The sequence below is a fragment of the Microbacterium sp. MYb72 genome (assembly GCF_002979415.1).
Classification (GTDB): domain Bacteria; phylum Actinomycetota; class Actinomycetes; order Actinomycetales; family Microbacteriaceae; genus Microbacterium; species Microbacterium natoriense.
This window is the reverse complement of sequence record NZ_PCOT01000022.1, coordinates 1-55,558: the sequence shown is the minus strand read 5'-3', so window position 1 is coordinate 55,558 and position 55,558 is coordinate 1. Positions and strand designations below refer to the sequence as shown.

The window sequence follows — 55,558 nt, the reverse complement described above, 5'->3', positions numbered from 1 at the left end:
GAACCGCGCCATGTCGAAGTCGTGGATCGTCATGTCGCGGAAGATCCCGCCGGAGACGGCGACGTAGTCGGCGGGCGGAGCCGAGGGGTCGCGGCTGATGATCGTGAGCTGTTCGAGGGCGCCGATCTCACCCGCGGCGACGCGGGCCCTGGCCGACGCGAACGCGGGGTCGAAGCGGCGGTTGAAGCCGAGAGCCACCGGCACCCCGGCCGACGCGACCCGGGGACGCAGCGCCTCGACCCGCGCGATGTCGAGGTCGATCGGCTTCTCGCAGAGCACGGGGATGCCGGCATCCACCGCCCGTGCGATGAGGTCGACGTGCGTCGGCGTCGGCGAGGCGATGAGGATCGCGTCGACCTCCCCCGAGGCGAACACCTCGTCGGGGGTGTCGGTCGCCGTGCCGCCGTACGTCGCCGCGACGCGGCGCGCGCCGTCGACGAAGGGATCGGCGACCCAGGAGAGCTGCGCGTCGGGGTCGGCGGCGATGCTCGCGGCGTGCACCTGGCCGATGCGTCCGGTGCCGATCAGGCCGAAGCGGAGGGGAGCGTGTGACATCGTGCGGTCCTTCGGGGAGAGGGGTCGGGGAGAAGGGGTCACGCCCAGGGGCGCAGCGCCTCGCGGTTGCGGATCTGGTCGGCCCCGCGCGCGGCGCGGAACTCGGAGAGGGAGACGTCGGGGCCGTTCAGCACGTCCTGCTCGACGACGATCCAGCCGTCGAAACCGCGCTCGTCGACGGCATCCATCACGGCGGCGAGGTCGATGTCGCCCGCGCCGAACGCGACGAACGAACCCGACGACCAGACCTCGCGCATCCCGCCGCCGGCGGAGAGCACGCGCGTCAGCTCGCCGAGGTCGACGTCCTTCAGGTGCAGGTGGTTGATGCGGTCACCCCAGCGGCGCACGGCGTCGAGCGGGTCTCCCCCGGCGATGAAGAGGTGCCCGGTGTCGAGGGTGAGGTCGACGTCGACGTTCGCGAGGAACCGGTCGATCTCGTCGGGAGACTCCACGAACGTGCCGGCGTGGTGGTGGAAGGTCGGCTCGAAGCCGGCTGCGCGCACGATGGCCGCGGCGCGCTCGGTGTTCGCGAGCAGCCTTCCCCACGCGGCCTCGGCGAGCGGGTCGACCTCGCCTCCCCGACCCGGCGCACCCTGGCGGATGCTCGAGCCTCCGTCGGCGAGCGTGGGCAGCGGCAGCCGCTCGGGACCGTCCTCCGCGGCGTCGGAGAACGCCCGCAGTGCCTCGTGCAGCTCCGGCAGCGCCGCCTCGAACGCGTCGTCGTCGGAGAAGGGCAGCTGCACCCAGCCTCCGGCGAGCTCCAGCCCGTGACTCCGCAGCCGCTCCCGCAGCCGCGCGCCCTGCCCGAAGAAGCCGGACGGGCCCAGGTCCACGCCGCGGTAGCCCGACTCGGCGAGCGTCGCCAGCAGGTCGTCGGGGCTGATCGTCTCGGCGCCCTCCGGGGTCAGCTCGAACACGCCGAAGCTCACCGGGGCGCCGGCCACCGTCGCCTTCATGCCTCTCCTCCGTCTTCCGCGCCCAGCAGCGGGCGCTGCGCCGTCCGGCGCTGTTCGTACTCGCGGCGCGCGCGACGGGTCGTCGGCAGCGACGCCTCCTCCGGCACCGGCACATCCCACCAGCCCTCCCCGTCGGGGGCGTAGAGCAGCGGGTCGCTCTCGATGTGGATCACGGTCGACCGCGGCGAGGCCTTCGCTGCGGCGAGCGCGGCCGACAGGTCGTCGATCGCGGATGCCGTCGCCGGGATCTCCACGACGTGCAGCCCGTAGCTGCGAGCGTTCATGGCGAGGTCGACCGGCAGCAGCCGCTCGGCGTGCGCCGGATCGTCCTGCATCCGGTAGCGCGTGCCGAACCGTTCCGAGCCGACGGTCTCCGACAGGTGGCCGATCGAGGCATAGCCGTGGTTCTGCACGATCACGATGATGAGCTTGATGCCCTCGGCGACGACCGTGGCGAGCTCGGAGCTCAGCATCAGGTACGAGCCGTCTCCCACCATCACGACCACGTCGCGGTCGGAGCCGGATGCGAGGGCGCCGCGCTTGGCGCCGAGTCCGCCGGCGATCTCGTACCCCATGCACGAGAACGCGTACTCGACGTGATAGCCGAGTGGGTCGCGCACGCGCCAGAGCTTGTGCAGGTCGCCGGGCAGGGAACCCGCGGCCTGGACGATCACGTCCTCCGGGTCGGTAGCCGCCTGGACGGCGCCGATGATCTCCGGCTGGCCGGGCCGCTCCAGCCCCGATGGCGTGAAGGCGGCGTCGACCGCGGCATCCCACTCCGCCTTCTCCCCCGCGATGCGGGTGGCGTGCTCATCGCTCACGATCCGGACGGGCAGCGCCTCTGCGAGCGCGACCAGCGTCTCGCGGGCGTCAGCGATCACCGGCAGCTGCGTGCCGTGCTTGTACGCGTCGAACGCGGCGACGTTGATGTTGACGAACTCGACACCCGGATGCTGGAACGCCGTGCGCGACCCCGTGGTGAAGTCGCTGTAGCGCGTGCCGATGCCGATCACGACGTCGGCCTCGGCGGCGAGCCGGTTCGCTGCGGTCGAGCCCGTGGCCCCGACTCCGCCGAGGTACTGCGGGTGGTCCCAGGCGAGGCTGCCGCCGCCGGCCTGCGTCGTGCCGACGGGGATGCCGGTGGCCTCGACGAAGGCGCGCAACTGCTCCTCTGCGCCCGAGTAGATCACGCCGCCGCCCGCGACGATGAACGGGCGCTTCGCGGCGCGGATCGCCCGCACGGCCCGCTCCAGCGCACCGCGTTCGGGGACGGGCCGGCGCACGTGCCACTCGCGCTCGGCGAGGAACGACAGCGGCACGTCGACGCTCTCGGCCTGCACGTCCTCCGGCAGCGCGATCGTGACAGCGCCGGTCTCGGCGGGGTCGACGAGCACGCGGAGGGCGTTCAGCGCGATGGAGAACAGCTGCTCCGGCCGCTGCACGCGGTCGAAGAAGCGCGAGAGCGGACGGAACGCGTCGTTGACGGTGAGCCCGATGTCCCACGGCTGCTCCAGCTGCTGCAGCACCGGGTCGGCCACGCGCGTCGCGAAGGTGTCGCTCGGCAGCAGCAGCGCCGGCAGCCGGTTCGTCGTGGCGAGCGCGGCGCCGGTGAGCATGTTGGTCGCGCCGGGGCCGACGGATGCCGCGGAGGCGAACGTCGCCCTGCGGCGGTGCATCCGCGCGAAGCCGACGGACTGGTGCACCATCGCCTGCTCGTTGCGGGCCTGGTGGTACGGCATGATACCGGGGCTCTCGACATCGAGCTGGCGCAGCGCCTGGCCGATGCCGGCGACGTTGCCGTGTCCGAAGATGCCGAACACGCCGGGGATCGTCCGTTCGCGGATCTCCCCGTCGACCGTCCACTGATTCGCAAGGAACCCGACCAGCGCCTGGCTGACCGACATCCTCCTGGTCGCCGTCATCGCGGCCCTCCTTCGTCGTGCTCGTCGTCGTGCGCCGATGCGCCCTCGGGGAAGGGCAGGCGCGGGTCGATCGGCTGCGAGGCCCACCCGTCGCGCACCCACGCGTGCGCGGGGTCGTCGCTGATCAGCCACTCGCGCTCGGGGTCCGGCCCCGCCATCACGTTCAGGTAGTACAGGTCATAGCCGGGGGCGGCGACCGCAGGGCCGTGGTAGCCGAACGGCACGAGGGCGATGTCGCCCGTGCGGACCATCGCGTCGATCTCGATGTCGCCGGCGGGAGAGGAGTAGGTGCTGAACAGCCCGAAGGCGGCATCCGCCCCCTGCGCCGACCGGTCGGCGCGAGCCGCCTCGAAGTAGTAGATCTCCTCGAGCCGCGACTCGTGACCGGGCACGTGCTCGTCGTGCTTGTGCGGAGGGTACGACGACCAGTTGCCTGCCGGCGTGATGACCTCGCACACGATGAGCCGGGCGGCATCCAGCGCCTGCGGGGTGCCGAAGTTGTGCACCTGACGGCTCGACGCACCCGCCCCGCGGAGCTCGACGGGGGTCTCTGCCGCCGCGATGCGTCTGGTCGGCCGGACCTCGGTCGTCGGCGACGAGGCGACGGCGACCCTGCCGCTCCCCCGCACGATCGCCGTCGCATCGGCGGAGAGGTAGAGCACGTCGGTCGGACCGTCGAAGACCGACGCGCGGCCCGCGAGCTCCACGGTCGACGCGGACCCCCGCTCGACGACCTCCACCGTGAAGCTCCCGGCGAGCGGCACGACGATGCGCTCCTGCCCGCCGCCGTCCAGCGCGAGGGACTCGCCCTCGGTCAGCACGCCCACGCGCAGACCCGTGTACTGCCAGCCGGGGATGCCGTCGTCGACGACGCTCTCCCACCCCTCGCCGGCGAGCGCGCCGCGGCGATGGAACCATCCGGTCTCGTCGTTCATGCGCGCCTCAGCGGTTCTGCGGGAATCCGAGGTTGATGCCCTCGTGCGTCGCCGGGTCGAGCCAGCGGCTGGTGACCGCCTTCTCCCGCGTGAAGAACTCGAACCCGTGCACACCGTACGCCTTCGCGTCTCCGAACAGCGAGGCCTTCCAGCCGCCGAAGGAGTGGTACGCGACGGGGACGGGGATCGGGACGTTGATGCCGATCATGCCGACCTGCACCTCGGTCTGGAAGCGCCGCGCGGCGCCGCCGTCGTTCGTGAAGATCGCCGTGCCGTTGCCGAACTCGCCGGAGTTGATGAGGTCGAGCCCCTCCTGGAACGTCTCGACGCGCACGATCGACAGCACCGGGCCGAAGATCTCCTCGCGGTACGCCCGCGACGTGAGCGGGATCTCGTCGATCAGCGTCGGTCCGAAGAAGAAGCCGTCCTCGTGCCCGTCGACGACGAAGCCGCGGCCGTCCACCACGATGCGCGCCCCATCGGCGGCCGCGATGTCGACGTAGCCCGACACCTTCTCGCGGTGCGCGCCGCTGATCAGCGGGCCGAGGTCGGGCTCGCCGTCGGCATCCCCCGCGCCGTTGCCCACGCGCAGCCGGGAGATCCGCTCCGTGATCTTCTCGATGAGCCGGTCCGCCACCGGCTCCACCGCGATCAGGACGGAGATCGCCATGCACCGCTCGCCCGCGGCGCCGTATCCCGCGTTGATCGCCTGGTCGGCGACGAGGTCGAGGTCGGCGTCGGGGAGCACCAGCATGTGGTTCTTCGCACCGCCGAGCGCCTGCACCCTCTTGCCGTGACGGGATGCCGTCTCGTAGATGTACTGCGCGATGGGGGTCGAGCCGACGAACGAGATCGACTGCACGACAGGGCTCGTGAGGAGGCCGTCGACCGCGAGCTTGTCACCCTGCAGCACCGTGAAGACGCCGTCGGGGAGCCCGGCCTCGCGCCACAGCTCGGCCATCCAGAGAGCGGCGGACGGATCCTTCTCGCTGGGCTTGAGCACCACGGCGTTGCCAGCGGCGATCGCGATCGGGAAGAACCACATCGGCACCATGACCGGGAAGTTGAAGGGGCTGACGATGCCGATCACGCCGAGCGGCTGCTTGATCGAGTACACGTCGATGCCGGTCGAGACGTTCTCCGAGTAGGCGCCCTTGATCAGGTGCGGGAACCCGGTGGCGAGCTCCACCACCTCCTGTCCGCGGAGGATCTCCCCCATCGCGTCGGAGAGCACTTTGCCGTGCTCACGCGTGACGATCTCGGCGAGCTCGCCCTTGCGGGCGTTCAGCAGCTCGCGGAATGCGAACAGCACCGCTTGACGCTTCGCGATCGACGTGGCGCCCCAGGCCTTCTGCGCACGCTCGGCGGAGGCGATCGCCTCGGCGATCTCGGTCTCGTCGGCGAGCGCCACCCGGCCGATCACGGCTCCGGTCGCGGGGTTGAAGACGTCGGCGGTGCGACCGCTCGTCGAGGGGCGCGGCGCCCCGTCGATCCAGTGGCCGATCTCCTGCACACCCGTGAGGGCGGCTGTCGTGTCGATGGTCATGCGGGCTCCTCAGATCAGCGTGGGGTGGACGAGTCGGGCCGCGATGTCGACGGCCGCGGCGACATCGCCGTCGGGCGGGTAGAGCAGGGTGCGACCGGCGGTGAGGCCCCGCACGCCGGGGAGCGACATCGCGTCCTCCCAGGCGGCGAAGGTCTCGTCGGGGTCGTCGGGAGAGTCGCCGCCGAGCAGCACGGTCGGCATGGTCGTCGCTGCCATCACTCGCTCCATGTCGGCCACGACGGGCAGCTTCATCCACGTGTACGCGCTGCTGCCGCCGAGACCAGCGGCGATCGCGATCGAGCGGATGACGGCATCCGGCGTCAGGTCGTTGACGACATGCCCGTCCTTCCACTGGCTCACGAACGGCTCCAGCATGATGGGCAGTCGAGCGGCGGCGGCCTGCGTGACGGCGTGGGCGGTCGCCTCGAGCGTCGCCGAGGTGCCCTCGTCGTCGAAGTTGATGCGCATGAGCGTCTTCGCGAAGTCGAGCCCGGAGTCGACGAGGCTCGGCACGTCGTAGGCCGTGAAGCGGTCGTCCATCTCGAAGGTCGCCGAGCGGAGGCCGCCGCGGTTCATCGAGCCCACCACGACCTTTCCGTCGAGCAGGCCGAGAGCGGCGAGGTCGTCGATGATGTCGGGGGTCCCGAGCACGCCGTCGACGCCCGGTCGTGAGAGAGCCGTGGCGAGCCGGTCGAGCAGGTCGTACCTGTCGGCCATGGCCGTCGCGTCCGGTCCCACCGCGAGCGCGCCCCTGGCCGGGTGGTCGGCGGCGACGATGAACATGCGGTCGTCGGCGCCCAGGATCTCGCGCCGCGTGCGCGCCCGCAGCGCCTCGGTGATCTCGTGCGGACGCCGCGAGCGGATCTCCCGCAGCCGCGCGAAGTCGGATGCCGTCAGGATGCCCATGTCAGTTCCCCCCTGCCATCGCCTCGTCGACCTCCGCCGTCGTGGGCATGGCCGTCGAGCACTCCAGGCGCGAGGCGACGATCGCCCCCGCCGCGTTCGCGAAGCGGATGATCCGCTCGAGCTCCCACCCGCTCAGCAGGCCGTGGCACAGGGCGCCGCCGAACGCGTCGCCGGCGCCGAGGCCGTTGACGACGTCGATGACCAGCGGGGGCACCTCGACGGTCTCGTCTCGGGTCTTGGCGAGCACGCCCTTGGGCCCCTGCTTCACGATTGCGAGCTCGATGCCGCGGTCGAGCAGCGCGTCGGCTGCGCGGTGCGGGTCGGTCTCGCCGACGGCGATCTCGCACTCCTCGCGGTTGCCCACGGCCACGGTCACGGCGTCGAGCACGGCATCCACCTGCGCGGACGCCGCGGCCGGATCGCTCCAGAACATCGGACGGTAGTCGAGGTCGAGCACCGTGTGCCGAGCGCGCCCCCTGGCAGCGAGCGCCGCGAGATGGGCGGAGCGGCTGGGCTCCTGGCTGAGGCCGGTGACCGTGAGCCAGAGGAGATCGGTCGCACGCACGGCGTCGAGGTCGATCTGGTCGGCGTCGAGATTCAGATCGGGCGCCTTCGGGTCGCGGTAGAAGTACAGCGGGAAGTCGTCGGGCGGGAAGATCTCGCAAAACGTCAGGGGCGTCTTCAGCAGCGGATCGACGGCCACGCCGGAGGGGTCGACGCCGAGGCGGTCGAGCTCACGGAGCAGGTAGCGGCCGAAGGGATCGTCGCCCACGCGCGAGACGAGGGCCGAGCGGCGCCCGTGCCGCGCCACGGCGACGCTCACGTTGGCCGCGCTGCCGCCGAGGTACTTGCCGAAGCTCGTCACGTCTTCGAGGCCGACCCCGCTCTGCAGCGGATAGAGGTCCACTCCGAGGCGTCCGAAGGCGATGATCTCGGGTGCGTCCTGCGTCTCGGTCATGCGCGCGAACACCTCTCTGTACGTCGGCATCCGCTTCGATGCTCGAATGTCCTAACAATAGCACATAGGTGTGTTCGCGCAAGAGATCCCGCCCGCTGAAGTTGCGGACGTAAGATTGTCGGAACATGGACCCCGCGACCACGCGGGCCGGGGAGGGAACGATGGCCGGCGACGAGCCCCATTGGCCGGACGAGCTGTTCGCCGACCTCGACCGCACCGGCCCCGTGCCGCTGTACTACCAGGTCTCCAGCCGCCTCGAAGGGGCCATCCACTCCGGCGCCATCCCCGCCGGCGCCCGCCTGGAGAACGAGATCGCGATCGCCCAGCGACTCGGCCTCTCCCGCCCCACCGTGCGTCGCGCGATCCAGGAGGTCGTCGACAAGGGACTGCTCGTCCGCCGCCGCGGCATCGGCACGCAGGTCGTGCAGGGACAGGTCACCCGCCAGGTCGAGCTGACCAGCCTCTACGAAGATCTGCAGGGCTCCCACCACGAGCCCGGCACCCGCGTGCTCGCACACGAGGTCGTCCCCGCGACCGACGCCGTCGCCGTGGGACTCGGCGTGCCGGTCGGCGAGGACGTCGTCTACATCCGCCGCCAGCGCAGCACCGACGGGATGCCGGTGGCCGTGCTGGAGAACTACCTCCCCCGCGAGTTCCGCGACATCACCACCGACGACCTCGGCACCCGCGGGCTCTACCAGATCCTCCGCGCCCGGGGCGTGACGATCCGGATCGCCAAGCAGAAGATCGGCGCCCGGCGCGCCGAGGGAGACGAGAGCGCACTGCTCGACATCGACGACGGCGGCCCCGTGCTCACGATGGAGCGCATCGCCTTCGACGACTCCGGCAGGGCCATCGAGTACGGCCACCACTGCTACCGCCCCGACATGTACAGCTTCGAGACCACGCTCGTCGCGAAGTAGCCGATCCGGCTGACCCTCCGCGCGTCCAGAACTCCGGAGATCTCGGGCGGCGCCCGCGTCGGCGCCCGCCGAATCGGGTCCGGCCCGTCCGACGGTCGGCGGATCTCCGGAGTTCTGGACGGCCTCGCGCGCGGTCACGGCCCCGACGCCGATCCGGCTGACCCTCCGCGGATCGTCCGGGCGACGGCATCCGCGTGCACTAGCCTGCACACCGTGCCCGCGCGCGGGCGCAGTCGACGACGACCGGAGGATCACAGTGACGAATCAGCACTCAGGGGGCACCACGAAGGGCACCGGCGAGGAGGAGCACCTGCGGCGGGCGCTGAGCAACCGCCACATCCAACTGCTCGCGATCGGCGGGGCGATCGGCACCGGCCTGTTCATGGGCAGCGGCAAGACCATCTCGGTCGCGGGCCCGTCGGTCATCTTCGTCTACATGATCATCGGCTTCATGCTGTTCTTCGTCATGCGGGCGATGGGCGAGCTGCTGCTGTCGAACCTCAAGTACAAGTCGTTCAGCGACTTCGCCAGCGACCTCCTCGGCCCCTGGGCGGGCTTCTTCACCGGGTGGACCTATTGGTTCTGCTGGGTGGTCACCGGCGTCGCCGACGTCATCGCGATCGCCGGGTACACGGATGCGCTCATCCCCGGCATCCCGTTGTGGATCCCCGGCCTGCTCGTCATCATCATCCTGCTCGCGCTGAACCTGCCCACGGTCGCCGCCTTCGGCGAGATGGAGTTCTGGTTCGCGCTCATCAAGATCGTCGCGATCGTCGCGCTCATCATCACGGGCCTCGTGATGATCTTCACCGGCTTCCAGCACGACGCCGGCACCGCATCGTTCGCGAACCTGTGGGACCACGGCGGCATGTTCCCGCACGGCTTCATGGGCTTCGTCGCCGGCTTCCAGATCGCCGTCTTCGCGTTCGTCGGCATCGAGCTCGTCGGCACGGCCGCGGCCGAGACGAAGGACCCGACGCGCAACCTGCCGAAGGCGATCAACGCCATCCCGATCCGCGTGCTGCTGTTCTACGTGGGCGCGCTCATCGTGCTCATGGCCGTGACCCCCTGGACCGAGTACGTCGCGGGCGAGAGCCCCTTCATCGCCATGTTCGCCCTCGCGGGCCTCGGCATCGCCGCGACGGTCGTGAACCTCGTCGTGCTGACCTCGGCCATGTCGAGCGCGAACTCGGGCATCTACTCCACCTCGCGCATGGTGTTCGGCCTCGCGCAGGACGGCGACGCCCCGCAGATCTTCGGCCGCCTGTCGTCGCGCAAGGTGCCGCAGAACGCGCTGTTCCTCTCCTGCATCCTGCTGCTGTCGGGCGTCGTGCTGCTGTACGCAGGCAAGGACATCGGCACCGCCTTCGACATGGTGACCACGGTCTCGGCCGTGTGCTTCATGTTCGTGTGGACGATCTTCCTGATCAGCTACATCGTCTACCGCCGCACGCGCAAGGAGAAGGCCGCGGCCTCGGTGTTCCGCATGCCGGGCGGTCTGTTCATGCCCTACGTGGTGCTCGCGTTCTTCGTGTTCATCCTGTGGGCGCTGACCACGCAGCCCGATACGCTGACCGCGCTGGCGGTGACGCCGATCTGGTTCGCGCTGCTCGTCGTGGCATGGATCTTCGTGCGCAGGTCTCCGAACCACATCTCCCGCCACGAGGCCCACATCGCGCACCTGCGCGACGACTCCGCGGAGTAACGCGTTCACCTGAACGCCAGAACTCCGGAGATCCGCATCGGCGGTGACCAGATCGGGCGATGCCGGGCTCGTACCCGGCGGATCTCCGGAGTTCTGGCCGATTCGGTCGGACGGATGCCGATGCGACCGGAATCTTGACGGGGCTGACGGCCCCGGGTCAGACCGACGCTACGGCGGGCTTCGGAGCGAACAGGCGCTTCCGCAGCGCGAGGAACAGCAGCACCATGCCCGCCGAGAGCAGGATGTGACCGAGCCCCGCGATGCCGGAGATCATGGCGGACGACTCCCGACCGAGCACCGTGAGGCATCCGTGCCAGACGAGCATCGCCGAGGTGAGCACGAGTCCGGCGTTGTAGATCCAGAAGAACCAGCCGAACAGGCGGCTCTCGCTCAGTGCGAACGCCTTCTCGAGCAGCAGCACGATCAGCAGCACGACGAAGCCCAGGACGAGGACGTGCGTGTGGACGAGACCGAGCTGGGTGAACTGCCCCTCGGGGAAGCCGTTGGCCTTGGTGAACTCGCGGTAGAAGAGTCCGGAGAGCACGCCGACGAGCATGTAGGCGAACGCGGCGTAGAAGAGCTTGCGCATGAGGGGTGTCCTTTCGAGGCTGACTCCAGCCTCGCTCCGCGGCCCCCGCACCGGATCCATCGTTCGGTTGAGATGCACGGCAGCGCGCGGCACGGTACGGCATGGCCCGCACGGCCTCACACCCGCACGGCACGGCAGCGCCGTGCGAACCTGCGACCGGCGAGACGCCCGAGAGGTCAGAGGATGCCGGTGTCCCGGGCGATCGCGATCGCCCGGGCGCGACTGTCGGCGCCGAGCTTCTCGAACACGTGCACGAGGTGCGTCTTGACCGTCGCCTCGGTGACGAACAGCGTCTTCGCGATCTCCCGGTTCGATGAGCCGGTGTCAAGGAGCCGCAGCACGTCGAGCTCGCGCTCGGTGAGCCGCACCCGCGGTGCCCGCATGACCTCGACGACGCGTTCGCTGAGCTCGGGGGTGAGCACGAGCCCTCCTGCGGCGGCGTGACGGATCGCCTGCACGATCACTTCAGGAGCGACGTCTTTCAGCAGATATCCCGCTGCACCTGCCTCAATCGCCCCGAGAATCTCCGCATCTCGATCGAAAGTGGTGAGGATGATCACCGCGGGGGCCGGCTCCTGCGCCCGGAGTGCAGCGGTGGTCTGGACGCCGTCCATGCCGGAGCCCAGGCGCAGATCGCACAGCACGACATCGGGGTGCAGGTGCCGCGACAGCGCCACCGCCTCCTCACCGGATGCGGCCTCCCCGACGACCTCGATGTCGTCGCGGCGGTCGAACAACGAGCGCACGCCCGCCCGCACGATGGGGTGGTCGTCGACGAGCAGCACGCGCAGCGCGGTCATGACGCTCTCCCCTCGCCGCGGGGCGACGGGCGCCCTCCGACCGGGACGTGGGCCGAGAGCGCCGTGCCGTCGCCGGGGGCGCTCTCCACGTCGAGTCCGCCGCCGAGCTCGCGGAGCCGCGCCCGCATCGCGCGCAGGCCGTAGCCGCCGTCCGGCCCCGGCGCGTCGAGTCGTGCGGAATCGAAGCCGCGTCCGTCGTCGACGATGTCCAGGCGCACCGTGTCGCCGGCATCCGCCAGCGTCACCACCACCCGCGAGGCCCCGGAGTGCGTGCGCACGTTCGCGAGCGCCGACTGGGCCGTGCGCAGCAGGGCGACCTCGGCGTCGAGGCCGAGCGCGGGGAGGTCGTCGGCCTGCAGCGTCGCCGAGATCCCGGTCTCGTCCGACAGGCGCCGCAGCATCCGTCCGAGCGCGTCGCCGAGGGCGGCCTGCTCCAGCTCCGCCGGCATGAGGTCGTTCACGATGCGTCGGGCGTCGGCCAGCCCCTCTGCGGCGAGCGCGGCGATCTGCTCGAGCGCGCGGGCGGGGTCGGCATCCTGCTCCGTCCCGGTCCGAGCCAGCATGCCGATCGACGCCATGCTCTGCGCGACGGTGTCGTGGATGTCGCGCGACACCCTGGTGCGCTCGGCGCTCGCTCCGGACTCGCGCTGCGTGCGGGCGAGCTCGTCCTGCAGGGCCGCCATCTCCTCGTGCGCCTGGACGAGCGAGGAGATGAGCCGACGCCGTTCGCGCGCGTCGCGGACGAGCTCGAGGTATCCGCGCGAGATCCCCAGCGCGAAGACCCCGCCGACCAGCGGGCCGATCACATTGGCGTAGCTGGTGGTGCCGTGGTGCAGCACGGGAGCCGCGATGACGACGGCGAGGATCAGGATGCTCAGCGGAGCCGCCCACCGCATCCGCAGCACGAATCCGGAGAGCAGCCAGAGCGCGAAGGCGAGCCACACGTACTCCGGCGACAGCGCGACGGCGCCGAGCCAGATCAGCGTCAGCCCGAGCAGCCAGCCGGCGGCGAGGCGACGATCCTCGGTGCGCTCGCTCAGCACCAGACCGCCGCCGTACCAGCCGAGGAAGACGAGGCTGATCGCCAGCACCCACGGCAGGGGCACGCCGTCGAGTGCGGCCCGCCACGAACCGATCGCGACGAGCACCACGGTGATCACCGCCTGCCCGACCCGCACGGAGCCGATCAGCCCCGCCCAGGTGCGCACGCGCACGGGCTCGGCGGCGGGGTGATCAGAAGACGGCATCCTCACATTCTTCCTCCCCGCCCCCTCGCACGCCTCCACCTTTCGGTTGACCGCCCCTTCTCCCTTGCCTATCGCCGTCGAGTTCACCTGCACTCGGCGAGTGCACGGCATCCTCGCGTCGACAGCCCGTGCCCTCGGCGAGATCATGTGCACTCGACGGCGATGGAGGGCCTGGCAAGAGGGGGTGCGGCAGGGCCTCCCTCGGGAGGGAGAGGCGGGCGTAGCGTCGGAACGACAGGATGCCGACGGAAGGACACACCATGCACACGCGCACACTCGGACAGGGCCTCGAGGTCTCGGCGGTCGGACTCGGCTGCATGGGCATGTCGCAGAGCTACGGGCCGAATCCCGGCACACGCGAGGAGATGATCGAGGTGCTGCGCTCGGCGCTCGACCTCGGCGTCACCTTCTTCGACACGGCGGAGGTCTACGGTCCCTACGTGAACGAGGAGCTCGTCGGAGAGGCCCTCGCGCCGATCCGCGACCAGGTCGTGATCGCGACGAAGTTCGGCTGGAAGATCGAAGACGGCAAGAGCGTCGGCCTCGACAGCAGGCCCGAGCAGATCCGACGGGTCGCCGAAGCCTCGTTGCGCCGGCTGCGCACCGACACGATCGACCTCTTCTACCAGCACCGCGTCGACCCGGACGTGCCGATCGAAGACGTGGCCGGGACGGTCGGCGAGCTGATCGCCGAGGGCAAGGTTCGGCACTTCGGCCTCTCCGAGGCGTCGGCGGACACCATCCGGCGCGCGCACGCCGTGCACCCGGTGACGGCCCTGCAGAGCGAGTACTCGCTGTGGACGCGCGAGCCCGAGGCGTCCGTGCTTCCCGTGCTCGCCGAGCTCGGCATCGGCTTCGTGCCGTTCAGCCCCCTCGGCAAGGGCTTCCTGACCGGCACGGTCGATCAGAGCACGCCCTTCACCGAGGGCGACATCCGCGGAACGATCCCGCGCTTCAGCGAGGAGAACCGCGCCGCAAACCAGGAGCTCGTCGGTCAGGTCGCCGCTCTCGCCGCCGCGAAGGACGCCTCTCCCGGACAGATCGCCCTCGCGTGGCTGCTCGCCCGCGAGCCGTGGATCGTGCCCATCCCCGGCACGCGCCGCACGGCGCGCATCGCCGAGAACGCGGGCTCGACCGCCGTCGCGCTGTCCGCCGACGAGATGTCCGCCCTCGATCAGCTGGCCACGCGGGTCCACGGCGCCCGCTACAACCCCCAGCAGATGTCCTTCATCGACCGCTGACCCCGCTCTTCCCGCGGTGGTGTCGCGTCGGGTCACGTCGCGTCGCGTCGCGTCGGGGCGCGTCGGGGCGCGTCGCGGCGCGTCGACTTCACGTGCACTCGGCGAGTGCACGGCATCCCGACGTCGACAGGCCGTGCACTCGGCGACGTCACGTGCACTCGGCGGGCTTCGCGCCCACAGGCGGGGTTCGCGTGCACTCGGCGAGTGCACGGCATCCCGACGTCGACAGGCTGTGCACTCGGCGGCTTCACGTGCACAGGCGGGGTTTACGTGTGCTCGGCGAGATCGCGCACGTGCACAGGCGGGGCTAGCGTGGCGGGGTGAGCACAGACCGCAGCTACCCGACGACGATCGCCGCGGGCGTGGAGCACGAACTCGTCATCAAGAAGTCGCGGTTCATCGCCCACGTCGAACCCGTCTCCTCGGTGCCGGAGGCGGATGCCGTCATCGCCGGCGTCCGTAAACGGTTCTGGGACGCACGGCACAACTGCAGTGCGATGGTCACCGGCCTGCTCGGCGACCAGGCGCGGTCATCGGATGACGGAGAGCCGTCAGGCACAGCCGGCATCCCGATGCTCGAGGTGCTGCGGCGTCGGGAGCTCACCGATGTCGTGGCCGTGGTCACCCGGTACTTCGGCGGCGTCAAGCTCGGAGCCGGCGGACTCGTGCGCGCCTACTCCACCGCCGTCTCGGAGGCGCTGGATCTCGCGTCGCCCGTGCGGCGGGAGTCGCTCACGCAGGCGACGGTGGTCGTGCCCCACGCGGATGCCGGCCGCTACGACAACCTGCTGCGCGACTGGGCCGGCCACCACGGCGCGACGCTGGGCGCACCGAGCTACGGCGCGGCGGCGACGCTCGAGCTCTGGGCGCCCGCCGCGGCGCTCGCCTCCCTGGCCGACGACCTCGCCGCCGCATCCGCCGGCGCCGTGACGCCCGTCTTCGGCGCCGAGCGCATCGTCGACGTGCCCGACTGACCGCCCGTCGTCGCGTCCACGTCTCCCGTCCACCCGCGCATCCACGTCGCCCGTCCGCCCGCCACCGGAGTCCGTCGGCGGTCGCCGCCCATCGCCCGTCGCCCTCGCGTGACCTCGCCGAGAGTGCACGGCCTCACGACGGCAGCATCCCGCCGGGCTCTGCGGGAAACCCCAGAGCATCTGCACGCGGCACGGCGTGTCGACCGGCGGCACGCCGCACCGGCATCCGATGCTCTGGGTTTCCCTGATGAGCGGGCGTCGACCGGCGCCGCGCCGCACCGGGCATCCGACGCTCTGGGTTCCCGAGCGAACGGGGTGAGAACGGTGCGGGGCGTCCGCACCCGGGCACGGCGGATACGCTGGATCAGAGCTGCCGGAAGGAGCGAGATGTTCGACAGCCCGCTCTCGGCCTCTGCGTACGAGGTGCTCGGCGTCGACCCGACGGTCGACCACGACGAGCTGCGGCGCGCCTACCGGCTGCGCCTGCGCCAGACGCACCCCGACACGGGTGGCGACGCCGCCGTGTTCATCCAGGTGCAGTACGCGTGGGAGCTCATCGGCACCCCCGAGGGCCGCGCCGCGTACGACCGCGGGCACGGTTTCGTCGAGGAGAGCGAGTGGAGCGGATGGCGCGTGCAGACCGCCCGTCCGGACACACGGCCGCGCGCCCGCTCCTACGGGCACCCGGGCGGATGGCGCCGGGAGCGGTACATCGCGCTGATCCGCGAGTGGGCGGGCGTCGGCGTGGAGGTCCCCGATCCCTACGACCCCGCGCTGGTCCGTCAGGCGCCGCGCGAACTTCGCCGGCTGCTCGCCGATGCGCTGGCGGAGGAGGAGACGGCCCGGACCGTCTCCGACCTCGGCATGGGCTTCACGATCTGGCATGACGTGGCCACGGGGGCGGATGCCGACGACAAGCTCGACCATGTCGTCCTCAGCCCGTCCGGTCTCTACGGCGTGATGTCGGAGGACTTCGGCGGGGTGGTCGGATTCCGCCGCGGCGAGATCACGGGCCCGACCGTCGGGGTCCGCGCACCCGTCACCGCGCTCCTCGGACGCATGCGCGTGACGGCACGTGCCGCACGGGTGCGGTTCGGCGGCGCCATCGTCGTGCTGCCGGACGACGACCTCGTGCAGGCCGTCACTCCGCTGGGCACCGTGCGCGGCGTCCCGGTCGTCGTCGTGCGCCGGAGCGCGCTGGGCATGGTGCTCCGGCAGGGCGTGCCAGGGGTGCGCGCGATCGGCGGCAACGAGCTCTTCGACGTCCGCACGCGCCTGCAGCAGACCGTGCGATTCGTCTGAGCGGCGCGCTCGCCCGCGATTGAAGGCCTAGCGGCATCCACTCCCCTCACAACTGACGGGTTCCGCGCCGAGCGTTGACGCAGCGAATCAAACCGGTTTACACTCATCAAACCGGTTCACTCCGGTCTTTCCACGAGGAGGTGGCATGAGCCGCACGACGATCGCCGATGTCGCCCGCGAGGCCGGCGTCACGAAGGCGACGGTGTCGCACGCCCTGAGCGGCAACCGCCCGATCTCCGAGGAGACCCGTGCGAAGGTCCTCGCGGCGGCCGAGAAGCTCAACTGGGCGCCCAGCCAGAGCGCCAGAGCCCTCGCGAACCGCCGCGCCAACGCCGTGGCCGTCGTCCTCGCCCGCGACCCCGAGGTCATCGCGAACGACTCGTTCTTCCCCGCCTTCATCGCCGGAGTGGAGTCCGTCCTCGCCGAGACCGAGACGGCACTCATCCTGCAGGTGGTCCCCGACCGCGACGCCGAGGAGCGCGCCTACCGCTCACTCACCCACGGCCGCGCCGACGGCGCGCTTCTGCTCGACCTCCGCGACGACGACTGGCGCGTGCCCTTCCTCGACGAGCTCGAGCTGCCGACGGTCCTGGTCGGCGCCTACGACCAGCCGCACTCGTTCTCCTGCGTCCGCACCGACGATGCGACCCCCGTGCGCGAGATCATCACCCACCTGCGCGACGCCGGTCACGAGCGCATCGCGCACATCTCCGGCCCGCTCGCCTACGTGCACTCCCGCGCCCGCGCCGAGGCCTACACCGACGAGATCGGCAGCGACGAGCTGCTGCGCGAGGGCGACTTCACCGCAGCGAGCGGACGCGCGCTGACCGAGGAGCTGCTCGCTCTTCCCGAGCGCCCCACCGCGATCGTCTACGCGAACGACACGATGGCGATCGCCGGCCTGTCCTACGCGCGCTCGCAGGGCCTCTCGATCCCCGACGACCTCGCGATCGCCGGATTCGACGACGACCACCTCTCCGCCCACCTCTCTCCGGCGCTGACCAGCGTCTCGTCGGACCCCGCCGCGCGAGGTCGCGCGGCCGCCCGCCTCCTGCGGGCAGACATCCTCGGAGCGCAGCCGCGCACCGAGATCGTCGACTGCAACGTCGTGCACTTCCGCGAGAGCACAGCGGCGCCGTCGGCAGCTACACCCACCGTGTCGAGGAGGACACCATGAAGAAGATCCGTGCAGCAGCACTCGTCGGCGCAGTCAGCGCCTTCGCGCTCGTCGCGACCGGATGCTCGGCAGGAGCCGGCACCACCGGCGGCTCGGCCGACGGAAAGGGCCCGATCAAGGTCTGGCTGTCGAACAACGAGCAGGAGGTGGCCTGGGGTCACGCCGTCGTCGACGCCTGGAACAAGGAGCACCCCGACGAGAAGGTGACCGCGCAGGAGATCCCGGCCGGATCCTCCTCCGAAGAGGCGATCACCGCGGCGATCACCGCCGGCACCGCACCGTGCCTCGTGTACAACGTGGCCCCGGCCGCCGTCTCCGGATGGGTCAAGCAGGGCGGCCTCGTCGACCTCAGCAAGCTCGACGGCGGCGACGACTACATCACCTCGCGCGGCGGAGAGCTCGCCGCCTACAAGACCGACGACAGCTTCTACCAGCTGCCGTGGAAGTCCAACCCGGTGATGGTCATGTACAACAAGGCCCTCTTCCAGGCCGCGGGCATCGACCCCGAAGACCCGCAGATGAACACCTACGACGCCTTCCTCGAGGGGTCCAAGAAGATCGTGGCCTCGGGTGTGCAGAGCGCGATCTGGCCGGCGCCCACGAGCGAGTTCTACCAGCCGTGGTTCGACTTCTATCCGCTGTACCTCGCCGAGACCGACGGCACCATGCTGGTCGAAGACGGCAAGGCCACGTTCGACTCGGATGCCGGAAAGAAGGTCGCCGAGTTCTGGAAGACGATCTACGACGAGAAGCTGGCCCCGAACGAGGCCTCGACCGACGACGCGATGTCGGCGGGCACCACGGCCATGCAGCTCGCGGGACCGTGGGCCATCCCGTCGTACGCCGACACCGTCGACGTCGGCTTCATGCCGGTGCCGACCAGCGACGGTCGCGACAACCCGACGACCTTCGCCGACTCCAAGAGCGTCTCGATGTTCACGGCGTGCAAGAACCAGGGCACCGCGTGGGACTTCCTGCAGTTCTCCACGAACGAGGACAGCGACGGCCAGCTGCTGGAGCTCACCGGTCAGATGCCGATGCGCACCGACCTCGCCGGCACCTACCCCGACTACTTCTCCGCGAACCCGGACTACACGGCCTTCGCGAAGCAGGTCGAGGCGACGGCTGACGTGCCCAGCATCCCGAACTCCGTCGAGGCCTGGCAGGCCTTCCGCGACGAGTACTCGTCGGCCGTGATCTTCGGCAAGACCTCCATCGACGAGTTCCTGAAGACGGCGGCCTCGAAGATCGACAAGCTCGTCGCCGAGTGACGTCATGACCGACAACCGGCGGCTGCGCACCCAATGGCTGGGTGCGCAGCCGATCGGCGGCCTCTTCGCGCTGCCGTACTTCGTCTTCGTGATCGCGATCTTCGCGTATCCGCTCGCCTTCGCCGTCTACATCGCCTTCCACGACTACTTCTTCACCGCCCCCGGCACGGAGGTCGAGCGCCCGTTCGTCGGCTTCGACAACTTCGTCACGGTGCTCACCGACCCGCGGGTCATCGACTCGTTCCGCAACACGCTCGTGTTCCTCGTGATCAACGTGCCGCTGACCGCGGTGCTGTCGCTGATCCTCGCGGCGGCGCTGAACACCGGCATCCGCTGGGTCGCCGCCTACCGCGTGGCGTTCTACGTGCCGTATCTGACGGCGAGCGTCTCGCTCGTGGGCGTGTGGATGCTGCTGTTCTCGGGCAACGGACTGATCAACACGATCCTCGGCCCGCTCGCCCCCGACCCCTCATGGCTCGTCAACAGCGGACTCGCGATGCCGATGATCGCGCTGTACGTGACGTGGAAGCAGCTGGGCTTCTACATCCTCCTGTATCTGGCAGCACTGCAGAACGTGCCGAAGGAGCTGTACGAATCGGCCGAGACCGACGGCGCCGGCATCCTCTCCCGATTCCGTCACGTGACCGTGCCCGGCGTCCGCAGCGCGACGACCCTCGTGCTGATCCTCTCGATCATCACCGGCGCCAACCTCTTCACCGAGCCCTACCTGCTCACGAACGGCGGCGGCCCCGACGGCGCCTCGTCCACCCCCGTGCTGCTCATCTACCAGCTGGGCATCCAGCAGCAGAACCCCGACACCGCAGCGGCGATCGGCATGATCCTCGTGGTCCTGGTCGGGATGCTGTCGCTCGCCGCCAACCGCGCGACCAGGGAGCGATGATGACCCGCAGACGTTCAGTCCCCCGCATCCTGAGCATCATCGTGCTCACGATCGCGGCAATCGGCTTCGCCTTCCCGTTCTACTTCATGCTCGTGGGGGCGTTCCAGAAGAACCCCACGAACTCCCCGAACGAGCTCTTCCCGACGAGCGGGTGGACGGTCGACAACTTCGTCGCGATCGACTCGCGCATCGACCTGGCGGGTTCCCTGCTGAACTCGCTCGTCTTCACGGCGGGCGTGCTGCTCGGCACCGTCGTGTTCGGGCTGCTCGCCGGCTACGCGATCGCCCGGCTCGACTTCCGCGGTCGCGGGGTGATCTGGGTGCTCATGCTGCTCGTGCAGATGGTGCCGTTCCAGCTGCTCATGATCCCGCTGTACGTGCAGATCACGCGCAGCTACGGCCTGGGCGACTCGTATCTGGGCATGATCCTGCCGTTCCTCATCAACACGACCGCGGTGTTCATCTTCACGCAGTTCTTCAAGGCGCTGCCCGTGGAGATCTTCGAGGCGGCGCGGATCGACGGGGCCGGTGAGATCCGCCTGCTGACCTCGGTGGCGCTCCCGCTGATCCGACCGGTGCTCGTGACCGTCGTGCTGGTGACCTTCATCGGCCCGTGGAACGAGTTCCTGTGGCCGTTCCTCATCACCAAGGATTCGAGCCTTCAGCCGCTCGCCGTGTCCCTCGCCAACTACATCTCGAACGTGGCGCAGTCCACCGCCAACCCCAACGGCGCGATCCTCGCGGGCGCCACCGCCCTCGCGTTCCCCGTCGTGATCCTGTTCATCGTCTTCCAGCGGTTCTTCACCGCCACCGACCTCGGCGCCGCCGTCAAGGGCTAGCCCAGAAAGGCATCCATGTTCACCGGAGCATCCTTCCCCCTCGGACCGTTCACCCCCTACGAGGGCAACCCCATCCTGCGCCCCCGCGGCGAGAGCTGGGAGTCGGCCAACCTGTACAACCCGGCCGCGCTGGTCGACGGCGACGAGGTCGTGCTGCTGTACCGCGCGCACGCCGACGACATCGTGTCGCACATCGGCATGGCCCGCTCCCGCGACGGGGTGACCTTCACGCGAGAGGATGCTCCGATCCTCTCCCCGTCCGAGGATTACGAGCGCTACGGCTGCGAGGATCCGCGCATCGCGCTGATCGACGGCACCTACTACCTCACCTACACGGGCTGGGACCGCCGCAGCGCCCAGCTGTGCCTGGCGACCTCGACCGATCTGCGCACCTGGACCAAGCACGGCCCGCTGTTCGAGGACTTCGACACGTTCAAGACCATGGACCCGCGCGGCTTCAACTGGTCGAAGGCCGGCGTGATCGTGCCGCAGCGGATGCACGGCAAATGGTGGATGTACTTCGGCGAGGGCGCGATCTACTGGGCCACGAGCGACGACCTCATCCACTGGACGCCGGGCACCGCAGACACCGACCCCATGTACTCCCCCACGCCGGGCACGTGGGACGAGGCCCTGGTCGAGATCGGCGCCTCCCCCGTGCTCGCCGACAACGGACTGCTCGTGTTCCTCACGAACGGCGCGACCCGCACGATCAACGACGACGGCTCGGTCGACGTCGACTACCGCTGCGGGCAGATCGCGATCGACCCCGACGAGCCGACGAAGGTCATCGCCCGGCTGCAGGAGCCGTGGCTGCGGCCGCAGTCGTTCGAGGACCTGCACGGACTCATCTCGAACGTGACCTTCATCGAGGGGCTCGTGAAGTTCCACGGCAGGTGGTTCGCGTACTACGGCCAGTCCGACACCACCCTCGCCGTCGCGATCCACGATCCGGCGGAGCCGTGGGGCCGCGCGCTGCGCGAGCCCGCGGCCGACCTCTCCTGATCGCCCCTCACGAACCCCGCTCCACCGACAGCACGAAGAAGTGATGACATGGACACCTCACGACGCACCTTCCTGACCATCGCGGCGACGGCATCCGCCCTCGCCCTGATCCCGGTCGACGCGGCCGTCGGCGCGACGACCGCAGCTCCAGGGCTCGCCGGTCCGCTGCCGCTCGACGCCGCCCGACGCCCGCGCCTGACGAATCTCGCGCACCTGCGTTTCCTGCTCGCCGACGTTCCCGTCACCGCGAGCGCCGAGCACACCACGTTCGGCATCGACACCCGGCCGACAGTGCGGGCGCCGTGGACCTACGCGGATGCCGGCGGCGCGGGCGGCTTCCGCCGCGTCGGAGGAGGGAACCGCGATGCGGTGACCGGCTACTGGAGCCAGGGTGCGTATAACGCCGACGACATCGCGCGTGCGGCCGTCGTGCTGCTGCGGGATTGGAAGGCGACGGGCGACGCGCAGAGCCGCGACGAGGCGCGCGACCTGCTGCGCTCTCTCGCCTTCCTGCAGACCGCGACCGGACCGAACGCGGGCCGTGTGGTGCTGTGGCAGCAGGAGGACGGCACGCTGAACCCCAGCGCGATCCCGGTCGAGCTGCCCGATCCGTCGGACTCGGCGGAGTCGTACTGGCTCGCCCGGTCGGTGTGGGCGTTCGGCGAGGGCTATGCCGCGTTCCGTCGGGAGGATGCCGCTTTCGCGGAGTTCCTGCTGGCGCGGCTGCACCTGTGCCTCGACGCGCTCGGACGCGAGTCGCTCGGCCGTGCCGGGCAGTGGGTGCGCAGCGACGGCAGGAGGCTTCCGGCCTGGCTGATCGCGGGAGGGGCGGATGCCACGGCTGAGGCCATGCTCGGCCTCAGCGCCGCCGCCGAAGCGGGTGACTCCCGCAGTCGCGGTGCCCTGCAGACTTATGGCGAGGGTGTGGCCGCGATGGCGACGGATCCGCGGGCGGGCTGGCCGTTCGGGGCCGTGCTGCCGTGGACGGGCTCGCTGGGCTTCTGGCACGCGTGGGGCTCGGCCGCTCCGGAGGCGCTCGCCCGCGCGGGTGCTGTGCTGCGCCGCCGCGACTGGACGACGGCGGCCGCGGCCGATGCCGGGCGCTTCACGCCGCAGGTGCTCGCGGCGGGCGGACCGAGCAACGCCTGGGCCCCGCTTCCCGCCGAGGCGCAGATCGCCTACGGCGCGCACGGACGCGTGGCCGGTGCGGTCGCCGCGGGCGGCGAGGGACACCGTCTGCTCGCGGGCCTGGCCGCCGGATGGTTCTTCGGCGCCAACACCGCCGGCATCCCGACGTACGACCCGGCGACCGGCGTGACGTTCGACGGCGTCGAGACCGACGGCCGCGTGAACCGCAACTCCGGCGCGGAGTCCACGATCCACGGGCTGCTGACCATGCTGCTGCTCGACGCGAACCGCGACATCGCGCAGATCGCGACATCGATCACGGGGTTGAGCTCGCACTCGGGTCTGCGCGTGATCGACGCCGAGACCGCCCGGCTCTCCCCCGGCGGCACGGTCGTGCGACCGGCCGGCGGGGCCTGGACCGGCGAGGGCAACCTGTCGGGAGGGGCGTACGTGCAGGTCCCGCGGGGTGAGTGGGTGGAGTTCGACGTGACGGAGGTGGGCGGCATCCTGCACGGTCTCATCTGGCGGCAGGCAGCGGATGCCGGGGATGCCGTGTGGGAGGTGTTCCGCGGACGACGTCGCCTGTGGACGACCAAGACCTCAGCGGGCGGGACCGGCGACCGCGGACTCACCGAGGCAGACGGCATGCTCGTGCCGCAGCTGCTCGGCGGGGACCTGCCTGCCGAGCAGGTCACGGTGCGCTGCACGAGTCGGGGCGACGTGCGGCTCGACGCACTGGTGATCCAGCCGCGCGTCGTGAGCGCGGTGTACGCGACCACGACGGGGTCCGCGGTGCTCTATGCCAACGGCTCCCGGTCGGACGAGCGGGTCGCCCCGCTGGCGCCCGGCAGCGGTCGGGCCTACGACGCGGACGGATCGCAGCACGGCCAGGCCGCCCAGGGAGGGCGGGTCCGCGTGCGCGGCGAGGGCTTCACGATCACGCGCGGCTGAGACGGTCTCTGACGAGGGGCATCGTGCAGTTCTCTTCCAATGACCGATGCTTCTCCGACGCCGGGCAGAATGTGAGCGCGCAGATGCACGCGTTCAGGTGCAGAACCACCAGCGGTGCCATCGCGTTCTCCATTGCGACTTGCACGGCTCTCTTGAGAAGAACTTTCACGCACGCGGCGAGAATCCGTGATCCGGCGACTTCCTCGCCTACAAGCTCATCGATGACCGCGCCCGGCACATCGATGATCCTCTGCAAGCCCAGCGCTACCTGCTCGAAGAGCTGACACAATACGTGACCTGAGCGAGGAATGCGGGCATCGCCAGTGGGAGTGAGCGCGTCGATGAGGTCGAAAGTCGCGTCACGGAGTCGGCCGTCAGGCGGACTCAACATGAGGTCGACCACACTCTCACTGAGTTGAGTGATCAAGCGGTACTGATTGTCATAGCGCCGCGCCTCCGGTCGCGACGCTGGTGAGATTCTGCGTGGGGCAGACCAGGCATCGGACGTGCGCTCCGCCCAGTCTGACGAAGGCGTCGCTCCAGTTCTATGAATCGGGCAACGCTGCCTCCCACTCTCAGTGCGGTGCAGCCCAGTAACTTTCGCGGTGCATTGGCTGTAGCTCACATTTCCCCCTCGAAGATGCAATCGCCCGCTCCGGGCTGGCTCCCATTAGAGCACCACGTCGACGAGCAGAAAGACTGCACGGAGGCTGACCCGCAGTTGTGTGGGTGAGTTCTGGGAGCCGCGATGGGACGCTCTCTCGCGAACCACTCGGCCTCCGATGAAGGACGATCTGTATCGAACGGTTTCGAGTGCCCCCCACCGGCATGCCGATACTTCTTTTGAATCACTAAAAACAACGTGTACAGTCGAGGCATGGACACCGACCTCGACTCCGCGCTTCGCGACGCGGGTCTTCGTGCGACTGCGGGCCGCGTCGCCGTTCTCGAGGCGCTGGAGTCCATGGCCCACACGGATGCCGAGCGGGTCTACCGCGCGGTGTCCGACGTGCTTCCGACCACGTCGATCCAGTCGGTGCACAACATCCTCGCGGACCTGACGACGGCGGGCCTCATCCGCCGGATCGAACCGGCAGGCTCCGCGGCGCTCTACGAACGGCGCATCGGCGACAACCACCACCACGTCGTGTGCACCCGCTGCGGTGCCATCGGCGACGTGGACTGCGTCGTCGGCGAGGCGCCGTGTCTCACCCCGTCGAACACGGGGGGATTCACCGTGCAGACCGCAGAAGTCACCTTCTGGGGCGTATGCCCCCGCTGCCAGGACGCCGCGCCCTAGAAACCTTACGGGTTCGTCAGAACTCCACCTGTGCGCCGCATCCCCCGGCATCATCGAACGACCCCTCACCCCGGCGTCGCTGCATCGACGCGCGTCGGGGACCCCACTGAACACCGATACGAGACGAAAGTGAACGCATGACCATGTCAGACCTCCCCGGCACCACGACCCAGACCGGCACGCCCGTCGCCAGCGACGCGCACTCCCTGACCGTCGGAGCAGACGGCCCCACGGTCCTCCACGACCGCTACCTCGTCGAGAAGCTCGCCTCGTTCAACCGCGAGCGCGTGCCGGAGCGCAACCCGCACGCCAAGGGCGGTGGCGCGTTCGGCACGTTCACCGTGACCGAGGACGTGTCCGCCTACACCCGCGCCGCCGCGTTCCAGCCCGGAGCCGTGAGCGAGACGCTGCTCCGCTTCTCGTCCGTGGCGGGCGAGCAGGGGTCCCCCGACACCTGGCGCGACGTGCGCGGCTTCGCGCTGCGCTTCTACACGACGGAGGGCAACCTCGACATCGTCGGCAACAACACCCCGACGTTCTTCCTGCGCGACGCGATGAAGTTCCCCGACTTCATCCACTCGCAGAAGCGCCTCGGCGACTCGGGTCTGCGCGACGCCGACATGCAGTGGGACTTCTGGACGCTCTCCCCCGAGACCGCCCACCAGGTCACCTACCTCATGGGCGACCGCGGCCTGCCGGCATCCTGGCGCCACATGAACGGCTACGGCTCGCACACCTACCAGTGGGTCAACGCCGAGGGCGAGCGCTTCTGGGTGCAGTACCACTTCCTGTCGAAGCAGGGCGTGGAGCGGATGGATGCCGCCGAGGCCGAGAAGCTCGCGGGATCGGATGCCGACTACTACCGTCGCGACCTGTTCGACGCGATCGCCCGCGGCGACAACCCCTCGTGGGACGTCTTCGTGCAGGTCATGCCGTACGAGGAGGGCAAGACCTACCGCTTCAACCCGTTCGACCTCACCAAGACGTGGTCGAAGAAGGACTACCCGCGCATCAAGGTCGGCACGTTCACCCTCGACCGCAACCCGCAGAACTTCTTCGCCGAGATCGAGCAGGCGGCGTTCTCGCCCGGCAACCAGGTTCCGGGCACGGGCATCTCGCCCGACAAGATGCTGATGGCGCGGGTGTTCGCGTACTCCGACGCGCAGCGCTACCGCATCGGCGCGAACTACAACCAGCTGCCGGTCAACCAGCCGCACGCGGCCGAGGTGCGCAACTACATGCACGAGGGCCAGATGCAGTACCGCTTCAACCCGGCCGAGCACCGCGTGTACACGCCGAACTCGTACGGGGCGGCCGGTGGACCCGCCGCAGACCCGGTTGCCGGCGTCGAGGCGAGCTGGGAGTCCGACGGCGAGCTGATCCGCGCCGCGGCCACGCTGCGCGTGGACGACGACGACTTCGGCCAGGCCGGCACACTGTACCGCACGGTCTTCGACGACGAGCAGCGCGCCCGGTTCCTGGACACCCTCACGGGTCAGGGCCGCAGCATCACCATCGACGCGATCCGCGAGCGCTTCTTCCAGTACTGGACGAACGTGGATGCCGCACTCGGCGAGGCGCTGCGCTCCCGCGTCTGACCCAGAAGGGGGACGGATGCCACGGCATCCGTCCCCCTTCTCTGTGTCCGCGGCTCCTTGTCGCATGTCTCGCATACCCATCCGCCCTCATCCGAAATTCGGAAGCATCTCAAGAAATCGGACCGTTTCGGGTCGATCATCCGAGATTCCGGCGATCGTCCGAAAATCGGATGCCGACTTCTGACCGACCGGAGTCAGGCGCGGGCGTCGTAGCGGGCGCGGGACTCCTCGATCGCAGGGTGATTCGCGAGGGCCCAGTCGCCGATCGTGCGGGCGATCGGGATGAGCGTCTCGCCGCGTTCCGTGAGCTCGTACTCCACACGGGGTGGCACCTCGGCGTGCACGGTGCGGGTGACCAGCCCGTCGCGTTCGAGCTGACGGAGCGTGAGCGTGAGCATCCGCTGGGAGATCCCGGGGATGTGCCGGAGCAGTTCACTGAAGCGCAGCCGGTCGCCGCGCAGCGTCGCGATCAGCAGCAGTGACCACTTGTCGCCGACCCGATCGAGCACCTCGCGGATCGCACGGCCCGCCCCCTCGTCGATCGAGCACGAGTTCTCGTAGTCGGGGAAGCCCGCCGCATCGCAGCCATCGCTGTGCGTCGGTGACACCGATGTGCCTTTTGCACCAGTCATCCGATTGCTCCATTCTTGGTTACTAATCGTAACAAACACACAGAACGGAACACGGATGCTCGTCGCACTCTGGATCGTCAACGGGCTTCTCGCCCTCGCCATGCTCGGCGGAGGCGGCATGAAGCTCGTCACCCCCAAGGCGACCCTCGCCGAGCGGGGCATGGCCTGGACCGAGGATTTCTCCGCCGGAACCGTCAAGGCCATCGCCGCGCTCGAGGTCGTCGGCGCGCTCGGGCTGATCCTCCCGCTGCTGACGGGGATCGCACCGATCCTCACACCCCTCGCCGGTACGGGCATCGCGATCATCATGATCGGCGCGGTCGTCGTGCACCTGCGTCGCAAGGAGGCCGCGACACCGGCCCTCGTCCTCGCGGCGCTGGCCGTCGCGAGCACCGTGCTCGGCTTCCTCGTCGTGCTCTGAGCGGCACCCGCCGCCGGATTCACACGCCCAGGACACGCACGACGCGGCCGCCCGGAGCACCTTCTGGGCGGCCGCGTCGCGACCTCACGAGCGGTCAGCCCCCCAGCCTCCGCCGCTCGGAGCTCCCTGCGCCTGGACATCCCCTGCCGGGCGGGCGCGTCTCTTCTTGACCTCGTAGCCGATGAGCAGGATGCCCAACCAGATCGGCCCCGCGATGACGGCGGTGCGGTAGTCGGGCGACAGGGCCATGAGCACGACCACCGCAGCCAGGAAGGCGAGGACGATCCAAGGAGTCACCCGGGCCCAGGGCAGTCGATACTCCAGCTTCTCGACACCTTCGGGCCCGATGCGCCGACGGAACTTCATCTGAGTGATCATGATCATCGACCAGTTGATGATCGCGGCGATGGTGGCGATCGACATCAGGTAGCGGAATGCGAAATCCGGCCAGACGAAGACCACGATCACGGCGATGACCGTGACCGCGGAAGATGTCAGCACACCTGCGACGGGGACCCCCGAGTTCGAGATGCGGCGCAGATATGCGGGGGCGTTGCCCTGGCGGGCAAGCGAGTACAGCATCCGCGCGTTGGAGTAGAGACCGGAGTTGTACACCGAGATGACCGCCGTGAGCACGACGAGATTGAGGATGTGAGCGGCGCCCGGGATCCCGATGCGATCGAAGATCTGCACGAACGGGCTCGTCTGACCGTCGAGGCTGGCCCAGGGCACCACCGCCATCACCACGGCGAGCGCTCCGACATAGAAGATCAGGATTCTCGGGATGACTTGATTGATCGCCTTCGGGATGGTTCTGCGCGGGTTCTCCGCCTCTCCGGCCGTGATTCCGATCAACTCCGTGCCGCCGAACGAGAACATCACGACGACGAGCACAGCCAGGGTCCCGGTGAGCCCGAAGGGGAAGAACCCCTGGTCGAACAGGTGAGCGAAGCTCGGGTCAGGGAGATCCGCGCTGTTGTTGATCCGGAAGACGATGACGATCGCTCCCAGCACGATCATGCCGATCACGGCGACGACCTTCACCAACGCGAACCAGAACTCGAACTCGCCGAAAGTGCGCACTCCGATGAGATTGATGCCGGTGATGAGCACCAGGAACACCGCCGCCGACGCCCACGTCGGCACTCCAGGGAGCCAGTAGTTCACGAAGGATCCGACGACTGCGAGCTCGACCATCGACACGGCGATGTAGTTGAACCAGTAGTTCCATCCAGAGACGAAACCGGCGCGTTGACTCCAGTTCTCGTTCGCGTAGTGACTGAAGGCGCCGGATACCGGATTGTCCACCGACATCTCCCCGAGAGCGCGCACGATGAGGAAGATCATCGCGCCACCGACGATATAGGCGAGCAGCACCGAAGGCCCCGCCATCCCGATCGCTTCGGATGAACCGTAGAACAATCCCGTCCCGATCGCGCCCCCGAGCGCGATCATCTGGATATGACGATTCTTCAGGCCGCGCTTGAGCACGGGGATGCTGGCCGTCACGGCTTTCGCCGCCGTAGGTGAACTTGCGGACATGCTCAACTCCCTTGTTCAGCTTCGTCCATGATATTGCACTATTGTGACGATCGACACAATAGTGAAATAGCGACGGGGGTGTCTTTCCGTCACAACTGGGGGAACCGCCCAGGGACTCCCACCCTGAGGAACTCGCCGCGGTCGACGCCCTCCACCCCGCCGATCGGGCCAAGATGGATGCGTGGCCGTTCCTCTCGCTGACCTGACCCGCATGCCCGAGCCGCAGCAGGTGTACTCCGCCGACGGCACCCGTCTCGCGACCTACACGTGGGGCGACCTCGACGCGCCCGTCGTCGTCGCCGTGCACGGTTTCGCCTCCAACGCGCGCGACAACTGGGTGCTCACCGGGTGGGTCCGCGACCTCACCCGCGCCGGCTACCGTGTGCTCGCCCTCGACCAGCGCGGCCACGGTCTCAGCGAGAAGCCGCACGAGCCCGGCGACTACGGCATCCGCACCCTGGCCACCGACGTCGAGACGGTGATGGACGCCTACCTCGTCGACGACGCGTACTACCTCGGCTACTCGCTCGGCGCGCGCGTGGGGTGGGAGGTCATCCGCGACCTGCCGCAGCGCATCGGACGCGGGGTGCTCGGCGGCGTTCCAGACGGCATCCCCCTGGCCCGGCTGAACCTCGACCAGGTGCGTGCGTTCCTCGCCGACGGCGCTCCCGTCGACGACCCCACGACGCAGAACTACATCGCCCTCACCGAGCGGGTGCCCGGCAACGACCTGCGCGCCCTGATCGCGCTCGCGGAGGGCATGCGCGCCTCCCGCACGATCGACCCCGACCCCGCCGACGCCCCGTCGAGCCCGATCCTCTTCGCCACAGGGTCGAAGGACGCGATCATCGAGGGGTCGAGGGCCCTGGCGGCCGCGGCCCCGCACGGGAGCTTCTTCGAGATCCCCGACCGCAACCACTTCAACGCCCCTGGTTCGCGCGCCTTCAAGGAGGCCGCGCTGGCGTTCCTCGCCGAGGGCTGACCGCGGCGCCTGGCGCCCGCGCCACACGACAGAGGCCGACGCCCTCCACGAGGAGGAGCGTCGGCCTCGGTGCGCGGATCAGAGAGCGGCGCTCTCCTCGCGCTTCGGCAGCACCCATCCCGCGCGCGGGAAGTGGCAGGTGTAGCCGTTGGGATAGCGGATCAGGTAGTCCTGGTGCTCGGGCTCGGCCTCCCAGAACGGGCCCTCGGGCTCGATCGTGGTGACGGCCTTGCCGGGCCACAGCCCCGAGGCGTCGACGTCGGCGATCGTGTCGCGCGCGACCTGCTCCTGCTCGGGGGAGAGCGGGAAGATCGCCGACCGGTAGCTCGACCCGATGTCGTTGCCCTGACGGTCCAGGGTCGACGGGTCGTGGATCTGGAAGAAGAACGCGAGGATGTCGCGGTACGACGTCTTCGACGGGTCGAAGACGATCTCCACGGCCTCCGCGTGACCGGGGTGGTTGCGGTAGGTGGCGTGGTCGTTCGACCCGCCCGTGTAGCCGACCCGGGTGTCGAGCACGCCGGGCTGGCGGCGGATCAGGTCCTCCATACCCCAGAAGCAGCCGCCGGCGAGCACGGCGGTCTCGGTGCCGGTGGTGCGGGTGATGGTTCCGGTGTCGGTCATGACTGCTCCTCGATGGGGGTGTCGGTGTGGGTGAAGAGGTCGCTGTATCGACCGTAGCCCTCTTCCTCCAGGCGGGATGCCGGGATGAAACGCAGGGCCGCGGAGTTCATGCAGTAGCGCAGGCCGCCGTCCTCGACGGGTCCGTCATCGAAGACGTGCCCGAGGTGGCTGTCGGCGCCGGTGGAGCGCGCCTCCGTGCGCGACATCCACAGTGTGCGGTCGGTGCGGGTGGTGACGGCATCCGCGTCGATCGGCTTGGTGAAGCTCGGCCATCCGGTTCCGCTGTCGAACTTGTCGAGGGAGGAGAACAGCGGCTGGCCCGAGACGACGTCGACGTAGATGCCGTCGTCATGGTTGTCCCAGTAGGCGTTGCGGAACGGCGGCTCGGTGCCGTCGCGCTGGGTGACCTTGTACTGCGCGTCGGTGAGGGCGCCGACCGCCTCGGCCGTCTTGCGGTAGTCGTGCGACATGATGCTCCTTGTCTGACGCGGCTGGCTGCAGCGTCATAAGGGAGAACGGATGCCGGCGCCGTTTTGGTCCCGCGGGGCTGGGAGCGCGCTGTGAGTTTCTGCGGACTCGGTAGAGTTGCTCCCCGACACTCGAAACAGGGGGACGCCCATGTCCGTTGGACTGCTCGCCGTCGTCGACGACATCCTGAGCGCCGCGATGAAGGCCTCGGCCAAGGCCGCTGGCGTCGTGATCGACGACGCCGCCGTCACACCGCAGTACGTGCAGGGCATCTCGCCCGCGCGCGAGCTGCCCGTGGTCGGCAAGATCGCGCTCGGATCTCTCGCGAACAAGTTCCTCATCATCATCCCGGTGGCGCTGCTGCTCACGGCCTTCGCCCCCTGGGTGCTGCCGTACCTGCTGATCCTCGGCGGGGCCTACCTCTGCTTCGAGGGCGCCGAGAAGGTGCTCGAGTGGTTCGGCGTGCAGCACGGCCATGAGGACGAGGGCGCCCGCGACGAGAGGAAACTCGTGTTCGGCGCCGTCCGGACCGACCTGATCCTGTCGACCGAGATCATGCTCATCTCGCTCGCGAGCCTCGACAAGGGGCTCGACATCTGGATGACGCTCGCGATCCTCGCCGTGATCGCCCTGGTCATGACCGGCGTCGTCTACGGAGCGGTCGCCCTGCTCGTGAAGATCGACGACATCGGCCTGAAGATGGCCGAGAGCTCCGACAAGCGGGTCAGCCGCAACGGCACCCGCCTGGTGAACGCGATGCCCGCGGTGTTCCGCTTCATCAGCATCCTGGGCACCGTCGCGATGCTCTGGGTCGGCGGGCACCTCGTGCTCGTGAACCTCGCCGAGGTGGGCGTGCACTTCGGCGCCGACATCCTGCACGGCATCGAGGAGCTCCTCCATGCCGCGGGCCCGGTGATCGTGTGGATCGGCGACACCCTGTTCTCGGCGATCGCCGGCCTCGCGGTCGGCCTCGTCATCGTCGGCATCGTGCTCGGCATCGGACGGATGCTGGGCAAGAAGGTCGAGTTCCACGAGGGCGAGGAGTCGCCGAGCGCGGTTCGCCACTGACGCCCGCTCGCCGTTCCACGGCGACATCACGTGACGTCGCCGAAAGCACGGCTTGTCGACGTCGACATCACGTGCACTCGGCGAGTGCACACGACGTCGGCGCTTACGGGCGACGCGCCGCGTCCAGCCAGCCCGTGCAGAGTCGGGCGATCGCCGCGCTGTCGGCCCAGGTCATCTCCGGAGCCTCGACCCGCCCTTCGGCGAGCGCGAGCGACACGGCATCCGCCTCCGCGCCCATCGGCTGCACGACCGGGACGGTCACCACACGCTCCTCCGCACCGCGTCGCAGGATGAGCGAGGAGGGACTCTCGGTGCGGCTGCCCCAGGCATCGGGCATCACGATGTCGCCGTCGGCGCAGTGCAGCACGGCGGCCCCAGGCATCTCGCGGATGACGGCCGTGCGCAGCTCGACCGCGAGGTCGCCGATCGTCAGGTGCGCCGTGGTGTCGGCATCCACCCCGTTCACCCATTCGGCGCTCACGTCGCCGAAGGCGGCCGGAAGCCCACCGCGCCCGGACACGGTCGCCACCTCGATCGCGAGGGATGCCGGATAGCAGCCCACGTCGAGGATCGCTCCCCCGGCGAGCGCCGGGTCGAACGCGCGACCGGTGCGCGGGGACTGGTCGTAGCCGAAGCCCGCGACGAGCGAGAGCGGCTCCCCCAGCTCACGGTCGGCGATCAGCCCGCGCAGCAGGTCGGCGAAGGGACCGAAGCGCTGCTTGAACGCCTCGACGAACGGGCGCCCCGAGCGCGCCGCGGCCGCGAGCACCAGATCGGTCTCCGCGGCGGTCGGGGTGATCGGCTTCTCGCACAGCACCGCCTTGCCCGCCTCGAGCGCGCGGATCGCGAGAGCCGAGTGCGTCGTGTGCACGGTGCCGATGTAGACGGCATCCACGTCTTCTCTGGCGAGGATCTCGTCGTAGGCGCCGGATGCCGCGGCGCCGTGCTCGGCGGCGAAGGCCGCAGCCCGCTCCGGCGCGGAGCTGCCAACGGCGTGCAGCACGCCGAGGTGCGAGCTCCGGAGCCCCGTGGCGAAGTCCCCGCTGATCACTCCCGGGCCGAGCACGGCCCATCGCGTCCTGGTCATGGCGATCTCCTTCTGCGCTGCGGCTGGGCTCTCGAGGGCACCTGGCGGTGGCACGGATGGCGGCGGCCGCTGCCGCGACGGGCAGACCCTCGACGTCGATCATCGCAGAGCAGGCGCGGCGCACCGAGCGCCCGCACATCGGAGCCGGCGAACATGCCGAAGCCGGGGCGCGACCCGCGACCGTGTGCCGTATCCTCGGCTCCATGTCTTCCGCACGCCGTCGCCGTCGATCGCGACCACGTCCGGCCTCCGTGCCCGCCGCGACCGTGAGACGCGACGCCGACCGCTGGTTCCGCGAGCAGGGTCTGCCGACCTTCGTGCCCCTGCGCCGCTGGTTCACTGATCTGCCTCGACGCGTCGCCCCGCTGCTCACCTGGGTCACCGTCGCCGGGTTCCTCCTCACGGGCGGGCTCACCCTCGCGCTCGGCATCGCCATCGGGCTCTACGGCGACGACGACGAAGACGACACTGTGATCGCCGTGCTCGTGCTCGTGCTGCTCCTGCTCGCGCTCGCCATCGCCTGGCTCGCCTTCGCGCTCGTGCGGTTCGCGGTGCGACGGCTGCCCGTCGGCATCGGGACGGCGGTCGCGGCATCCGTCATCGTGCTGTGCGCCGCGGCCCTCATCGCCGGCGGCTACGCCGTCGACCGCCAGGCCACGGTCAGCCCGGTGCTCGAGACCCTGGTGATCATCGCGGTGTGCGTGCTCATCACCGGCATGGGCGGCGGCGCCCTCATCTCCTGGGCCTCGCGCCTCGCCGTGCGCAACGCCTCCGCCATCGGCCACATGGCGTCGATCGCCCTCCCGGTGATCCTGATGCTCGTGGTGTTCGCGTTCTTCTCCGCCGAGGTCTGGCAGATGGCGTCCGCGCTGCACGGCTCCTCGCTCGCCCTCGTCGGCCTGGTCATCGGAGCCCTCGCGACCATCGTCGTGCTGCGCGTGAGCGCGGGCGAGATCGACGACGAGACCTACGCCCCGACGCCCGAGCAGCGCGCCGCGCTCCTGCTCGACACTCCCGCCGAGCGCATCGGCGCGGCGTCCGGCTCCCGGCATCCGCTCCGGTGGCCGCAGCGGATGAACATCCTGCTCGTCATGACGTTCGCGCAGCTGCTGCAGGCGCTGTTCTTCGCGGCGCTGCTGTGCGCCCTGCTGATCGTCATCGGGTCGGTCGCGATCCCGTTCGGCGTCGTCGAGCTCTGGGTCGGACCGGGCAGCGCCACCCAGCCGCTCCCGGTCGAGCCGCTCGTGATCGGCGGCGCCAAGCTCACCGTCACCGTCAACCTCATCAAGGCGGCCACCCTGCTCTCGCTGATCGCGACGCTGCCGTTCATCTTCTCGGCGGTGAGCGAACCCCGATACCGGGAGCGCTTCTTCGACCCGATCATGGTCGACCTGCGCCGCGCGATCGTCGTGCGCGACGCCCTGAGCACGAAGGCGAACCTGTGACCATCGCATTCCTCCTCACCACCCTGGTCGTGGCGGCCACGCCGGGCACCGGAGCGGTCTACTCGATCGCCGCCGGGCTCTCGCGCGGGACCAGAGCCGGCGTCATCGCCGCGTTCGGCTGCACGCTCGGCGTCATCCCGCACATGATCGCCGCCATCACCGGTCTCGCCGCGATCCTCAACGCCTCGGCAATCGCGTTTCAGACCATCAAATGGCTGGGCGTCGCCTACCTGCTGTACCTCGCGTGGCAGACGCTCCGAGACCGGTCGGCGCTCGACGTCGAGAAGAGCGCCGAGCCGGTGTCGTCGTGGCGCGTCATCCGCACCGCTGTGCTCATCAACGTGCTGAACCCGAAGCTCACGATCTTCTTCTTCGCTTTCCTGCCGCAGTTCGTGCCGGCGGGGGCCCCGGATGCGACGTGGCAGATGGTGTGGCTGAGCCTGGTGTTCATGGCGGTGACCTTCGTGGTCTTCGCCATCTACGGCGCCTTCGCCGCGGCCATGCGCACGCACGTCATCACGCGACCGCGCGTGATGACGTGGCTGCGCCGTACCTTCGCCGCGACCTACGTGCTGCTCGCCGGACGGTTGGCCGTGGAGCGCGCGTAGAGCGGTCGACGCCCTATGCCGAGGCGGTGAAGAGTGCTCCGGCGGCGATCTCCGCCAGACGGTGGTCGCGGCTCTCTTCATGCGCGGTGATCGTGACGACAGCATCCGCCGCGTCGTCGATGACGACGTACTGCCCGTATCGTCCGTCGAGACGCCAGCACCGACCGGGCCCTTTCCACGTGGCGAACCCGTACGCCGCGTAGTCGCCGTCGGCGCCAGACGGGAGCCAGTCGGAGTGCATCCGCTCGATCCACTCTGCGCTTACGAACCCCGCACCGCGATCGCGAAGCACCCGCCCTATGCGTGCGAGCTCCTCGGTGCGCAGTTCCAGACCGCTGCCGCCAACGATCCATCCCCTCGGACAGCGATGCCATTGCGGATTGTGGATACCCAGGGGAGTGAACAGCCTCGGCATCAGCCAGTCTCTGACGTCGCCGACGACGGCGCCGAGCATCCGCATCGCGACGTACGTGCTCGCATCGGAGTACTGGAACGCCCGGCCGCCGTCGTTGGAGGGCCGGGAGAGCATCTCGACGGCGAGATCCGGCCACGTCACGGGGTGATCGCCGAACCATTCGAAGTCGATTCCGCTGGTCATCGTGAGCAAGTGCTGCAGAGTCACCTTCTCGGCATCGACGCCGGGCCTCGCCACCTGAAGAACGTCGACGGCTCTGGAGTCCAGCGAGAGGATGCCCTCATCGACCGCGATCCCCGCGGCGAGCGCGCTGACCCCCTTCGACACCGAATACAGATTCACACGGTCGTCGCTTCGCCACCGGTGTGCGGCAGTGTCGTCGCCGATCAAGACGTGGATGCCGTAGGCCCCGAGTTCCTCCGCATCCACCTCTGCGACGATGCGGCGGAGAACATCATCGGCACGCGGAGCGCTCTTCATCGCGCCAACCCGAGGAAGACGATCAGGGCGCGTTCCACCTCGGCGAGCTGCGCCGTGGCAAGGCGACCGATACGCGTGCTCACGTTCACCCGCCGCACCGTGGTGAGCTTGTCGATCATGACGTCGCTGTCCTTCTCGAGGCCGTTGAGCTCGGTCGACGGTATCCGGATCCTCAGCAGCGGAGCATCGACCGCGTGCGTCGTCAGAGGCAGCACCGTCACCGAATCGGTACCGCCGAACAGATCGTCCTGGACGATGAGGGCGGGTCTCGGTTTCGACGAGTAGACGCCGCCTGCGACGGTCCAGAGCTCTCCGCGGATCACTCCGAGTCGCCCCACGGCTCGGAGATCGACTCGATGTACGCCTGCTCGGCCTGAGCGAAGGGATGCGCGGCGATGAGAGCGGTCTGACGAGAGGCCTCCACCGCGAACGACGGGTCTCTGACGTCTGGCACCCAGACCTGAAGCGGCCGCAGTCCTCTCTCGCGCATCCTCCGCCGGTACTCGGCGACCCGTTCCCTTCCGGTCATGCACCAGATTGTTACATGTAACGTTCGCGGGGACAAGGTCGAAGGTGAGAACGTCCCTGAATTCTGGCGGTCATGCCGGTGCACCGCGGCCACGATCGCCGCGTCCTTCGACTCGTGTGGAGAACTCATCGCACGATGCCCATTGTGAAGAGAGAAAGTCCCCCGCACCTCGGCAGCGGAAGCCGTTCGACCCTGCAGGCGCCCTCCGCTGACACGAATCGTCGGGAAGCAGTCGCATCCTGGTAGCGTCGGCCTCGCGCTCCCGAAAGCGCAGAGGAGACCGACGTGCACATCAGAGACGCCGAGATCGTCGACCTCGAGACGATCACCGAGATCTACAACGACGCCGTGCAGAACACCACCGCGATCTGGAACGAGCGCACCGTCGACGTCGACGACCGCGCCGCCTGGCTCGCCGACCGTTTCCGCGCCGGATACCCGGTGCTCGTGGCATCCGACGACGACGGCGTCCTCGGGTACGCGACGTTCGGCGACTGGCGCCCGCACGACGGGTTCCGGCACACGGTCGAGCACTCGGTGTACGTCCGCGGCGATCAGCGCGGGCGCGGCATCGGCAAGGCGCTCATGAACGAGCTGATCGCTCGCGCCCGTGCGATCGGGAAGCACGTCATGGTGGCTGCTGTGGCGAGCGAGAACACCGGTTCCATCGTCCTGCACGAGAGGCTCGGCTTCGTCGAGACCGGGCGGATGCCGCAGGTGGGCGTGAAGTTCGGCCGATGGCTCGATCTGACGTTCCTGCAGCTGGCCCTCGACGACGCCCCCGCGCCCCGCGCATGAACCTCCTCACCTGGCTCGTCGAGGTCTTCAACTCGCACTGGACGCTCCCCGGCGGGCAGACGCTCCTGATCCGCGAGGTCGTCGGCAACGTCTTCGGACTGGCGAGCGCGCTCGGTGGGATGCGGCGCCGGGTGTGGGCCTGGCCGGTCGGCATCATCGGGAACCTGCTGCTGCTCACGGTCTTCCTCGGCTCGATCCTGAGCCCGGAGCACGAGCTGCCGAGCCTGCTCGGACAGGCCGGCCGCCAGGTGATGTTCATCGCGGTCGCGATCTACGGGTGGGTGCGCTGGCGCCAGGCCTCATCGGACGGCGGCCAGGTGACGCCGCGGTGGGCGCCGTGGAGCGCGCGCATCGGCATCGTGCTCATCATGGTGATCGGCACCGTCGCGCTCACGCCGCTGTTCCGGCTTCTGGGCTCGTGGGAGCCGGTGTGGGCGGATGCCTGGACCTTCGTCGGCTCCCTCATGGCGACGTACGGCATGGCGAGGGGCTGGACCGAGTTCTGGCTCATCTGGATCGCCGTCGACGTGGTCGGCGTGCCGCTGCTGTTCAGCTCGGGCTTCTACGCCACGGGGTTCATGTACGTGTTCTACGGGGTGTTCACCGCGATCGGGTTCGTGGTCTGGGCTCGGGCGCAGAAGGGCGACAAACCCCAGGTCGACACGCTGCTCCCGGCACCCCAGGTGCAACGCCCCGAGGAGACCCCCTAGCCACGACGGGACTCAGTGCCGGACGCGCGCCAGGAACTCGGCCGTCGCCGGATGCTGCGGGGCGTCGAAGATCTGCTCGGGCGGACCCTGCTCGACCAGCACGCCCTCCTTCAGGAAGACGACGCGATCGGCGACCTCTCGGGCGAACGACATCTCGTGCGTGGCCATCACGATCGTGGTGCCGCGGCGCTTGAGCTCGCGCACGAGATCGAGCACCTCGCCGACGAGCATGGGGTCGAGCGCGCTGGTGATCTCGTCGAGCAGCAGCACCTCCGGCTCGGTGAGGATCGCCCGCACGATGGCGACGCGCTGCTGCTGACCGCCGGAGAGCCGGTCGGGGTACTCGTCGGCCTTGTCGCCGAGGCCGAGGGTCTGGAGCAGCTCGCGGCCCCGGGCGCGCGCCTCCGACGCGGAACGGCGGTGCACCTTGCGCGCCGCGAGGGTGATGTTCTCGAGCACGGTCAGGTGCGGGAAGAGGTTGAAGTGCTGGAATACGACGCCGATGCGCGCGCGCACCCTGTCGGCATCCACCCGCGGATCGGTGATGTCGTCTCCGCTGAGGAAGATCTGTCCGTCGTCGACCCGCTCGATGAGGTTCATCGTCTTGAGCAGCGTGGACTTGCCCGAGCCCGAGGCTCCGATCAGCACGACCACCTCGTGCGGCTCGACGGCGAGGTCGAGTCCGCGGAGCACGTCGTGATCGCCGAAGCGCTTGCGCACGCCCCTGGCCTCGATGACGGGAACGGTCATACGACGCCTCCGGCCTGCTCGCGCCTGTTGAGCCGCGCCGTGACGGCATCCGTGAATCGGATCATCGGCCAGCTGAGGATGATGAAGAACAGCCCCGCGACGACGTAGGGCGTGTAGTTGTAGGTGTCGGCGACCTGCAGCTGCGCGGCGCGCACCGCGTCGATCACGCCGAGCACCGAGATGAGCCCGACGTCTTTCTGCATCGACACGAAGTCGTTCATGAGAGCGGGCACGACCTTGCGCACGCCCTGCGGGATCACGACGATCCGCAGCGTCTGCGCGTGGCTGAGCCCGAGGGAGCGCGCGGCCACGCGCTGCGAGGGGTGCACGGCCTCCATGCCGGCGCGGAGCACCTCGGAGACGTAGGCCGAGTACGTGACGATGATCGCGATGGTTCCCCAGAACGCCGGGGGCATGCGCGGGAAGATCATCAGCGCGGGGATGCCGTAGCCGATCAGGTAGAGCACGATCAGCAGCGGGACGCCGCGGAAGAAGTCGGTGTACGTTGCGGCGAGCGCGCGCAGCGGGAAGAACACCGGACCTCGGAGCGAGCGCATGGTGGCGAGCAGCGTGCCCAGGATCGCCACGCCGACCGCGGCGATGACGAGCACGAGGAGGTTGGTGAGCAGACCCTGGAAGATCGGCCCGATGCTCTTGAGCGCGATCTCGGGGTCGAAGAACGTCTGCCGGACGACCGCCCACCCCGGGGTGTTGACGACGATGATCGCGACGACGCCGATCAGCACGACGCTGCTGACGAACGCGATCAGGACAGACCGGGTCGTCGCCCTGCGCCGCAGAGCGCGGCGCGACAGCTCGAGCTCGCTCGGCTGCCACGCCGTCTCGGCGGAGGTGTTCGTCACTTCAGGACGGGGACGTCGACCGCGTCGCTGAGCCACTTCTGCTGCAGCTCGTCGAGCGTGCCGTCGGCGCGCAGAGCATCGACGGCCTTGGTGACGGCGGGGGTGAGGGCCGACCCCTTCGGCAGCACGAAGGCGAACTCGTCGCCGCCGTCGGAGCTGGCGAACTGGCCCGTGACGGAGGAGTCGTCGACCACGGCGCCGGTGACGTAGAACGCGCCGGGCAGGTCGGTGATCATGGCGTCGATCTGGCCGGCCTGCAGCGCGAGCACGACGTCGTCGACCGTGTTGAAGACGCTGAGGTTCGCCTCGCCGAGCTGTGCCTTGGCGACGGTGTAGCTGGTGGTGCCTGCGGCGACGCCGACCTTCGCCTTCTTGAGGGCGTCGATGGTCGTGGCGGATGCCGCGGGCGAGCTGTTCAGCGCGACGACGGCCTGCGTGGTCGTGTAGTACGGCGACGAGAAGTCGACGGCCTTCTTGCGCTCGTCGGTGACCGAGAACTGCTGGATGTTGATGTCCCAGTCCTTCGGGCCGGGGGCGATCGCGGCGTCGAAGCCGGTGCGGGTCCAGACGATGTCGGCGGCGTCGAAGCCCAGCTCCTTCGCGACCGCGTTCGCGACCGCTCCTTCGAAGCCCTTGCCGTTGGAGGGGTCGTCGTCGACGAACCACGGCTCGTAGTTGGGCTCGCCGGTCGCGATGGTGAGCTTGCCGGCGGTGACGGTCTGCAGCTCGCCGTCGGCGCCGGTCGTGGGCGAGGTGGTCGGGCCGCTCGCGCAGGCGGCGAGGGACACGGCGGCGGCGACCGCGATGGCGGCCGCTGCGGCGCGGCGAAGAGTGCGGGAGACGGTCACGTTTACTCCTGAAGAGTGCTCGGGTTTTGGTTAAGAGTAGGGGACTCGGCGAGTCGCCAATCGGCGAAGTCGAAACCTGGGGAAACGAAGCAGGAGACCAGCACTTCCTGGTCGTCGAGAGGTCGGGCGGCCTGCCAGACGCCGGCGGGCACGAGCACCTGCGCGGCATCCGTCCCGCTGAGCACGATCGCGGTCGCCGCACCCGGCTGCTCGCCGTCGCCGCCGAGGCTCAGCTCGAGCCGGCCGGGTCCGTGCCACAGCCACAGCTCGTCGCTCGTGACGACGTGCCATTCGCTGCGCTCGTGGGGCTGCAGCAGGTAGTGGATGCAGGTGCCGGCCGGGCGCGGGCCGTTCGGCGTCTCGACGGCGAGCGGGCTCGTCCAGGTGCGGCGGAACCAGCCGCCCTCGGGGTGCGGGGCGAGGTCGAGGCGCTCGGCGGTGGCGGGTCGGTCAGCGATCACTGGACGGCTCCTTCGACGCGTTCGCGTGGATCCTCGGACGTGTCGTCTCGCTTCGCTCGCTCAACGACCGAGACGCCGAAGCTGTCGCTCGCCCACCGGACCTCCCCCGAGACGACGGTGGCCGCGGCACGCCCCGCGCCGTCTTCGACGAGCTCCTGGATCGAATCGGGCCCGGCCGGCACATCGAAGAACGTGAGGTCGGCGAGCGCGCCGACCGCGAGGTAGCCGGTGCGGTCGGGGCCGACGTCGATGCCCATGGAGTGGGCTCCGCCGATGGTCGCGGCTCCGAGCAGCCGGGCGTGCAGGTCGCGGTCCGTGTAGCCCTGCGAGCGGGCGATGCGCGCGAGCTCGGCGACGTCCGCGAGCACGTCGAGCGACGGGCTCGACGACAGCGAGTCCGTGCCGACGGCGATCGGGCTGCCCTCGCGCAGATACGCGGCGATCGGCGGCTCCTCGAGCCCGATCACGGCGTTCGACCGCGGACACAGCGCCACGGTCGTTCGACGTTCGCGCAGGATCGCCCGGTCGCGGGCGCTCATGTACACGCCGTGCGCGATGTGGCAGTCGGGCCCGAGCACCCCGAGCTGGTCGACGAACTCGGTCGCGCTGGTGCCGAAGCCCGCCTCGCGCAGTTCCTGGAAGCTCGCGAGCCCTGCCGTGTGCCAGGCCTGCGGATGCTCGTGCGCGAACTCGCTCTCGAAGGCGGCCTCGCCGAGGTGGATGTGGATGCGCCCGCCCCGCTCGCGGACGATGTCGGGGATCTCCAGCAGCGGTTCGATGTCGAGCGAGTACGGCGCGTGGGGCGAGAGCCCGGTGCCGGGGGGCGTGGGCAGGGCGTCGAGAGCCTGCTCGACCTGCGCGCGTCCGGTGCGGGCCCAGTCGGCGTTGGTCCAGCTCATCACCTCCCAGTAGGTGATGCCGTGCAGTCGTGCGTCGTGCAGGGCGGATGCCGCCGACGGATCGGTGACGACGTCGGCGACGGCCGTGGTTCCGGAGCGGAGCGCCATCTCGGCGCCGGCCGCGGCATCCGCCCCCCAGTCCCGTCCGGCCTCGTAGACCGGGTCGAACGCCTGCACCCAGTCGTCGAATCCGGTGTACTGCCCGCGGCCGACGACGGCCATGCCCGTGTACTGCAGGTGGGTGTGCGCGTTGACGAGTCCAGGGGTGAGGACTCCGGGCCAGTGCACCTCGTCGTGGGCGAGTCCGCGCTCGGACAGCGAGCGCAGCACCCAGGCACGCTCCCCCACGTGCATGATGCGCCCGTCGCGCACGGCGACGGCGCCGTCGACGATGGGCGGCGCCGTGACCGGGACGACGAGTCCTGCGGAGTAGACGGTGATCATGACGAGACCCCCAGGTAGCGACGGGAGCGCCACTCGTCCTGCGCCTCGCGCTGGGCGGCGCTGCGCTCGTCGAGACGGTCGCCCCGCGCATCGGCGGCGGCGAGCGCGATGGCGCGATCGGCCTCGGCGGGGAACGGATGGAGTCCGGCGGGGAGCTCGCGTGCGAGCAGCTGCTCGACGGCCCCGAGCTGCACCGCGAAGGAGAGGTCCATGATCTCGATCGGGTTGCCTTCGGCGGCGGCGAGGTTCACGCAGCCGCCGCGGGCGATCAGGAGGGCGCCGTCTCCCGCCCGGTCGAGGTGCGCGCCGACCGGTCGCAGCGCCGAGGCGTCGACGTCGACCTCGCCCGGCACTCCGCCCGCCACCGCGACGATCCGCGCGACGACGAGCGTCTCCGCGTCGACCGTGTGCGGCGCACCGGTGGCGGAGACGACCAGCGCACCCGGCGCGAGCTCGCGGAGCGGTCCGATGCGGAATCCGTCGTGCGCCGCCCGCAGCGCCCGCACGGGGTCGGTCTCGGCCACCGCGATCTCGGCGCCGAGCGCGCGCAGGTGCGCGGCGACCCCCTCGCCCACCGGGCCGTAGCCGACCACGACGGCGAGCTGGTCGCGCACGCCGATGCCCGCAGCGTCGAGCACATCGGCGATCGCGAACACGCACGACTGACCGGTGCCGTAGCGGTTGTCGAACGACGTCTTCATGGCCGCGTCGTTCACGGCGATGACGGGGATGCCGAGCAGTCCGCGGCTCTGCATCAGCCGCAGCGGGGTGAGTCCGCTCGTGGTCTCCTCCGCGGCGCCGCGCAGACCGGCGGCGAGCCTCTCCTCGTGGGCGAGGCGGATCAGGTGGGAGCCGTCGTCGAGCAGCAGGTCGAAGCCGCGCCGCAGGAACGCCACGGCGGCGGCGCGCTCCTCCGCACCCGAGAGCTCAGGGTCTCCGTCGACGGGGATGCCGCGGGCACGCAGCACATCGGCCACCTCGACGTCGATCTCGTCGGGGTGGGCGTACACGACGACATCGGCTCCGGCGTCGCGCAGCAGCAGTGCGAGCTGGGCGGTCTTGGGCTCCAGCACCATCGCGATGCCGATCCGGATGCCGCGCACGACGCCCTCCTCGCGCAGGCGCGCCGCGACCAGTGTCGAGACCGGCATGTGCGCGCCCGCGTTGTCGACGCGGTCGGCCGCGGTCACCCGTGCGGGCAGAGCCGTCCCGTGGATGAGGATGTCGGGATCCTGCCCCGGTGCGAAGGTCACGCCACCAGAGCCCAGGTGAGCACCCAGAGCGGCCAGCAGGCGGCGGAGCTCGTGCGAGACGGCATCCGCGCCCTCCACCGCGAAGGTGCGACCGGCGACGAGCAGGTTGGTCTCGCGGGCGAAACGGCGCACGAGACGCTCGGCGGACGTGGTCGGGTCGGTCACCGCTCAATCGTATTGCTCGGGCGGCGCGCCGAGCGCTCCGTGTACGGCGCCACTCGACGAGACCCCTGCATCTGAGGGGTGCCCTCGCAGAACCTGGTTCCGCCCCGCCGAGGTGCGATTGACTGAAACCATGAAGACCGAGACCATCCCCACGCGCGTGTGGAACCCCCGCGCCGAGGTGCGGGCCTTCTTCGCGCGCGCCTTCGAACGAGCGTTCGTCCCCTTCGCGCCGCTGTCGTTGTCGGTCCCCGCGGAGATCGCCCGCCGCGACGAGGCTGCGCGTGCGGCATCCTCGGCTCCCCCGCCGGTCGGGCCCGCCGAGGAGCGCCTGCCGTAGCCCGCCCGGGCTAGCATTTGCTCATGGCCACCTCGATCGACGACATCTCCATCGGCGGCGAGATGATCCGTCTCGGACAGTTCCTCAAGTACTCCGGTCTCATCGACACCGGCGGTGACGCCAAGGAGGCGATCATCGACGGCTACGTGAACGTCAACGGCGAGGAGGAACGCCGCCGAGGGCGCCAGCTGCACGACGGCGACCTCGTCTCGTTCGAGGGACGCACGGTGCGCGTGCGCCCCTGAGCGCAGCACTCACCCGACCCGAAGACCGGTTCCCGGGCACTCGGGCGTCACTGCGCGGGCAGGCACCCGCCGTCCATGATGTAGCCGCCCGCCTCGATCGACAGGGCGTCGGCGGTCACCGAGCCGAACACGCACCCGCCCTCAGGGGCGTCCGCACCGAAGAGCAGAGTGCCGTAGTCGTCGCGCACGTAGGCGCCGGCGAGACCGGCATCCGCCAGCGCATCCTGCACCGCGGTGGTCGAGAGCGCGCCCGAGGTCCGCAGCTCCTCGAGAGCCGGTCGAGCGACCGCGATGGCCTCTTCGGCCGCCGCGCGGGCCTCCTCGGAGAGGTCCATCCGCTCCCGATAGCGGTCGTTCTGCGCCATCGACTTCTCCGGGTCGTAGGGGGCGCACTCCGGGGGCATCTCGACGCCCTCGATCTGCGGACAGGCCGCGGTCGGCGTGGGGGTGGGCGTCGCCGTCGTCGACTGCGGCGCCGCGGGTGTGGCGCATCCCGCGAACAGCAGAGTCATCGCGCACACGAGGAGGGCGATGCCACCCCTCGACCTGTCCCCCCGGATATCGGTCATGCGCTCATGAAACCACACCGTCGGGCGCCCCGGAAGGAGCGGCGCCCGACGGCGCGGGCCACGTCGATCACGGCATCACGCCTCTACGGCACGAGCACGGTGCGGATGCCGGGCGCCTCGGGCTCGCTCCAGACCGACTCGACGTCTGCGAGGCGGGCGGTGCGGGTCTGCACGGAGATGCGGCCCTCCCCGATCGCGTCGACGAGGGAGGGGAGCTCGGCAAGGTACTCGCGCGGCCCGATCGAGCCCTGCCCGCTGCCGATCAGACGCAGGTGCGCCGAGCGCAGCGCCGCCGACGGGAGCGCGATGTCGGGGCCCGCCACGGAGCCGATCTCCACCCAGTCGAGCGGCCGGCTCCGGTCGGTCCTGGCGGTCAGCACCGCCCTGATCGCACGTTCGGTGGGCGCGCCCCAGAGGTAGTCGAGGACGACATCGACGTCGCGGGCCGCGTCGGCGAGCTCGGCATCCGCGGAGGCGTCGTCCAGGGCGATGGTGCGGTCGGCGCCGGCCTCGCCCACCAGCGCGAGCCGACCCCGATCCCTCCCGGCGGCCACGACCTCGCCGGCGCCCAGCAGCTTGGCGACCTGCACCGCCATGGCTCCGGCGTTCCCGGTGGCCCCGAGCACGAGCACCGATGCGCCGGGCGTCCACGCGACGCGACGGCGGAGCGCGACCCACGACGACATCGCGGGGTTCATCGCCGCGGCGATCCTCACGGCATCCGCACCGTCGGGCAGGGCGATCGTGCGCCGCTGATCGATCACGGCCTTCGCCGCCATCGTGCCGTGCCGGGTGTCGTCGACGGCGAAGTAGACGAGCGCGCCGTCGGCGCGGCGTCCGACGCCGTCGACGCCGGGGATGAGCGGAAGGGCCCCGGTGCTCGTGTAGTGCGCTCCGCTCGCACCGGAGCGCACGCGCGGGTGGAGGCCTGCCGCGAGTACATCGACGACGACCTCGCCGTCCTTCGGCTCGGGAAGGTCGAACGGAAGGAAGTGCGGTGGCTCGTCGAAGCTCGTGACGACGGCGGCATCGGTGTGGATCATGGCTGTGTCTCCTTATTGGTTCGCGTCACGAACTATAATAGTACGCATCGCGAACCATTTGGCTAGACTGTTCCCATGACGGATGCCGCGCTCTCCCCGGCCGATGCCCTGGCACAGCTGACCTTCCTCGTGCAGAGGATCCTCGAGGAGCGCTCGTCCGCCCAGGGGTTGTCGGTGGTGCAGGGCCGGATGCTCGGCATCCTGCGCGACCGGACGCCGCTCATGAGCGAGCTCGGCGCCCGCCTGGGCCTGGACAAGTCGAGCATCAGCGGGCTCGTCGACCGCGCTGAGAAGCGGGGACTCGTGGAGCGCTTCCGCTCCCCCGACGATGGTCGCGCGGTGCAGGTGCGCCTCACGGACGAGGGCCGCGCACGCGCCACAGCGGGCGAAGCCGAGTTCGACGCGGAGGCCTCGCGCCTGCTCGCGCATCTGCCGGAGGCCGAGCGCACGACGCTCGTGCGCCTGATCAGCCGCCTCCTCATCGCCGAGGCGGAGGAGTCCGGGTTCGACATCCGGTGACCGAGGTCGGCGGCCGCGGCGCCCGGGATCGCCCGTGGGTGTTCGCGAGGGGTTACGGTGGCGGTGTGGATGCTCCTGACCCCCTGCCCGATCGCCCCGCCCCCGACAATCCGCAGGGCAAGCTCGTGCTGCTGCGCCACGGAGAGACGGAGTGGTCGAAGAGCGGCCGCCACACCGGACGCACCGACATCCCGCTGACCGCCCACGGTGAGGAGCTGGCCGCCGCGGCCGGCCGACTGGTGCGCGGCTACGACTTCGGACTCATCCTGACCTCCCCGCTGCAGCGCGCACGACGGACGGCGGAGCTCGCCGGACTCGACGCCGAGATCGACCCGCTGCTGGTCGAGTGGGACTACGGCGGGTACGAGGGGCGGACCAGCGCCGACATCCGCGCCGAGCTCGGCTACGACTGGACGGCGTTCAACCACGGCGTGATCCGCGGTGAGACCCCCGGCGAGACCGTCGAGGAGGTCGCCGCACGGGCGTCGCGCGTGCTGACGAGGGTGCTGCCGGCGATGGCCGACGGCGACGTGGCGCTGATCGCGCACGGTCACTACCTGCGCATCCTCACGGCCGTGTTCCTCCGCGAGGCGCCCCGGTTCGGCGCGCAGATCACACTGGATGCCGGCTCGGTGTCGGTTCTCGGCTACACCAGGGAGCAGCCCGCCATCCTCGCCTGGAACCACGGCCCGCAGCTGCCGCTGAAGCCCTCGGAGTCCTAGCGCGCGTGGGCCCGGTGGGCCTCAGATCGCCAGCAGTCGCGCCGCGCGATCCGCGTCGATGCCGCCGCGCCATCCGGAGAGAGGCGGTGTGATGTCAGATCGGGGCCCACCCGACCACGCATCGGCGACCTCTTCGCGGGAGACGAACCTGTCCCAGCTGGGCGGGAGCGTGCTCGGCAGCAGCCCGTACTCGGCGAGTCCGATGAGGATGCCGTAGCGCTGATACTTGTCCGCGCCCGCGACCACCTTGGCGCGGGCGATCGCTCGCTCGAGCTCGCTTGCCCGGGTGCCGGCCGGCTGGGCAGAGATCACCTCGAACAGAGTGCGCAGCCGCTCCCTGTCATCTTCAGTGGGAGCCGGAAGCCCCTCTGCGGCCGCGGTCTCGAGATCGGGGAGGTAGTGATGCGGCTGCTCGTTCCAGGCCCAGCCGAGTGCGAGACGGAGCAGCACTTCGGTCGCATCGAACTCGAGCGCACTCCCCTGTCGCGCCGCCAGCCCGCAGTCGGGCACGCCGTTCTCCGCCACGGGAGCGGTCGCGAGGTGCCGTGCCCACGCGAAGGAGATCACGGTCTGGCGTCCGTGCCAGGCGCTGCCGAGGCCTGCGATGAACGCACCGAGCACGGCATCCTCGTCAAGCGCCGTAGCCGCGGTGATCGACCGCTCGACGATCTCAACAGGTGTGCAACGTTCGACGGAACGAATCGGCCACCCCGAGGACTCGGCCTCGGCCTCGTCGGCGGCCTCTCGCGACGCCTCGGCCCCGGCGACACCGCCCGTGCGGGTGAAACGGTAACCGTACAGTCGCATGAGGAGTTCGAGTTCTGGTCCAGCAGGAATGCGGCGGGGTGCGGGAATCACCCCGCCAGGCTATGACATCGCCGACGTCTCCGCACCGGTCGCGAACGGAGCCCCCACGCCGATGGCACGCCCGGTCGGGCGCCGTCCGGAGACCATGTCGGCGGCATGGGGCACGATGGTCGCATGACCGACGGCTACGACCCCGGATTCCTCTCGAACGCTGTGGCGCTGCCGCATCCGGCCCAGGATGTGCACGCTCTCGACTACCCGCGTTTCACCGTGCTGCTCGACCGGGATCGTCGACTCGCGGCGGCGACCGGGGTGAACATCGACGGCCCCCGCCTGCTCGATCTCCCGCGCGCGGGAGAGTGGCGCCTCGACCCGCGCGTCGACGCCGCCGCCCAGACCGGCCCCGCCGTGTACGCGCGGAACGACCTCGACCGCGGTCACCTCGTGCGCCGCCGCGACCCCGGTTGGGGTGAGACGGCCGAAGCGCGAGCGGCGATGGAGGCCACGTTCTTCTACACGAACGCCGCACCGCAGGCCGCCGGCTTCAACCAGTCCAAGGAGCTCTGGCTCGGACTCGAAGACCATGTGCTCGCCTACGCCGAGGCCACGGCCCAGCGCCTCTCGGTCTTCACCGCGCCCGTGCTGGCCGACGACGACCCGCCGTACCGCGGCATCCGCATCCCGCTGCGGTTCTGGAAGGTCGCGGCCTGGTCGGGAGCAGCCGGTCTCTCCTGCGCGGGTTTCATCCTCGACCAAGCCGCGCTCGTCGACACCAGCGAGGGGCTGCTCGCCGCTCCGCCGCTCGGGGCGTTCCGCACGTTCCAGGTGCCCGTGGCGGAGATAGCCCGCGTGACCGGAGTCGACTTCGGCGTGCTGACGGATGCCGATGTCCTCGCGGCCCCCGGGGCACGCGCGGGCGGATGGCGCGAGCTGACCACGGCAGACCAGATCGTGCTCTGACACCGGCACGTCACCTCCCCTGCGGCACCGTGGGGTGGCGCCAGCTCCACCCCGCTTCGGCAGCCCGCTGTATGGGATCGCCGCGGGTTCCTTTCTAACGTCGAGGTATGACGTCCGGTCACCTCGACCGCTCAGGAAAGGCACCCCTCATGACCTCGAACACCGCGCTTCGTCGCACGCTGACCCGCGCCTCAGGCGTCATCGCCGTCACGGCCTGCGGCCTCGCTCTCTCGCTCGCCTCCACACAGGCGGCGAGCGCAGCGCCGACCACGGTCAAGACGATCGTCGGAGGCTCCGCCGCATCCGAGAAGTACCCGTTCATGGCGAGCATTCCGATCACGGCGCCGCTCGCCGGACTCGACGACGGCGGCTGCGGCGCTGCGCTGATCGCACCGGAGTGGGTCGTGACCGCCGCGCACTGCGTGGACCGGGAGATCGGATCGTTCGCCGAGGGCACGGTGCGCATCGGCAGCGACAAGCGCACCTCGGGTGGAACCCTCCGAGACATGGTGCAGGTGTTCCAGCATCCCGATTACGCCCAGGGGATGCCGAATCAGAACGACATCGCGTTGATCCGCCTCGACAAGCCGGTCTCTCAGCGACCGATCGCGATCGCCGATCATGCAGCCGATCCCGGCAGCGCCACGCGCATCCTCGGGTTCGGCCTGACCACGCCCGAGCAGAACCCGACCAAGTGGAAGATGTCCAAGAAGCTGCGGCAGTTGGAGACGTTCCGTGGCGACGCGTCCGAGTGCGATCCGGGCTTCGCCGGCGTCACGCGTCTGTGCACGGTGAGCCACAAGGCCGATGCGATGGCGTGCAACGGCGACTCCGGCGGCCCGCAGATCCAGCGCGGCAGCAACGGACGCTGGGAGCTGATCGGCGTCACGTCCGGACCGGGCGCCATGTCGCCCTCCTGCGAGAAGGGCCCGGGGCTCTACACCGACGTCACGGCGTATCGCGACTGGGTCTCGCAGACGATGGCGGCCAACGAGTAGTCGGCCGCGCACTCCCTCTACACTCGACTGGTGCAGGACGACCGATCGGAGGGGCACGTGTTCATCGCCGCCTTCATGCTCGTGATCACGGGCACCCTCGTCGCCTTCGCGGGCTTCCGGGTCCGGGCTCTCGTGCCGTCGCACTGGACGCGCGTCGAGGGGCAGTGGATCGGCCCGTCGCTGCGCTGGTCGCCCTCCCGGTACGAGTACGTCACCGCCGAGGGCGTCAGCCGCTCCGGCGTCGCCAGGGTGAAGGTCATGTTCCGTCCGCCGTACGGCGGCACCTGCATCGTCGCGTACGATCCCGCCGACCCGTCTCGATCCCAACCCGCGCAGCTCCGATGGAACGGCGGCGTGCTCATCACGGTCGGCGTGGTCTGCGCCGTCGCCGGAGTCGTCTTCTCCGCGCTGGCACTCGCGTAACGGCGAGTCTCCCCGCGAAGCCCCGCGCTCTCCTATCATGGGGTGGGAAATATCGATATGACGGTTCGGAGTCGCCTGCATGGAAGACCCCCGGAGCGACGCCGAGCTGCTCCGAGAGCTGCGCGACGGCGAGCGCGACGCCTACGTGGTCCTGTGGGAGCGCCACATCGGCGCGGCCCTGCGATACGCCCGTCGAATGCTCCCCTCCCGCGCCGAGGATCTCGCCTCCGAGTCGTTCCTCGCGATCTACCAGCAGATCACGACCTCGGGCACGGGCCCCGACTTCGCCTTCCGCTCCTACCTCAAGGCCGTCATCCGCAACACCGCGATCCGCTGGCGCAAGGAAGCGAGCAGGTTCGACGACACCGTGGAGGCGGATGCGGTCGACTTCCGCGACGCGCTGAGCCTGGTCGAGCGGGAGTCCAACGCCAACGACCTGCTCGGAGCCTTCCAGGAGCTGCCAGAGCGCTGGCAGAAGGTGCTCTGGCTGTCGGAGGTCGCGGACGTCGCGAGACCGGAGATCGCCCGCGAGCTCGGCATCAAGCCGAACGCGGTCTCAGCGCTGCACCGCCGGGCACGATCCGGGCTGAAACTCCAGTGGCTGACGCGGCAGGTGCCCGTCGTGCTGCGCGAGGATGAGACCCACGCCGCGCGCCTGCTCCCTCGGCACCTCTCCGAGCCCGACGACCAGCTCCTCGCCCGCGAGATCACGACGCACCTCGAGTCGTGCGACATGTGCAGCGACCTGCTCGTGAGCCTGCGCACCGATGCCCGACGCCTGCAGGGCGTCACCCTCTCCGCCGCGGGCTTCGGCGCACTCGGCGTCGCTCTGCCCGCGACGAGCGCACTCGCTCCCGGCACGGCGGTGGCCGCCAGCATCCTCCTCACGGGAGCCGGCACCGGCATCGCCAGCCTGCTCGCCGGCGGTGTCGGCGTGCTGGCCGTCGGCGGCATCCTGCTCGGCTCCTTCTTCCTCCAGCCGGGGGACATCGATGCACCGGCCCTCGCCGACACGAACGTGCAGGTACCGGTCACGACACCGACGCCCGACGGGGCGTCACTCGGTCAGACCGGCACCACGCCCACCTCCACCCCCGTGACGACCGTGCCGCTGCCGCCGCGGCTCGGGCGCTGGAACTCGGACCCGAACGTTCCGCTCGTCGACTTCCACACGGAGCCGGTCTCGCAGTACGTTCCCCCGGCGCCTCAGCCCGCCGGGCCCGAGGTCCCCGGCCCCGGCACCGACCCCGGAGGGACGCCGACGCTGACCCCTGGCCTCACCTCCCCGCCCGATGTCACGGCGTACCTCGCCCCCATGATCACCGGCCGCACGACCCCCGGGAACTCCGTCGCGATCGAGTTCGCATCGCAACGGTACGAGGTCGATGTCGCACCGGACGGATCGTGGACCTTCGACACTCGCCCTCTCGCCTTCGACGCCGGGGCGTACGACTACGCCGTGTGGGCTTTCACCCCCACCGAGCAGTCGCTCGCGACGACGGGGACGATCACCGTGCAGACCCCGACGGTGCAGGGGTTCGAGCAGATCGAGGGGCCGATACCACTCGAGGAGGCCCGGACCACGGGGATCGTCATCTCCCTCACCGGGCCGCCGAACGGCACGATCTGGGCCTCCACCCCCAAGACCGACGCGACCATCACCCTGGATGCGACCGGCCACGCGACCCGTCGGATCAGGATGCTCGCCGACGGGTGGTACCCGTTCGCCTTCTCCGTCATCGACGCCGACTGGTACTCCGGTCCGGGGATCACCGCACCGGTCGACGTCGTCGACCCCACCCGCGACCCCTCCTGGCCGCGCGGAGGCGGGGGGATCTTCGAGGTCGTCGATCCCTGAGCGCGGCGCGGCGCCATCGCGCCCTGAACGGCGCGACTCGGGTGGTGCGGACCGAGGAGCCGATCACCTCATGGAAGTATCGCCGTATGCATTCTCGTGTGTGGGCGGTCCTCGCCGTCGCGGTGGTGACCGTCTCCCTCGCGGGTTGCTCTTCGCCCCTGGACGTCTCCGAGGCGGAACGCGCTGCAGCGGCGACCTGCGAGGTCCTCCAGCCGCTGCCCGGCGTCGCCTCGGCATCCTGCGTCGTGGATGACGGCGGATTCGACGCGGGCATCTCGAGAGACACGAGCGTCACGCTCGAGGCCGGAGTGACGGCGCAGGAGGCCCACCGCGTCATGACCACGTGGCTGGCCTCGAAGGACGGCGGATTCGACGAGTACGAGGTCAGCGGCTCGCGCGCGACGTCGCTCCGACTGACCCTCACGGCCAATGAGGACGCGTCGTTCTCCCTCGCTCCCGGGACTCCGCCGACGGGAGTGGCCTTCGTCGAGGAATGGCTCAGCCGGGCGCAGCGCGGGATGCCGATCTCGGCATCCGCAGGAGACGGGCGCACCATCCACGTGCCGAACGAGGGTCTCTCCCCTGCCGCGCAAGCGAATCTTCTCGATGAGTTCGCGATGCAGACCCGCACCGACGGGCTCACTCTCGCGATCGGAGACGGCTCCACCGTCGAGTCCCCCGTCTCGGCCTCACTGAGTGCGACGCTCCACGCACTCGACGCGTCCTACCTCGGCTTCGTCGCGAGCGACCCCGACCATGAGCTCGAACTCGACGTCGACGTCTTCACGGGGTCTCCTCCGCGGCTCAGGTTCCGGATCCCGACCGGGATGGCCCCGAGCATCCCGCCCGACCGGGCGCTCACCGAGACCTCGGGGTGGCCTGCGATCCGCACCGTGCTCGAGGCTGCCACACCGGGCGAGGAGCCCTACACGGTCGCCCTCACCGCCGTTCCCGGTCAGGTGATCGGCGGGTTCAGCACCTCGGGATGCACACCGGAGCTGACCGGCCCGGAGCCCCAGTTCGGCGGGGAGCTGCAGGCGCAGTGGGCGCAGATCCACGGCATCCCCCGACCGGAGACGTGCCCGCGTTAGTGCACCGACCCCACCGGGCCCCGACCGGCAGCTCGTGGGCGAACCCGGCGGTGACAGCGAGAGGTCCCGCCGACGCCGTCAGGACGTCTGCGGGACCTCAGCGAAGGATGCGGTGATCAGGACGTCGCGGAACCCGTCCGGCGACGAGTGCGGACGAGCAGGGCGATGCCGCCCAGCACGAGCGGCACCCCGATCAGCGCCCACAGCGACGGCACCTGACCGCCGGTGATCGCCAGAGTGGCACTCCCGTTCGGCGTCTTCCCGACGGTCGCCCCGCCCGTCGTCCCGCCCGTGTCGGGCGTGTCAGGGATCACCGGGACAGCCGTCCACTGCGCGGTGAAGGTCACTGCGACCGTCACGGGGTCGGTCGGCGTCGTGCCGGGGATCGACGACGCCCATCCGGCGAACGTGTAGCCCGCGCGCACCGGGTCGGCCGGCACGACCGGCGCCTGGCCGGGTGCGACGCTCTGCGACGTCGTCGCGTCGCCGTTGGCCGGGTCGAACACCACGTCGACGGGCGCGGCGACCCACTGTGCCGTGAACGTCACCGGAGCGGTGACGTGATCCGCGGGCGTCACGCCGGGCACCGACGACGCCCAGCCCGCGAACGTGTAGCCGGGGCGCACCGGGTCGGCCGGCACGAGAGGCGTCTTGCCCCAGTCGACGATCTGCGTCGAGTCGGCGGTGGTCCCGTCGGCGTAGGCGAAGGTCACGCGGTAGTGGAAGGCGAGGACGAGGGCGCCCTGGTCGGCGACGGCGCTGTTCGCATGCCCGGTGACGATGATGCCGGTGGTGGGCGACGTGTACATGACCGGCGACGGCTCGGTGTCGGCGCTGCCGCTGCCCGACAGGGTCGGCAGACCCGTCGCATCCTCGGCTCCGACGACCGTGACCGAACCCGCGTAGGAGTCGTTCGACACGAGGTAGCCGGCGCCTGCCGCCGAGGCGAACGTGCCGCTCTGAGCCGTCAGCGAGCCGCCCGTCATGGTGAGCGCTCCGCCGCCGACGAATCGCGACCCGCCGAAGCCGGCGGCGTACTGCCCTCCGCGGACGATCACGTCGCCTCCGCGGATCGTCAGCGCGCCGGCGGTCAGGTCGGTCGTGTCGCTGCCGATCCCCGGAAAGTAGGGCCAAGGGTCGGCGGGGTTCGCGCTGCCGACCGCCTCGAGGCGGCCCGTGCCGACGGAGTCGTCGACGGTGAGCGTCGAGGTGCTTCCGACGTGGAGACCCGGCCCCGTCAGGGGAGCCAGGGTGAGCGAGTGGCCGTTCAGGTCGAGGGTGACGCCTGCACCGGACGGGACGCCGAGATAGTCGGCTGTTCCGCTCGCGTCGATGTCGGCGCCGAGGACGATCACGTCGCCGTCGGCGGCGGCGTCGAAGGCGGCATCCAGAGTGGTCCAGTCGGTGACGGTCGTCGTCGCCGCCTGCGCGGACGTGGCCGTGAGCGTCAGCAGTCCCGTCAGAGCGAGTACGGGTGCGAGCAGCAGAATGCCGCGTCGCCGAATAGTGCGAATCATCGTGTGTTCTCCCCAGCGTGCGATGCTCTGCCCCCAGAAGACAGAGATTGTTCCGAAGAAGAGAACGAGACGAGGCGTGGAATCTGTCGGAGATCGCGAGATCCGACCCCCACCGATACACCGTTATGCAACCGTGACGGAGGATTCGTGTAACACAATCCGCGCTGCGTCGTCTCTTCTTATGAGGACGTTCTGCGCACGCGCCCCCGAAGGCCTGCGCGTCTCTCGTCCCTCGCCCCCCATACCCC

General features: G+C 70.0%; 58 protein-coding genes (1 of these 58 cut by a window edge). 29 read left to right on the top strand and 29 right to left on the bottom strand.

The window, feature by feature from the left end; genetic code table 11:
* The 7 genes in view from iolG to iolC are tightly spaced (at most 38 nt apart) and all read right to left on the bottom strand, a layout consistent with a single transcriptional unit that may run on beyond the window.
* Positions 1–555, bottom strand: the 5' portion of a protein-coding gene (iolG, locus tag CQ047_RS13055) for an inositol 2-dehydrogenase (protein ID WP_105675934.1). 456 nt of this gene lie to the left of the window's left edge; 555 of the gene's 1,011 nt are visible here — the first part of the coding sequence; the start codon lies at positions 553–555; its stop codon lies beyond the left edge, outside the window.
* A gap of 38 nt (positions 556–593) precedes the next feature.
* Positions 594–1,511: a sugar phosphate isomerase/epimerase gene (locus CQ047_RS13050; protein ID WP_105675933.1), complete on the bottom strand. Its 918-nt coding sequence runs from the start codon at positions 1,509–1,511 to the stop codon at positions 594–596.
* The gene (iolD, locus tag CQ047_RS13045; protein WP_105675931.1) at positions 1,508–3,433 is read right to left on the bottom strand and encodes a 3D-(3,5/4)-trihydroxycyclohexane-1,2-dione acylhydrolase (decyclizing); all 1,926 of its coding nucleotides are present in this window, start codon (positions 3,431–3,433) and stop codon (positions 1,508–1,510) included. The genes CQ047_RS13050 and iolD overlap by 4 nt, the downstream gene beginning before the upstream one ends.
* Positions 3,430–4,368 (bottom strand): 5-deoxy-glucuronate isomerase, encoded by a 939-nt coding sequence (iolB, locus tag CQ047_RS13040; protein ID WP_105675929.1) that lies wholly within the window; start codon positions 4,366–4,368, stop codon positions 3,430–3,432. The genes iolD and iolB overlap by 4 nt, the downstream gene beginning before the upstream one ends.
* Before the next feature lie 7 nt (positions 4,369–4,375).
* On the bottom strand, positions 4,376–5,914 hold the full coding sequence (locus CQ047_RS13035) for a CoA-acylating methylmalonate-semialdehyde dehydrogenase (RefSeq protein ID WP_105675927.1): 1,539 nt from the start codon (positions 5,912–5,914) through the stop codon (positions 4,376–4,378).
* A 9-nt stretch (positions 5,915–5,923) separates the two neighbouring features.
* Entirely contained in the window at positions 5,924–6,820 is an 897-nt protein-coding gene (locus CQ047_RS13030) for a class I fructose-bisphosphate aldolase (protein ID WP_181155935.1), read from the bottom strand.
* Position 6,821: 1 nt separating this feature from the next.
* Positions 6,822–7,778 carry a 5-dehydro-2-deoxygluconokinase gene (gene iolC, locus CQ047_RS13025; protein WP_105675961.1) on the bottom strand — a complete coding sequence of 319 codons (957 nt, stop codon included), beginning with the start codon at positions 7,776–7,778 and terminating at the stop codon, positions 6,822–6,824.
* A 161-nt stretch (positions 7,779–7,939) separates the two neighbouring features.
* On the opposite strand from iolC, the gene CQ047_RS13020 reads away from it, so the two are divergent.
* Together CQ047_RS13020 and cycA are read left to right on the top strand one after the other, a co-directional pair.
* Positions 7,940–8,701, top strand: a complete 762-nt coding sequence (locus tag CQ047_RS13020) for a GntR family transcriptional regulator (protein ID WP_105675959.1) — start codon at positions 7,940–7,942, stop codon at positions 8,699–8,701.
* A gap of 256 nt (positions 8,702–8,957) precedes the next feature.
* Positions 8,958–10,406 carry a D-serine/D-alanine/glycine transporter gene (gene cycA / locus CQ047_RS13015; protein ID WP_105675925.1) on the top strand — a complete coding sequence of 483 codons (1,449 nt, stop codon included), beginning with the start codon at positions 8,958–8,960 and terminating at the stop codon, positions 10,404–10,406.
* A 157-nt stretch (positions 10,407–10,563) separates the two neighbouring features.
* Here the strand turns inward: cycA and CQ047_RS13010 are convergent, their stop codons facing one another.
* The 3 genes from CQ047_RS13010 to CQ047_RS13000 form a co-directional block, all read right to left on the bottom strand.
* Positions 10,564–10,995 carry a DUF2871 domain-containing protein gene (locus CQ047_RS13010; RefSeq protein ID WP_105675923.1) on the bottom strand — a complete coding sequence of 144 codons (432 nt, stop codon included), beginning with the start codon at positions 10,993–10,995 and terminating at the stop codon, positions 10,564–10,566.
* Between the two features lie 176 nt (positions 10,996–11,171).
* Positions 11,172–11,795, bottom strand: a complete 624-nt coding sequence (locus CQ047_RS13005) for a response regulator transcription factor (protein ID WP_105675920.1) — start codon at positions 11,793–11,795, stop codon at positions 11,172–11,174.
* Positions 11,792–13,042: a sensor histidine kinase gene (locus CQ047_RS13000; protein ID WP_105675918.1), complete on the bottom strand. Its 1,251-nt coding sequence runs from the start codon at positions 13,040–13,042 to the stop codon at positions 11,792–11,794. The genes CQ047_RS13005 and CQ047_RS13000 overlap by 4 nt, the downstream gene beginning before the upstream one ends.
* A 260-nt stretch (positions 13,043–13,302) precedes the next feature.
* On the opposite strand from CQ047_RS13000, the gene CQ047_RS12995 reads away from it, so the two are divergent.
* The 9 genes from CQ047_RS12995 (at position 13,303) to CQ047_RS12955 (ending at position 23,831) form a co-directional block, all read left to right on the top strand.
* Positions 13,303–14,283, top strand: a complete 981-nt coding sequence (locus CQ047_RS12995) for an aldo/keto reductase (RefSeq protein ID WP_105675916.1) — start codon at positions 13,303–13,305, stop codon at positions 14,281–14,283.
* 320 nt (positions 14,284–14,603) lie between these two features.
* On the top strand, positions 14,604–15,257 hold the full coding sequence (locus tag CQ047_RS12990; protein WP_105675914.1) for a YigZ family protein: 654 nt from the start codon (positions 14,604–14,606) through the stop codon (positions 15,255–15,257).
* Between the two features lie 387 nt (positions 15,258–15,644).
* Positions 15,645–16,559: a J domain-containing protein gene (locus CQ047_RS12985; RefSeq protein ID WP_105675912.1), complete on the top strand. Its 915-nt coding sequence runs from the start codon at positions 15,645–15,647 to the stop codon at positions 16,557–16,559.
* A 145-nt stretch (positions 16,560–16,704) separates the two neighbouring features.
* Positions 16,705–17,736 carry a LacI family DNA-binding transcriptional regulator gene (locus CQ047_RS12980; RefSeq protein ID WP_105675909.1) on the top strand — a complete coding sequence of 344 codons (1,032 nt, stop codon included), beginning with the start codon at positions 16,705–16,707 and terminating at the stop codon, positions 17,734–17,736.
* Complete coding sequence (locus tag CQ047_RS12975; protein ID WP_105675907.1) at positions 17,733–19,007, top strand: sugar ABC transporter substrate-binding protein; 1,275 nt, start codon at positions 17,733–17,735, stop codon at positions 19,005–19,007. The genes CQ047_RS12980 and CQ047_RS12975 overlap by 4 nt, the downstream gene beginning before the upstream one ends.
* A gap of 4 nt (positions 19,008–19,011) precedes the next feature.
* Complete coding sequence (locus CQ047_RS12970; RefSeq protein WP_105675905.1) at positions 19,012–19,908, top strand: carbohydrate ABC transporter permease; 897 nt, start codon at positions 19,012–19,014, stop codon at positions 19,906–19,908.
* A complete protein-coding gene (locus tag CQ047_RS12965) occupies positions 19,905–20,747 on the top strand; it encodes a carbohydrate ABC transporter permease (protein WP_105675903.1) in 843 nt (280 codons plus the stop codon). The genes CQ047_RS12970 and CQ047_RS12965 overlap by 4 nt, the downstream gene beginning before the upstream one ends.
* 15 nt (positions 20,748–20,762) lie before the next feature.
* Positions 20,763–21,752: a glycoside hydrolase family 130 protein gene (locus CQ047_RS12960; protein ID WP_105675901.1), complete on the top strand. Its 990-nt coding sequence runs from the start codon at positions 20,763–20,765 to the stop codon at positions 21,750–21,752.
* A gap of 48 nt (positions 21,753–21,800) precedes the next feature.
* Positions 21,801–23,831, top strand: coding sequence for a hypothetical protein (locus CQ047_RS12955; protein ID WP_105675899.1), 2,031 nt, complete (start codon positions 21,801–21,803; stop codon positions 23,829–23,831).
* Here CQ047_RS12955 and CQ047_RS12950 read toward each other — a convergent pair.
* Complete coding sequence (locus CQ047_RS12950; protein WP_146114349.1) at positions 23,818–24,258, bottom strand: hypothetical protein; 441 nt, start codon at positions 24,256–24,258, stop codon at positions 23,818–23,820. The two genes, CQ047_RS12955 and CQ047_RS12950, sit on opposite strands and share 14 nt — an antisense overlap.
* 450 nt (positions 24,259–24,708) lie before the next feature.
* Here CQ047_RS12950 and CQ047_RS12945 point away from each other — a divergent pair, with 450 nt between their 5' ends.
* On the top strand, positions 24,709–25,131 hold the full coding sequence (locus tag CQ047_RS12945; protein WP_105675895.1) for a Fur family transcriptional regulator: 423 nt from the start codon (positions 24,709–24,711) through the stop codon (positions 25,129–25,131).
* A gap of 143 nt (positions 25,132–25,274) precedes the next feature.
* Positions 25,275–26,729, top strand: coding sequence for a catalase (locus tag CQ047_RS12940; RefSeq protein ID WP_105675957.1), 1,455 nt, complete (start codon positions 25,275–25,277; stop codon positions 26,727–26,729).
* Between the two features lie 194 nt (positions 26,730–26,923).
* On the opposite strand, the gene CQ047_RS12935 is transcribed toward CQ047_RS12940, so the two are convergent.
* Positions 26,924–27,361, bottom strand: coding sequence for a helix-turn-helix domain-containing protein (locus tag CQ047_RS12935; protein ID WP_105675893.1), 438 nt, complete (start codon positions 27,359–27,361; stop codon positions 26,924–26,926).
* 55 nt (positions 27,362–27,416) lie between these two features.
* On the opposite strand from CQ047_RS12935, the gene CQ047_RS12930 reads away from it, so the two are divergent.
* Positions 27,417–27,782, top strand: a complete 366-nt coding sequence (locus CQ047_RS12930) for a DoxX family protein (protein WP_105675891.1) — start codon at positions 27,417–27,419, stop codon at positions 27,780–27,782.
* 84 nt (positions 27,783–27,866) lie between these two features.
* Here the strand turns inward: CQ047_RS12930 and CQ047_RS12925 are convergent, their stop codons facing one another.
* Positions 27,867–29,324: an amino acid permease gene (locus CQ047_RS12925; RefSeq protein WP_105675889.1), complete on the bottom strand. Its 1,458-nt coding sequence runs from the start codon at positions 29,322–29,324 to the stop codon at positions 27,867–27,869.
* Positions 29,325–29,505: 181 nt separating this feature from the next.
* On the opposite strand from CQ047_RS12925, the gene CQ047_RS12920 reads away from it, so the two are divergent.
* Positions 29,506–30,306 (top strand): alpha/beta fold hydrolase, encoded by an 801-nt coding sequence (locus CQ047_RS12920; RefSeq protein ID WP_181155934.1) that lies wholly within the window; start codon positions 29,506–29,508, stop codon positions 30,304–30,306.
* A 78-nt stretch (positions 30,307–30,384) separates the two neighbouring features.
* On the opposite strand, the gene msrA is transcribed toward CQ047_RS12920, so the two are convergent.
* Positions 30,385–30,930, bottom strand: coding sequence for a peptide-methionine (S)-S-oxide reductase MsrA (gene msrA / locus CQ047_RS12915; protein ID WP_105675887.1), 546 nt, complete (start codon positions 30,928–30,930; stop codon positions 30,385–30,387).
* Positions 30,927–31,400, bottom strand: a complete 474-nt coding sequence (gene msrB, locus CQ047_RS12910; protein ID WP_105675885.1) for a peptide-methionine (R)-S-oxide reductase MsrB — start codon at positions 31,398–31,400, stop codon at positions 30,927–30,929. The genes msrA and msrB overlap by 4 nt, the downstream gene beginning before the upstream one ends.
* A 148-nt stretch (positions 31,401–31,548) precedes the next feature.
* On the opposite strand from msrB, the gene CQ047_RS12905 reads away from it, so the two are divergent.
* Positions 31,549–32,466, top strand: a complete 918-nt coding sequence (locus tag CQ047_RS12905) for a DUF808 domain-containing protein (protein WP_105675883.1) — start codon at positions 31,549–31,551, stop codon at positions 32,464–32,466.
* Positions 32,467–32,569: 103 nt separating this feature from the next.
* On the opposite strand, the gene CQ047_RS12900 is transcribed toward CQ047_RS12905, so the two are convergent.
* On the bottom strand, positions 32,570–33,553 hold the full coding sequence (locus tag CQ047_RS12900; protein WP_105675881.1) for a Gfo/Idh/MocA family protein: 984 nt from the start codon (positions 33,551–33,553) through the stop codon (positions 32,570–32,572).
* 203 nt (positions 33,554–33,756) lie between these two features.
* On the opposite strand from CQ047_RS12900, the gene CQ047_RS12895 reads away from it, so the two are divergent.
* Entirely contained in the window at positions 33,757–34,998 is a 1,242-nt protein-coding gene (locus tag CQ047_RS12895; RefSeq protein ID WP_146114348.1) for a hypothetical protein, read from the top strand.
* A complete protein-coding gene (locus CQ047_RS12890) occupies positions 34,995–35,606 on the top strand; it encodes a LysE family translocator (RefSeq protein WP_105675877.1) in 612 nt (203 codons plus the stop codon). Before CQ047_RS12895 ends, CQ047_RS12890 begins: the two co-directional genes overlap by 4 nt.
* Positions 35,607–35,619: 13 nt before the next feature.
* Here the strand turns inward: CQ047_RS12890 and CQ047_RS12885 are convergent, their stop codons facing one another.
* Genes CQ047_RS12885 through CQ047_RS12875 form a run of 3 tightly spaced genes read right to left on the bottom strand, consistent with a single transcriptional unit; the run spans position 35,620 to position 37,030 of the window.
* Positions 35,620–36,501 carry a serine hydrolase gene (locus CQ047_RS12885; RefSeq protein ID WP_105675875.1) on the bottom strand — a complete coding sequence of 294 codons (882 nt, stop codon included), beginning with the start codon at positions 36,499–36,501 and terminating at the stop codon, positions 35,620–35,622.
* A complete protein-coding gene (locus CQ047_RS12880) occupies positions 36,498–36,824 on the bottom strand; it encodes a type II toxin-antitoxin system PemK/MazF family toxin (RefSeq protein WP_105675873.1) in 327 nt (108 codons plus the stop codon). Before CQ047_RS12880 ends, CQ047_RS12885 begins: the two co-directional genes overlap by 4 nt.
* Entirely contained in the window at positions 36,821–37,030 is a 210-nt protein-coding gene (locus tag CQ047_RS12875) for an antitoxin MazE-like protein (RefSeq protein WP_105675871.1), read from the bottom strand. The genes CQ047_RS12880 and CQ047_RS12875 overlap by 4 nt, the downstream gene beginning before the upstream one ends.
* A 285-nt stretch (positions 37,031–37,315) precedes the next feature.
* Between CQ047_RS12875 and CQ047_RS12870 the strand changes: the two genes are divergently transcribed.
* The gene (locus tag CQ047_RS12870; RefSeq protein WP_105675868.1) at positions 37,316–37,828 is read left to right on the top strand and encodes a GNAT family N-acetyltransferase; all 513 of its coding nucleotides are present in this window, start codon (positions 37,316–37,318) and stop codon (positions 37,826–37,828) included.
* Positions 37,825–38,538 (top strand): nicotinamide riboside transporter PnuC, encoded by a 714-nt coding sequence (gene pnuC, locus CQ047_RS12865; protein ID WP_105675866.1) that lies wholly within the window; start codon positions 37,825–37,827, stop codon positions 38,536–38,538. The genes CQ047_RS12870 and pnuC overlap by 4 nt, the downstream gene beginning before the upstream one ends.
* Before the next feature lie 12 nt (positions 38,539–38,550).
* Here pnuC and CQ047_RS12860 read toward each other — a convergent pair whose 3' ends face one another.
* From CQ047_RS12860 to CQ047_RS12835, 6 genes are read right to left on the bottom strand one after another with little or no spacing between them, the layout of a single operon-like run.
* Positions 38,551–39,288, bottom strand: a complete 738-nt coding sequence (locus CQ047_RS12860; RefSeq protein ID WP_105675864.1) for an amino acid ABC transporter ATP-binding protein — start codon at positions 39,286–39,288, stop codon at positions 38,551–38,553.
* Complete coding sequence (locus CQ047_RS12855) at positions 39,285–40,151, bottom strand: amino acid ABC transporter permease (RefSeq protein WP_105675862.1); 867 nt, start codon at positions 40,149–40,151, stop codon at positions 39,285–39,287. Before CQ047_RS12855 ends, CQ047_RS12860 begins: the two co-directional genes overlap by 4 nt.
* The gene (locus tag CQ047_RS12850) at positions 40,148–40,999 is read right to left on the bottom strand and encodes an ABC transporter substrate-binding protein (RefSeq protein WP_105675860.1); all 852 of its coding nucleotides are present in this window, start codon (positions 40,997–40,999) and stop codon (positions 40,148–40,150) included. The genes CQ047_RS12855 and CQ047_RS12850 overlap by 4 nt, the downstream gene beginning before the upstream one ends.
* Before the next feature lie 2 nt (positions 41,000–41,001).
* Positions 41,002–41,460: a cupin domain-containing protein gene (locus CQ047_RS12845; protein WP_258132642.1), complete on the bottom strand. Its 459-nt coding sequence runs from the start codon at positions 41,458–41,460 to the stop codon at positions 41,002–41,004.
* Positions 41,457–42,803: an amidohydrolase family protein gene (locus tag CQ047_RS12840; protein WP_258132640.1), complete on the bottom strand. Its 1,347-nt coding sequence runs from the start codon at positions 42,801–42,803 to the stop codon at positions 41,457–41,459. The genes CQ047_RS12845 and CQ047_RS12840 overlap by 4 nt, the downstream gene beginning before the upstream one ends.
* Positions 42,800–44,221, bottom strand: coding sequence for an adenosylhomocysteinase (locus CQ047_RS12835; protein ID WP_105675858.1), 1,422 nt, complete (start codon positions 44,219–44,221; stop codon positions 42,800–42,802). Before CQ047_RS12835 ends, CQ047_RS12840 begins: the two co-directional genes overlap by 4 nt.
* A gap of 130 nt (positions 44,222–44,351) precedes the next feature.
* Between CQ047_RS12835 and CQ047_RS12830 the strand changes: the two genes are divergently transcribed.
* Both CQ047_RS12830 and CQ047_RS12825 read left to right on the top strand, forming a co-directional pair.
* Positions 44,352–44,558, top strand: coding sequence for a hypothetical protein (locus CQ047_RS12830; RefSeq protein WP_105675856.1), 207 nt, complete (start codon positions 44,352–44,354; stop codon positions 44,556–44,558).
* Between the two features lie 23 nt (positions 44,559–44,581).
* Positions 44,582–44,803 (top strand): RNA-binding S4 domain-containing protein, encoded by a 222-nt coding sequence (locus CQ047_RS12825; protein WP_105675951.1) that lies wholly within the window; start codon positions 44,582–44,584, stop codon positions 44,801–44,803.
* Between the two features lie 47 nt (positions 44,804–44,850).
* On the opposite strand, the gene CQ047_RS18905 is transcribed toward CQ047_RS12825, so the two are convergent.
* Together CQ047_RS18905 and CQ047_RS12815 are read right to left on the bottom strand one after the other, a co-directional pair.
* Positions 44,851–45,372: a hypothetical protein gene (locus CQ047_RS18905; protein WP_181155933.1), complete on the bottom strand. Its 522-nt coding sequence runs from the start codon at positions 45,370–45,372 to the stop codon at positions 44,851–44,853.
* Between the two features lie 83 nt (positions 45,373–45,455).
* Positions 45,456–46,415 (bottom strand): zinc-binding alcohol dehydrogenase family protein, encoded by a 960-nt coding sequence (locus CQ047_RS12815; RefSeq protein ID WP_105675854.1) that lies wholly within the window; start codon positions 46,413–46,415, stop codon positions 45,456–45,458.
* A gap of 75 nt (positions 46,416–46,490) precedes the next feature.
* Between CQ047_RS12815 and CQ047_RS12810 the strand changes: the two genes are divergently transcribed.
* Together CQ047_RS12810 and CQ047_RS12805 are read left to right on the top strand one after the other, a co-directional pair.
* A complete protein-coding gene (locus CQ047_RS12810) occupies positions 46,491–46,934 on the top strand; it encodes a MarR family winged helix-turn-helix transcriptional regulator (RefSeq protein WP_105675852.1) in 444 nt (147 codons plus the stop codon).
* Positions 46,935–46,999: 65 nt separating this feature from the next.
* Complete coding sequence (locus CQ047_RS12805; protein ID WP_258132638.1) at positions 47,000–47,656, top strand: histidine phosphatase family protein; 657 nt, start codon at positions 47,000–47,002, stop codon at positions 47,654–47,656.
* 21 nt (positions 47,657–47,677) lie between these two features.
* Here CQ047_RS12805 and CQ047_RS12800 read toward each other — a convergent pair whose 3' ends face one another.
* Positions 47,678–48,463: a hypothetical protein gene (locus CQ047_RS12800; RefSeq protein WP_219844622.1), complete on the bottom strand. Its 786-nt coding sequence runs from the start codon at positions 48,461–48,463 to the stop codon at positions 47,678–47,680.
* Positions 48,464–48,637: 174 nt separating this feature from the next.
* On the opposite strand from CQ047_RS12800, the gene CQ047_RS12795 reads away from it, so the two are divergent.
* The 5 genes from CQ047_RS12795 (at position 48,638) to CQ047_RS12775 (ending at position 53,793) form a co-directional block, all read left to right on the top strand.
* Positions 48,638–49,423: a DNA/RNA non-specific endonuclease gene (locus tag CQ047_RS12795; protein ID WP_105675848.1), complete on the top strand. Its 786-nt coding sequence runs from the start codon at positions 48,638–48,640 to the stop codon at positions 49,421–49,423.
* 149 nt (positions 49,424–49,572) lie between these two features.
* Positions 49,573–50,421 (top strand): trypsin-like serine protease, encoded by an 849-nt coding sequence (locus CQ047_RS12790; protein WP_105675846.1) that lies wholly within the window; start codon positions 49,573–49,575, stop codon positions 50,419–50,421.
* 30 nt (positions 50,422–50,451) lie between these two features.
* A complete protein-coding gene (locus tag CQ047_RS12785) occupies positions 50,452–50,844 on the top strand; it encodes a DUF3592 domain-containing protein (RefSeq protein WP_105675844.1) in 393 nt (130 codons plus the stop codon).
* Between the two features lie 79 nt (positions 50,845–50,923).
* Positions 50,924–52,702, top strand: coding sequence for a sigma-70 family RNA polymerase sigma factor (locus CQ047_RS12780; protein WP_105675842.1), 1,779 nt, complete (start codon positions 50,924–50,926; stop codon positions 52,700–52,702).
* A gap of 86 nt (positions 52,703–52,788) precedes the next feature.
* Positions 52,789–53,793 (top strand): hypothetical protein, encoded by a 1,005-nt coding sequence (locus CQ047_RS12775; RefSeq protein WP_146114347.1) that lies wholly within the window; start codon positions 52,789–52,791, stop codon positions 53,791–53,793.
* Between the two features lie 116 nt (positions 53,794–53,909).
* Here the strand turns inward: CQ047_RS12775 and CQ047_RS12770 are convergent, their stop codons facing one another.
* Entirely contained in the window at positions 53,910–55,310 is a 1,401-nt protein-coding gene (locus CQ047_RS12770; protein ID WP_105675838.1) for an InlB B-repeat-containing protein, read from the bottom strand.
* Positions 55,311–55,558 lie beyond the last annotated feature (248 nt).

Coding starts and splice junctions, on each gene's coding strand:
- CQ047_RS12975 (WP_105675907.1), top strand. CDS start 17,733: ATGAAGAAGATCCGTGCAGCAGCACTCGTCGGCGCAGTCAGCGCCTTC.
- CQ047_RS13000 (WP_105675918.1), bottom strand. CDS start 13,042: ATGCCGTCTTCTGATCACCCCGCCGCCGAGCCCGTGCGCGTGCGCACC.
- CQ047_RS13030 (WP_181155935.1), bottom strand. CDS start 6,820: ATGGGCATCCTGACGGCATCCGACTTCGCGCGGCTGCGGGAGATCCGC.
- CQ047_RS12800 (WP_219844622.1), bottom strand. CDS start 48,463: ATGCGACTGTACGGTTACCGTTTCACCCGCACGGGCGGTGTCGCCGGG.
- CQ047_RS12895 (WP_146114348.1), top strand. CDS start 33,757: ATGTCTTCCGCACGCCGTCGCCGTCGATCGCGACCACGTCCGGCCTCC.
- iolD (WP_105675931.1), bottom strand. CDS start 3,433: ATGACGGCGACCAGGAGGATGTCGGTCAGCCAGGCGCTGGTCGGGTTC.
- msrA (WP_105675887.1), bottom strand. CDS start 30,930: ATGACCGACACCGGAACCATCACCCGCACCACCGGCACCGAGACCGCC.
- CQ047_RS12810 (WP_105675852.1), top strand. CDS start 46,491: ATGACGGATGCCGCGCTCTCCCCGGCCGATGCCCTGGCACAGCTGACC.
- CQ047_RS13010 (WP_105675923.1), bottom strand. CDS start 10,995: ATGCGCAAGCTCTTCTACGCCGCGTTCGCCTACATGCTCGTCGGCGTG.
- CQ047_RS13005 (WP_105675920.1), bottom strand. CDS start 11,795: ATGACCGCGCTGCGCGTGCTGCTCGTCGACGACCACCCCATCGTGCGG.
- CQ047_RS12815 (WP_105675854.1), bottom strand. CDS start 46,415: ATGATCCACACCGATGCCGCCGTCGTCACGAGCTTCGACGAGCCACCG.
- pnuC (WP_105675866.1), top strand. CDS start 37,825: ATGAACCTCCTCACCTGGCTCGTCGAGGTCTTCAACTCGCACTGGACG.
- CQ047_RS12825 (WP_105675951.1), top strand. CDS start 44,582: ATGGCCACCTCGATCGACGACATCTCCATCGGCGGCGAGATGATCCGT.
- CQ047_RS12885 (WP_105675875.1), bottom strand. CDS start 36,501: ATGAAGAGCGCTCCGCGTGCCGATGATGTTCTCCGCCGCATCGTCGCA.
- iolC (WP_105675961.1), bottom strand. CDS start 7,778: ATGACCGAGACGCAGGACGCACCCGAGATCATCGCCTTCGGACGCCTC.
- CQ047_RS12945 (WP_105675895.1), top strand. CDS start 24,709: ATGGACACCGACCTCGACTCCGCGCTTCGCGACGCGGGTCTTCGTGCG.
- CQ047_RS12840 (WP_258132640.1), bottom strand. CDS start 42,803: ATGATCACCGTCTACTCCGCAGGACTCGTCGTCCCGGTCACGGCGCCG.
- iolB (WP_105675929.1), bottom strand. CDS start 4,368: ATGAACGACGAGACCGGATGGTTCCATCGCCGCGGCGCGCTCGCCGGC.
- CQ047_RS12985 (WP_105675912.1), top strand. CDS start 15,645: ATGTTCGACAGCCCGCTCTCGGCCTCTGCGTACGAGGTGCTCGGCGTC.
- CQ047_RS12965 (WP_105675903.1), top strand. CDS start 19,905: ATGATGACCCGCAGACGTTCAGTCCCCCGCATCCTGAGCATCATCGTG.
- CQ047_RS12905 (WP_105675883.1), top strand. CDS start 31,549: ATGTCCGTTGGACTGCTCGCCGTCGTCGACGACATCCTGAGCGCCGCG.
- CQ047_RS12875 (WP_105675871.1), bottom strand. CDS start 37,030: ATGACCGGAAGGGAACGGGTCGCCGAGTACCGGCGGAGGATGCGCGAG.
- CQ047_RS12925 (WP_105675889.1), bottom strand. CDS start 29,324: ATGTCCGCAAGTTCACCTACGGCGGCGAAAGCCGTGACGGCCAGCATC.
- CQ047_RS12940 (WP_105675957.1), top strand. CDS start 25,275: ATGTCAGACCTCCCCGGCACCACGACCCAGACCGGCACGCCCGTCGCC.
- CQ047_RS12970 (WP_105675905.1), top strand. CDS start 19,012: ATGACCGACAACCGGCGGCTGCGCACCCAATGGCTGGGTGCGCAGCCG.
- CQ047_RS12900 (WP_105675881.1), bottom strand. CDS start 33,553: ATGACCAGGACGCGATGGGCCGTGCTCGGCCCGGGAGTGATCAGCGGG.
- CQ047_RS12935 (WP_105675893.1), bottom strand. CDS start 27,361: ATGACTGGTGCAAAAGGCACATCGGTGTCACCGACGCACAGCGATGGC.
- CQ047_RS12930 (WP_105675891.1), top strand. CDS start 27,417: ATGCTCGTCGCACTCTGGATCGTCAACGGGCTTCTCGCCCTCGCCATG.
- CQ047_RS18905 (WP_181155933.1), bottom strand. CDS start 45,372: ATGACCGATATCCGGGGGGACAGGTCGAGGGGTGGCATCGCCCTCCTC.
- CQ047_RS12790 (WP_105675846.1), top strand. CDS start 49,573: ATGACCTCGAACACCGCGCTTCGTCGCACGCTGACCCGCGCCTCAGGC.
- msrB (WP_105675885.1), bottom strand. CDS start 31,400: ATGTCGCACGACTACCGCAAGACGGCCGAGGCGGTCGGCGCCCTCACC.
- CQ047_RS12995 (WP_105675916.1), top strand. CDS start 13,303: ATGCACACGCGCACACTCGGACAGGGCCTCGAGGTCTCGGCGGTCGGA.
- CQ047_RS12955 (WP_105675899.1), top strand. CDS start 21,801: ATGGACACCTCACGACGCACCTTCCTGACCATCGCGGCGACGGCATCC.
- CQ047_RS13020 (WP_105675959.1), top strand. CDS start 7,940: ATGGCCGGCGACGAGCCCCATTGGCCGGACGAGCTGTTCGCCGACCTC.
- CQ047_RS12770 (WP_105675838.1), bottom strand. CDS start 55,310: ATGATTCGCACTATTCGGCGACGCGGCATTCTGCTGCTCGCACCCGTA.
- CQ047_RS12775 (WP_146114347.1), top strand. CDS start 52,789: ATGCATTCTCGTGTGTGGGCGGTCCTCGCCGTCGCGGTGGTGACCGTC.
- CQ047_RS13050 (WP_105675933.1), bottom strand. CDS start 1,511: ATGAAGGCGACGGTGGCCGGCGCCCCGGTGAGCTTCGGCGTGTTCGAG.
- CQ047_RS12980 (WP_105675909.1), top strand. CDS start 16,705: ATGAGCCGCACGACGATCGCCGATGTCGCCCGCGAGGCCGGCGTCACG.
- CQ047_RS12860 (WP_105675864.1), bottom strand. CDS start 39,288: ATGACCGTTCCCGTCATCGAGGCCAGGGGCGTGCGCAAGCGCTTCGGC.
- CQ047_RS12960 (WP_105675901.1), top strand. CDS start 20,763: ATGTTCACCGGAGCATCCTTCCCCCTCGGACCGTTCACCCCCTACGAG.
- CQ047_RS13035 (WP_105675927.1), bottom strand. CDS start 5,914: ATGACCATCGACACGACAGCCGCCCTCACGGGTGTGCAGGAGATCGGC.
- CQ047_RS12780 (WP_105675842.1), top strand. CDS start 50,924: ATGGAAGACCCCCGGAGCGACGCCGAGCTGCTCCGAGAGCTGCGCGAC.
- CQ047_RS12830 (WP_105675856.1), top strand. CDS start 44,352: ATGAAGACCGAGACCATCCCCACGCGCGTGTGGAACCCCCGCGCCGAG.
- CQ047_RS12795 (WP_105675848.1), top strand. CDS start 48,638: ATGACCGACGGCTACGACCCCGGATTCCTCTCGAACGCTGTGGCGCTG.